This is a genomic window from Pseudomonas sp. R37(2017), from assembly GCF_002113375.1.
Taxonomy (GTDB): domain Bacteria; phylum Pseudomonadota; class Gammaproteobacteria; order Pseudomonadales; family Pseudomonadaceae; genus Aquipseudomonas.
Genome location: NZ_NEHO01000004.1, coordinates 1 through 57,671, shown reverse-complemented (window position 1 = coordinate 57,671; position 57,671 = coordinate 1). Strand labels below are relative to the sequence as shown.

53 protein-coding genes and 1 tRNA gene are annotated in these 57,671 nt (G+C 60.8%); 15 read left to right on the top strand and 39 right to left on the bottom strand.

Annotated features, from left to right (window positions below; all coding sequences use genetic code 11):
• Positions 1-273 precede the first annotated feature (273 nt).
• From CAG47_RS08230 to nagE, 5 genes are all read left to right on the top strand, one after another.
• Positions 274-1,005, top strand: a complete 732-nt coding sequence (locus tag CAG47_RS08230; protein WP_085724394.1) for a GntR family transcriptional regulator — start codon at positions 274-276, stop codon at positions 1,003-1,005.
• 39 nt (positions 1,006-1,044) lie between these two features.
• A complete protein-coding gene (nagA, locus tag CAG47_RS08225; protein WP_085724393.1) occupies positions 1,045-2,151 on the top strand; it encodes an N-acetylglucosamine-6-phosphate deacetylase in 1,107 nt (368 codons plus the stop codon).
• Positions 2,144-3,154 (top strand): SIS domain-containing protein, encoded by a 1,011-nt coding sequence (locus CAG47_RS08220; RefSeq protein ID WP_085724392.1) that lies wholly within the window; start codon positions 2,144-2,146, stop codon positions 3,152-3,154. The genes nagA and CAG47_RS08220 overlap by 8 nt, the downstream gene beginning before the upstream one ends.
• Before the next feature lie 399 nt (positions 3,155-3,553).
• Entirely contained in the window at positions 3,554-6,070 is a 2,517-nt protein-coding gene (gene ptsP / locus CAG47_RS08215) for a phosphoenolpyruvate--protein phosphotransferase (protein WP_085724391.1), read from the top strand.
• Positions 6,071-6,099: 29 nt separating this feature from the next.
• Positions 6,100-7,815 (top strand): N-acetylglucosamine-specific PTS transporter subunit IIBC, encoded by a 1,716-nt coding sequence (gene nagE / locus CAG47_RS08210; protein WP_085724390.1) that lies wholly within the window; start codon positions 6,100-6,102, stop codon positions 7,813-7,815.
• 185 nt (positions 7,816-8,000) lie between these two features.
• Here the strand turns inward: nagE and CAG47_RS08205 are convergent, their stop codons facing one another.
• Both CAG47_RS08205 and purL read right to left on the bottom strand, forming a co-directional pair.
• A complete protein-coding gene (locus CAG47_RS08205; RefSeq protein WP_085724389.1) occupies positions 8,001-8,312 on the bottom strand; it encodes a YqfO family protein in 312 nt (103 codons plus the stop codon).
• A 5-nt stretch (positions 8,313-8,317) separates the two neighbouring features.
• Entirely contained in the window at positions 8,318-12,214 is a 3,897-nt protein-coding gene (purL, locus tag CAG47_RS08200; RefSeq protein WP_085724388.1) for a phosphoribosylformylglycinamidine synthase, read from the bottom strand.
• Positions 12,215-12,499: 285 nt separating this feature from the next.
• On the opposite strand from purL, the gene mltF reads away from it, so the two are divergent.
• On the top strand, positions 12,500-13,960 hold the full coding sequence (mltF, locus tag CAG47_RS08195) for a membrane-bound lytic murein transglycosylase MltF (RefSeq protein ID WP_085724387.1): 1,461 nt from the start codon (positions 12,500-12,502) through the stop codon (positions 13,958-13,960).
• Positions 13,961-14,086: 126 nt separating this feature from the next.
• Here mltF and pdxJ read toward each other — a convergent pair whose 3' ends face one another.
• The 8 genes from pdxJ to lptF form a co-directional block, all read right to left on the bottom strand.
• The gene (gene pdxJ, locus CAG47_RS08190) at positions 14,087-14,830 is read right to left on the bottom strand and encodes a pyridoxine 5'-phosphate synthase (protein WP_085724386.1); all 744 of its coding nucleotides are present in this window, start codon (positions 14,828-14,830) and stop codon (positions 14,087-14,089) included.
• Between the two features lie 52 nt (positions 14,831-14,882).
• Entirely contained in the window at positions 14,883-15,566 is a 684-nt protein-coding gene (recO, locus tag CAG47_RS08185; RefSeq protein WP_085724385.1) for a DNA repair protein RecO, read from the bottom strand.
• A 130-nt stretch (positions 15,567-15,696) separates the two neighbouring features.
• Positions 15,697-16,599, bottom strand: a complete 903-nt coding sequence (gene era, locus CAG47_RS08180) for a GTPase Era (protein ID WP_085724384.1) — start codon at positions 16,597-16,599, stop codon at positions 15,697-15,699.
• The gene (rnc, locus tag CAG47_RS08175) at positions 16,592-17,281 is read right to left on the bottom strand and encodes a ribonuclease III (protein ID WP_085724383.1); all 690 of its coding nucleotides are present in this window, start codon (positions 17,279-17,281) and stop codon (positions 16,592-16,594) included. Before rnc ends, era begins: the two co-directional genes overlap by 8 nt.
• Before the next feature lie 184 nt (positions 17,282-17,465).
• The gene (lepB, locus tag CAG47_RS08170; RefSeq protein WP_008053222.1) at positions 17,466-18,320 is read right to left on the bottom strand and encodes a signal peptidase I; all 855 of its coding nucleotides are present in this window, start codon (positions 18,318-18,320) and stop codon (positions 17,466-17,468) included.
• 5 nt (positions 18,321-18,325) lie between these two features.
• A complete protein-coding gene (gene lepA / locus CAG47_RS08165; RefSeq protein ID WP_085724382.1) occupies positions 18,326-20,125 on the bottom strand; it encodes a translation elongation factor 4 in 1,800 nt (599 codons plus the stop codon).
• Positions 20,126-20,296: 171 nt separating this feature from the next.
• Entirely contained in the window at positions 20,297-21,358 is a 1,062-nt protein-coding gene (gene lptG / locus CAG47_RS08160; protein ID WP_085724381.1) for an LPS export ABC transporter permease LptG, read from the bottom strand.
• The gene (gene lptF, locus CAG47_RS08155) at positions 21,351-22,469 is read right to left on the bottom strand and encodes an LPS export ABC transporter permease LptF (protein WP_085724380.1); all 1,119 of its coding nucleotides are present in this window, start codon (positions 22,467-22,469) and stop codon (positions 21,351-21,353) included. The genes lptG and lptF overlap by 8 nt, the downstream gene beginning before the upstream one ends.
• Before the next feature lie 425 nt (positions 22,470-22,894).
• On the opposite strand from lptF, the gene CAG47_RS08150 reads away from it, so the two are divergent.
• The 3 genes from CAG47_RS08150 to CAG47_RS08140 are packed head-to-tail and all read left to right on the top strand — an operon-like array spanning position 22,895 to position 25,290.
• Positions 22,895-24,385: a leucyl aminopeptidase gene (locus tag CAG47_RS08150; protein ID WP_085724731.1), complete on the top strand. Its 1,491-nt coding sequence runs from the start codon at positions 22,895-22,897 to the stop codon at positions 24,383-24,385.
• Positions 24,386-24,445: 60 nt separating this feature from the next.
• Positions 24,446-24,874 (top strand): DNA polymerase III subunit chi, encoded by a 429-nt coding sequence (locus CAG47_RS08145; RefSeq protein WP_085724379.1) that lies wholly within the window; start codon positions 24,446-24,448, stop codon positions 24,872-24,874.
• An 8-nt stretch (positions 24,875-24,882) separates the two neighbouring features.
• Complete coding sequence (locus tag CAG47_RS08140) at positions 24,883-25,290, top strand: DNA polymerase III subunit chi (protein WP_085724378.1); 408 nt, start codon at positions 24,883-24,885, stop codon at positions 25,288-25,290.
• Between the two features lie 124 nt (positions 25,291-25,414).
• On the opposite strand, the gene CAG47_RS08135 is transcribed toward CAG47_RS08140, so the two are convergent.
• Positions 25,415-26,182 carry a sulfite exporter TauE/SafE family protein gene (locus tag CAG47_RS08135; RefSeq protein WP_085724377.1) on the bottom strand — a complete coding sequence of 256 codons (768 nt, stop codon included), beginning with the start codon at positions 26,180-26,182 and terminating at the stop codon, positions 25,415-25,417.
• A 198-nt stretch (positions 26,183-26,380) separates the two neighbouring features.
• Here CAG47_RS08135 and xseA point away from each other — a divergent pair, with 198 nt between their 5' ends.
• Complete coding sequence (gene xseA, locus CAG47_RS08130) at positions 26,381-27,760, top strand: exodeoxyribonuclease VII large subunit (RefSeq protein ID WP_085724376.1); 1,380 nt, start codon at positions 26,381-26,383, stop codon at positions 27,758-27,760.
• Between the two features lie 3 nt (positions 27,761-27,763).
• Positions 27,764-28,585: a M23 family metallopeptidase gene (locus CAG47_RS08125; RefSeq protein ID WP_085724375.1), complete on the top strand. Its 822-nt coding sequence runs from the start codon at positions 27,764-27,766 to the stop codon at positions 28,583-28,585.
• A 51-nt stretch (positions 28,586-28,636) separates the two neighbouring features.
• Here the strand turns inward: CAG47_RS08125 and CAG47_RS28925 are convergent, their stop codons facing one another.
• Positions 28,637-28,759 carry a hypothetical protein gene (locus CAG47_RS28925; protein WP_256577385.1) on the bottom strand — a complete coding sequence of 41 codons (123 nt, stop codon included), beginning with the start codon at positions 28,757-28,759 and terminating at the stop codon, positions 28,637-28,639.
• A 286-nt stretch (positions 28,760-29,045) separates the two neighbouring features.
• Here CAG47_RS28925 and leuA point away from each other — a divergent pair, with 286 nt between their 5' ends.
• Positions 29,046-30,725, top strand: coding sequence for a 2-isopropylmalate synthase (gene leuA / locus CAG47_RS08115; RefSeq protein ID WP_085724374.1), 1,680 nt, complete (start codon positions 29,046-29,048; stop codon positions 30,723-30,725).
• 185 nt (positions 30,726-30,910) lie between these two features.
• On the opposite strand, the gene CAG47_RS08110 is transcribed toward leuA, so the two are convergent.
• The 21 genes from CAG47_RS08110 to trmJ form a co-directional block, all read right to left on the bottom strand.
• Complete coding sequence (locus tag CAG47_RS08110; RefSeq protein ID WP_085724730.1) at positions 30,911-31,702, bottom strand: amidohydrolase; 792 nt, start codon at positions 31,700-31,702, stop codon at positions 30,911-30,913.
• The gene (locus CAG47_RS08105) at positions 31,690-32,838 is read right to left on the bottom strand and encodes a pyridoxal phosphate-dependent aminotransferase (protein ID WP_085724373.1); all 1,149 of its coding nucleotides are present in this window, start codon (positions 32,836-32,838) and stop codon (positions 31,690-31,692) included. Before CAG47_RS08105 ends, CAG47_RS08110 begins: the two co-directional genes overlap by 13 nt.
• Positions 32,839-32,983: 145 nt before the next feature.
• Positions 32,984-34,453 (bottom strand): ribosome biogenesis GTPase Der, encoded by a 1,470-nt coding sequence (gene der / locus CAG47_RS08100; protein ID WP_085724372.1) that lies wholly within the window; start codon positions 34,451-34,453, stop codon positions 32,984-32,986.
• Positions 34,454-34,647: 194 nt separating this feature from the next.
• A complete protein-coding gene (gene bamB / locus CAG47_RS08095) occupies positions 34,648-35,799 on the bottom strand; it encodes an outer membrane protein assembly factor BamB (protein WP_085724371.1) in 1,152 nt (383 codons plus the stop codon).
• The gene (locus CAG47_RS08090) at positions 35,792-36,433 is read right to left on the bottom strand and encodes a tetratricopeptide repeat protein (RefSeq protein ID WP_085724370.1); all 642 of its coding nucleotides are present in this window, start codon (positions 36,431-36,433) and stop codon (positions 35,792-35,794) included. The genes bamB and CAG47_RS08090 overlap by 8 nt, the downstream gene beginning before the upstream one ends.
• A 41-nt stretch (positions 36,434-36,474) precedes the next feature.
• Positions 36,475-37,764, bottom strand: a complete 1,290-nt coding sequence (gene hisS, locus CAG47_RS08085) for a histidine--tRNA ligase (protein ID WP_085724369.1) — start codon at positions 37,762-37,764, stop codon at positions 36,475-36,477.
• Positions 37,765-37,801: 37 nt separating this feature from the next.
• Positions 37,802-38,911 carry a flavodoxin-dependent (E)-4-hydroxy-3-methylbut-2-enyl-diphosphate synthase gene (ispG, locus tag CAG47_RS08080; protein WP_020795607.1) on the bottom strand — a complete coding sequence of 370 codons (1,110 nt, stop codon included), beginning with the start codon at positions 38,909-38,911 and terminating at the stop codon, positions 37,802-37,804.
• A gap of 3 nt (positions 38,912-38,914) precedes the next feature.
• Positions 38,915-39,928, bottom strand: a complete 1,014-nt coding sequence (locus tag CAG47_RS08075) for a RodZ family helix-turn-helix domain-containing protein (RefSeq protein WP_085724368.1) — start codon at positions 39,926-39,928, stop codon at positions 38,915-38,917.
• The gene (gene pilW / locus CAG47_RS08070) at positions 39,928-40,686 is read right to left on the bottom strand and encodes a type IV pilus biogenesis/stability protein PilW (RefSeq protein WP_085724367.1); all 759 of its coding nucleotides are present in this window, start codon (positions 40,684-40,686) and stop codon (positions 39,928-39,930) included. The genes CAG47_RS08075 and pilW overlap by 1 nt, the downstream gene beginning before the upstream one ends.
• A 16-nt stretch (positions 40,687-40,702) precedes the next feature.
• Positions 40,703-41,848 carry a 23S rRNA (adenine(2503)-C(2))-methyltransferase RlmN gene (rlmN, locus tag CAG47_RS08065; protein ID WP_085724366.1) on the bottom strand — a complete coding sequence of 382 codons (1,146 nt, stop codon included), beginning with the start codon at positions 41,846-41,848 and terminating at the stop codon, positions 40,703-40,705.
• Positions 41,849-41,876: 28 nt separating this feature from the next.
• Positions 41,877-42,302: a nucleoside-diphosphate kinase gene (gene ndk / locus CAG47_RS08060; protein ID WP_085724365.1), complete on the bottom strand. Its 426-nt coding sequence runs from the start codon at positions 42,300-42,302 to the stop codon at positions 41,877-41,879.
• A gap of 88 nt (positions 42,303-42,390) precedes the next feature.
• A complete protein-coding gene (iscX, locus tag CAG47_RS08055; RefSeq protein WP_085724364.1) occupies positions 42,391-42,591 on the bottom strand; it encodes a Fe-S cluster assembly protein IscX in 201 nt (66 codons plus the stop codon).
• 14 nt (positions 42,592-42,605) lie between these two features.
• The gene (gene fdx / locus CAG47_RS08050; protein WP_015093626.1) at positions 42,606-42,947 is read right to left on the bottom strand and encodes an ISC system 2Fe-2S type ferredoxin; all 342 of its coding nucleotides are present in this window, start codon (positions 42,945-42,947) and stop codon (positions 42,606-42,608) included.
• 2 nt (positions 42,948-42,949) lie between these two features.
• Positions 42,950-44,812, bottom strand: a complete 1,863-nt coding sequence (hscA, locus tag CAG47_RS08045; RefSeq protein ID WP_085724363.1) for a Fe-S protein assembly chaperone HscA — start codon at positions 44,810-44,812, stop codon at positions 42,950-42,952.
• 51 nt (positions 44,813-44,863) lie between these two features.
• The gene (gene hscB / locus CAG47_RS08040) at positions 44,864-45,385 is read right to left on the bottom strand and encodes a co-chaperone HscB (protein ID WP_085724362.1); all 522 of its coding nucleotides are present in this window, start codon (positions 45,383-45,385) and stop codon (positions 44,864-44,866) included.
• A gap of 8 nt (positions 45,386-45,393) precedes the next feature.
• A complete protein-coding gene (gene iscA, locus CAG47_RS08035) occupies positions 45,394-45,717 on the bottom strand; it encodes an iron-sulfur cluster assembly protein IscA (RefSeq protein WP_003227904.1) in 324 nt (107 codons plus the stop codon).
• 34 nt (positions 45,718-45,751) lie between these two features.
• Positions 45,752-46,138 carry a Fe-S cluster assembly scaffold IscU gene (gene iscU / locus CAG47_RS08030; RefSeq protein WP_007974006.1) on the bottom strand — a complete coding sequence of 129 codons (387 nt, stop codon included), beginning with the start codon at positions 46,136-46,138 and terminating at the stop codon, positions 45,752-45,754.
• 101 nt (positions 46,139-46,239) lie between these two features.
• Positions 46,240-47,454: an IscS subfamily cysteine desulfurase gene (locus CAG47_RS08025; protein ID WP_085724361.1), complete on the bottom strand. Its 1,215-nt coding sequence runs from the start codon at positions 47,452-47,454 to the stop codon at positions 46,240-46,242.
• Positions 47,455-47,504: 50 nt separating this feature from the next.
• Positions 47,505-47,996 carry a Fe-S cluster assembly transcriptional regulator IscR gene (iscR, locus tag CAG47_RS08020; protein ID WP_007982741.1) on the bottom strand — a complete coding sequence of 164 codons (492 nt, stop codon included), beginning with the start codon at positions 47,994-47,996 and terminating at the stop codon, positions 47,505-47,507.
• A 255-nt stretch (positions 47,997-48,251) separates the two neighbouring features.
• Positions 48,252-49,028: a serine O-acetyltransferase gene (gene cysE, locus CAG47_RS08010; RefSeq protein WP_085724360.1), complete on the bottom strand. Its 777-nt coding sequence runs from the start codon at positions 49,026-49,028 to the stop codon at positions 48,252-48,254.
• A gap of 2 nt (positions 49,029-49,030) precedes the next feature.
• Complete coding sequence (trmJ, locus tag CAG47_RS08005; protein WP_085724359.1) at positions 49,031-49,801, bottom strand: tRNA (cytosine(32)/uridine(32)-2'-O)-methyltransferase TrmJ; 771 nt, start codon at positions 49,799-49,801, stop codon at positions 49,031-49,033.
• 146 nt (positions 49,802-49,947) lie between these two features.
• On the opposite strand from trmJ, the gene suhB reads away from it, so the two are divergent.
• On the top strand, positions 49,948-50,766 hold the full coding sequence (gene suhB, locus CAG47_RS08000) for an inositol-phosphate phosphatase (protein ID WP_085724358.1): 819 nt from the start codon (positions 49,948-49,950) through the stop codon (positions 50,764-50,766).
• Between the two features lie 237 nt (positions 50,767-51,003).
• On the opposite strand, the gene CAG47_RS07995 is transcribed toward suhB, so the two are convergent.
• The 6 genes from CAG47_RS07995 to queA form a co-directional block, all read right to left on the bottom strand.
• On the bottom strand, positions 51,004-51,552 hold the full coding sequence (locus tag CAG47_RS07995) for a glycine zipper 2TM domain-containing protein (protein ID WP_085724357.1): 549 nt from the start codon (positions 51,550-51,552) through the stop codon (positions 51,004-51,006).
• A 121-nt stretch (positions 51,553-51,673) separates the two neighbouring features.
• Entirely contained in the window at positions 51,674-52,588 is a 915-nt protein-coding gene (gene secF, locus CAG47_RS07990; RefSeq protein ID WP_085724356.1) for a protein translocase subunit SecF, read from the bottom strand.
• A gap of 9 nt (positions 52,589-52,597) precedes the next feature.
• Positions 52,598-54,466 (bottom strand): protein translocase subunit SecD, encoded by a 1,869-nt coding sequence (gene secD, locus CAG47_RS07985; RefSeq protein WP_085724355.1) that lies wholly within the window; start codon positions 54,464-54,466, stop codon positions 52,598-52,600.
• Between the two features lie 64 nt (positions 54,467-54,530).
• The gene (gene yajC / locus CAG47_RS07980; RefSeq protein ID WP_007956696.1) at positions 54,531-54,866 is read right to left on the bottom strand and encodes a preprotein translocase subunit YajC; all 336 of its coding nucleotides are present in this window, start codon (positions 54,864-54,866) and stop codon (positions 54,531-54,533) included.
• 43 nt (positions 54,867-54,909) lie between these two features.
• Positions 54,910-56,025: a tRNA guanosine(34) transglycosylase Tgt gene (gene tgt / locus CAG47_RS07975; RefSeq protein ID WP_177408949.1), complete on the bottom strand. Its 1,116-nt coding sequence runs from the start codon at positions 56,023-56,025 to the stop codon at positions 54,910-54,912.
• 14 nt (positions 56,026-56,039) lie between these two features.
• Positions 56,040-57,104, bottom strand: a complete 1,065-nt coding sequence (queA, locus tag CAG47_RS07970) for a tRNA preQ1(34) S-adenosylmethionine ribosyltransferase-isomerase QueA (protein WP_085724353.1) — start codon at positions 57,102-57,104, stop codon at positions 56,040-56,042.
• A gap of 106 nt (positions 57,105-57,210) precedes the next feature.
• Here queA and CAG47_RS07965 point away from each other — a divergent pair.
• Both CAG47_RS07965 and CAG47_RS07960 read left to right on the top strand, forming a co-directional pair.
• Positions 57,211-57,295, top strand: a tRNA-Leu gene (locus CAG47_RS07965).
• A gap of 140 nt (positions 57,296-57,435) precedes the next feature.
• Positions 57,436-57,671: hypothetical protein (locus CAG47_RS07960; protein ID WP_085724352.1), on the top strand; the 236-nt coding region annotated here is incomplete at its 3' end.

Below are 57,671 nucleotides of genomic sequence, written 5' to 3'. Positions count from 1 at the left end.
CAAAAAATAAATTCAAAAGATCGCAGCCTGCGACGGCGCCTGCAGAGGTGATACCAATGCCTCCCGCAGATGCCGTCACAGGCTGCGTTCGTTGCACCCGCATCCCCCTCCATTAATACCACTTAAACCCCACCTGCCTTCTGATCACTCAGGCGGACCGTTCGCGCTGCATCTTAAGCCCGGTACTGGCGTTGACATGGTATTCAAGTGGTATTAGGTTTCGCCCAACTGCCGGGCGACAACAATCCCATACCCGCATCGGACAATGCCTAGATGAACGACCTACAGGCCCTGCGCCCCGACGACACCCAACCCACGCCGTTGTACCTGCAACTGGCGCGCAATCTGGAAGCGGCGATCCATGCCGGCCAGTGGAAAGCCGAACAGGCCATGCCCTCGGAGCGCAATCTGAGCGAAACCCTGGGCATCTCCCGCGTCACCGCCCGCAAGGCCCTGGAAGTGTTGTTCGAACAAGGCCTGATCCGTCGTAACCAGGGCTCCGGCACCTTCATCACACCGCGCCTTGAACAACCGTTGTCGCGCCTTTCCGGCTTCAGTGAAATGCTTCGTCTCAAGGGTTTCGTGCCCAGCTCACAATGGCTGGAGCGGGAAATCACCCTGCCGACCCACGAAGAACTGATCCGCCTGGGCCTGTCGCCCAATGACAAAGTCGCGCGCCTCAAACGCCTGCGCAAGGCTGACGAAACGGTCATGGCCATCGAAATGAGCACCCTGCCCGCCACGATCATTGCCAAGCCGCAAATGGTCGGCGACTCCCTCTACGCCTACCTCGACGGCATCGGCAAACCGGTTGTCCGCGCCCTGCAGCACATCCAGGCGATCAACGCCTCGGACGAATTCGCCGCGCTGGTCGGCATCGCCCCCGGCACCGCGATGCTGCTGATGACCCGGGTCGGCTACCTGGAAGACAACACGCCGATCGAAGTCACCGACACCTATTGCCGCAACGACTACTACGACTTTGTGGCAGAGCTTCGCCGCTAGAACGCTGCACCGCGAAACCGCCAAACCAGAGAATCGATCATGTCCGAAGACAACATCCTCACCGCGCAAGGCTGGGTTCGCGGCCGACTGCTCCACGCACACGGCAAAGTCGTGTCGATCGAAGGCGTGCCTTGCGATCCGGCGGACAACGATCTGCCGTACCTGCTGCCGGGCTTCATCGACCTGCACGTTCACGGTGGCGGCGGCAAGGACATCATGGAAGGCACGCCGGCTTTCGAAACCATCACCAAAACCCATGTGCGCTTCGGCACCACCTCGCTGCTGGCCACCACCATGACCGCACCGAGCGACGAAATCCTGCGCGTACTCAAAGCCGTCGGCGAATTCAGTGAGCAGCGCCCCAACGGCTGCGCCCGGGTGCTCGGTGTGCACCTCGAAGGCCCCTACATCAACCCAGGCAAGCTCGGCGCACAACCGAACTTCGCCCACACGGCGCTGATGACCGAAGTCGAAGCGTACCTGGCGCTCGCGCCGATCCGGGTGATCACCATTGCTCCGGAAATCGCCGGTCACGATGCCTTGATCCGCGACCTCAGCAGCCGCGGCATCCGCATGCAGATCGGCCACACCCTCGGCAGTTACGAGGAAGGCGTCGCTGCGCTGGAGGCCGGCGCGAGCAGCTTCACCCACCTCTACAACGCCATGAGCCCGCTGCATCACCGTGAGCCGGGAATCGTCGGCGCCGCACTGGCCCACGCCAAATACGCGGAACTGATCCCGGACCTGCTGCACGTGCACCCCGGTGCCATCCGCGTGGCCCTGCGCGCGATCCCGTGCCTGTACTGCGTCACCGACTCGACCGCCGCCGCCGGCATGCCCGACGGCGAATACAAACTCGGCAGCCACACCGTGACCAAGTGCCTGGGCGGCGTGCGCTTGCCCGACGGCACCCTGGCCGGCAGCACCCTGACCATGGATCAGGCCCTGCGTAACCTGGTGAAGATCGGCCTGCCCATCGCCGAAGCCTCCCAGCGCCTGTCGCAATTCCCCGCCGACTACCTCGGCATCACCGATCGCGGGCGCCTGCAACCCGGGGCCTGGGCCGACTGCGTGCGGCTGGATCGCTCACTGAAACTGACCGCCGTCATGGTCGAAGGAGAAGACATTGACTTCAAAAATGCTTGAAGAGGCGCTGTCCTCGTTCGAGGCCGTGCAAGCCCAATTGCGCCAACTCGACCCGCAGATGATCGAGATCGCCGGACGCCTGCGCCGTCAGCCGCCGCAAGTGGTCATGACCGTGGCACGCGGCAGCTCCGACCACGCCGCCAGTTACTTCGCCTACCTGACCATGCAACTGCTGGGCATCCCGGTGGCGTCATTGCCGATGTCGGTAGTGACCATGCAACAGGCGCCATTGAAGGTCAGCGGCCAGGTGGCGTTCGCCTTCTCGCAATCGGGGCAAAGCCCTGACCTGGTCAACAGCCTGCGTCTGTTGCGCAAGCGCGGTGCCTTGAGCATTTCGCTGGTCAATGCCGAAGACTCACCGCTGGAGGCGGCCTGTGAATTCAGCCTGCCATTGTGTGCCGGCACCGAAAGCAGCGTTGCCGCGACCAAGAGCTTCATCGCCACCCTCAGCGCCAGCGCCCGATTGATTGCCCACTGGAAAGAAGACGCCGAACTGCTCGAGGCCGGCTCTGCCTTGCCTGATGGCCTGCGCGACGCCGCGCAACAGGACTGGAGCCCGGCCATCGATGCCTTGCGCGATTGCCAGCGGCTAATGGTGATCGGTCGTGGCGCCGGATTCGCCATCGCCCAGGAAGCGGCGCTCAAGTTCAAGGAGACCTCGGCGATCCAGGCCGAAGCCTTCAGCAGCGCCGAAGTCCGCCACGGCCCGATGGCCTTGATCGGCGACAACTACCCGCTGCTGGTGTTTGCTCCACGGGGCGCCGAACAGGCCGGTTTGCTGAGCCTGGCCGCCGACATGCGCCAGCGCGGTGCCCGGGTCCTGCTGGCCGCACCGGATGACGTACTCGAGCGCGACCTGACCCTGACCCGCGCCGAACACCCGGCCCTCGACCCGATTCTGGCGATCCAGAGTTTCTACGTGATGGCCGCCGGCCTGGCCGTCGCCCGCGGCATGGACCCGGACCAGCCACGGCACTTGAGCAAAGTAACGCGCACACACTGAACGCAACACCCCCTGTAGGAGCGAGCATGCTCGCGATGGTGGACCAGACACCTCGGGGCATCAGGCAGCCAGCGTCATCGTTGACGAGCATCGCGAGCATGCTCGCTCCTACACGGGATCTTCGTTGTTCTGTAGGAGCGAGCACGCTCGCGATGGTGGACCAGACACCTCGGGGCATCAGGCAGCCAGCGTCATCGTTGACGACCATCGCGAGCATGCTCGCTCCTACACGGGATCTTCGTTGTTCTGTAGGAGCGAGCACGCTCGCGATGGTGGACCAGACACCTCGGGGCACCAGGCAGCCAGCGTCATCGTTGACGACCATCGTCGGAACGCCGCCCGGAGCTTGCTCGCTCCTACAGGGGGCGAACCGATCTGTACTTTTTATGAGACCGAGCCATGCATAACAACAATAAAGAGCTGACTTTAAGCGCCCCGCTCAGCGGCCCGGTGCTCACGCTCGCCAAAGTCCCGGACCCGGTGTTCGCCAGCGGCGCCATGGGCGACGGCATCGCCATCGATCCACTCAACGACACGCTCCACGCCCCCTGCGCGGGCGTGGTGGTGCATGTCGCCCGCACCGGTCACGCGGTGACCCTGCGTGCCGACAACGGCGCGGAATTGCTCCTGCACCTGGGCCTCGATACCGTCGAATTGCAGGGCCAGGGATTCTCGATGCTGGTCAAGGAAGGTACGCGCGTCAGCAACGGCCAGCCGCTGTTGCGCTATGACCTGGACAAGGTCGCGCAACAGTGCAAGAGCCTCGTCAGCCTGCTGATCCTCACCAACAGCCAGGACTTCCAGGCACGGCCCATTACCTTGAAATCGGTGAAAGTCGGCGAGCCGCTGCTGCACATCATCCGTCGCCAGACTTCGAGCGCGCCGGCCGATGCCGAGTTTGTCGGCGTCGAGTGTGTCGGCCATGTGCGCATTGCTCACCGTGGCGGTCTGCATGCGCGACCGGCGGCGTTGATCCGTCAGACCGCACAGGGTTTCAAAAGCAAATCGCAACTGCATTTCGCCGGCAAGTCGGCCACCTGCGACAGCTTGATCGGCCTGATGGGGTTGGCCATCGGTGAGCAGGCGGAAGTCCGGGTCAGTTGCCAGGGTCCGGATGCCGAAGCCGCGCTACAAGCCTTGCTGACCGCGTTATCCACAGCCCTGGCCGAAGACCGCCACGCCGCCGCGCCAGTCACGATTGCCCAACGCAATCGCCCCATCGAAGCCGGTGTATTGCAGGGCGTCTGCGCTGCGCCCGGCCTGGTCGGCGGGCCGCTGTTTCGCCTGAATGCGATCAACCTGCCAGTGGATGCGGGCCATCATGATCCGCAGCAACAACAGCAAGTGCTGGACGTGGCACGGAGCCAGGTGCGCAGCGAAATCGAGCACACGCTGACCCTGGCGAAAAAACACAGGGACACTGCGCAAGAGGCGATTTTCGCTGCGCACCTCGCACTGCTCGAAGATCCCGCCTTGCTGGACGCTGCCAGTCAATCCGTCGTTCAGGGCATGGCCGCGACTCACGCCTGGAGCCAGGCCATCGACGCGCAATGCGAGATCCTCCAGCAAACCGGCAGCACCTTGCTGGCCGAACGCGCCAACGACCTGCGCGACCTCAAGCAACGGGTGCTGCGCGCATTGCTCGGCGATACCTGGCATTACGATGTGCCGGCCGGCGCCATCGTCGCCGCCCATGAACTGACACCCTCCGATTTGCTGCAACTGAGCCAGCAGGGTGTCGCCGGGCTGTGCATGGCCGAAGGCGGCGCGACCTCCCACGTGGCGATTCTGGCCCGGGGCAAAGGCCTGCCGTGCATGGTCGCACTGGGCTCGACCCTGCTTGATCAGCAACCGGGGCAAGCGGTCGTGCTGGACGCCGACGGCGGCCGTCTCGAACTGACACCCAGTGCCGAGCGCCTGGCCGATGTGCACCAGTTGCAACAACGACAGCAGCAACGCCGGGCCGAACAACAGGCCCTGGCGTACACGCCTGCGCTGACCAGCGACGGCGTGCGCATCGAAGTTGCCGCCAATGTGGCGTCCAGCACGGAGGCGGCAGACGCCTTGGCCAATGGCGCCGACGGCGTGGGCTTGCTGCGTACCGAATTTCTCTTCGTCGACCGCCACACCGCCCCGGATGAACAGGAACAACACCACGCCTGTCAGGCCGTGCTCGATGCCATGGGCGACAAGTCGGTGATCATCCGCACCATCGACGTCGGCGGCGACAAGCAACTCGACTACCTGCCACTGCCCGCAGAAGCCAACCCGGTGCTCGGCCTGCGTGGCATTCGCCTGGCCCAGGTTCGTCCTGAACTGCTGGACCAGCAACTGCGCGCGCTACTGCACCTCAAGCCGTTGTCACGCTGCCGGATCCTGCTGCCGATGATCACCGAAGTCGATGAGCTGCTGCACATCCGCCAGCGCCTCGACGCCTTGTGCGGTGAGCTCGGCCTGGCGCAACGCCCGGAGCTGGGGGTGATGATCGAGGTTCCGGCCGCCGCGCTGCTGGCCGAGCAACTGGCCGAACACGCGGACTTCCTGTCGATCGGCACCAACGACCTGTCGCAATACACCCTGGCCATGGACCGCGACCATGCCGGGCTCGCCGCGCGCGTCGATGCACTGCACCCGGCCCTGTTGCGGTTGATCGCCCAGACCTGCGCCGGTGCGGCGCAGCACAACCGTTGGGTGGGCGTGTGCGGCGCCCTGGCGTCCGATCCGTTGGCCACGCCGGTGTTGATCGGCCTGGGGGTCACTGAGCTGTCGGTAAGCCCGGTACAGATCGGTGAGATCAAGGACCGCGTGCGTCATCTCGACGCCAGCGAGTGCCGTCGCGTCAGCCTGGGCCTGCTCAAGCTGAGCAGCGCCAGCGCGGTGCGTCATGCCTGTCATCAGCATTGGCCTCTGAGCTAAAGAACAACAAGAATCCATGGAGAAGCGCCATGTACCAACTTTTCATTGAAGGATTGCAGCGCCTTGGCCGCGCGCTGATGCTGCCGATCGCGATCCTGCCGATTGCCGGTCTGTTGCTGCGCCTGGGCGATACCGACCTGCTGGACATCGCGATCATCCACGATGCCGGCCAGGTGATCTTTGCCAACCTGGCGATGATCTTCGCCATCGGCATCGCCGTCGGTTTCGCCAGGGACAACAACGGTACGGCAGGTCTCGCCGGGGTGATCGGTTACCTGGTGTTGATCGCCACGCTCAAGGTGCTCGACCCGAGCATCAACATGGGCATGCTGGCCGGGATCGTCAGCGGCCTGATGGCCGGCGCGCTGTACAACCGCTTCAAGGACATCAAGCTGCCGGAATACCTCGCCTTCTTCGGTGGACGGCGCTTCGTGCCGATTGTTACCGGGTTCGCCGCCGTCGGTCTGGGTGTCGTCTTCGGCTACATCTGGCCGCCGATCCAGCACGGCATCAACAGCTTCGGTACGTTGATGATGGAAAGCGGCAGCTTCGGCGCGTTCATCTTCGGCGTGTTCAACCGCCTGCTGATCGTCACCGGCCTGCACCATATCCTCAACAACATGGCGTGGTTCGTGTTCGGCAATTTCACCGATCCCACCACCGGCGCACTGGTGACCGGCGACCTGTCGCGCTACTTCGCCGGCGATCCGAAGGGTGGCCAGTTCATGACCGGCATGTTCCCGATGATGATCTTCGGCCTGCCCGCCGCTTGCTTGGCGATGTACCGCAACGCCCTGCCGGAACGCCGCAAGGTGATGGGCGGGATTTTCCTGTCGATGGCGCTGACCGCATTCCTGACCGGTGTGACCGAGCCGATCGAGTTCGCCTTCATGTTCCTCGCGCCGCTGCTGTTCCTGCTGCATGCCTTGCTGACCGGCCTGTCGATGGCCATCACCAATGCACTGAACATCCATCTGGGCTTCACCTTTTCCGGTGGCTTGATCGACATGATCCTTGGCTGGGGCAAGTCCACCAACGGCTGGCTGGTGTTCCCGGTAGGCCTGGCGTACGCCGTGATCTATTACGTGGTGTTCGATTTCTGCATCCGCCGTTTCGACCTGAAGACACCGGGCCGCGAAACCAGCGCTGCCGCCCCGCCGGTTGCGGTGGCCGACAATGAACGCGCCGGGGCTTACATCAGGGCCCTGGGCGGTGCCGAGAACCTGATCACCGTCGGTGCCTGCACCACACGCTTGCGCCTGGACATGGTGGATCGCAACAAAGCTTCGGATGCCGATCTGAAAGCACTCGGTGCCATGGCCGTGGTGCGTCCGGGCAAGGGCGGAAGTTTGCAGGTGGTGGTCGGGCCGATGGCCGATGCCATTGCCGACGAGATTCGCCTGGCGATGCCGGCGCTGGGTCGCGCCATCGTGTCGTCGCCAGCAGCGGAAATCGACGCGCCTCCACCTGCTGCCGTGACGGCACCCGAGGCGCAGCAATGGCTCGATGCGCTGGGTGGTGGCGACAATGTGCTGCAACTCGATTGCATCGCCATGACCCGCATCCGCCTGCAACTGGCCGATGGCAAAGCCTTGTCGGAATGCGAGTTGAAGGCATTGGGTTGTCAGGGGGTGAGCCAGTTGGAGGGTGGTATCTGGCATCTGCTGATTGGCGAGAAGGCGCCGAACTTGAGTGATGCGCTGGAGGCGTTGGCCAATCGTAGTGAGGTGAGCGCCAAGGTTTAAAACTTCAGTGCCCGACAATCAGTCTTCGCGAGCAGGCTCGCTCCCACAAGGTCCGGTTTACATCGATCCACTGTGGGAGCGAGCCTGCTCGCGAAGAGGCCAGCATTTACAGCACAAATCTGAAGGCTATAAAAAACCCGCTGAAATCTCTCTCAGCGGGTTTCTCGTTTCAGCAGCCTGGAAGATCAGAAATCCTCCAACCGCCACACCTCATAAGCCGGCGTTTCGTAGGGGTGGCTCTGTTTCAGAGCCGCCACCACGGAGCGAATCAACTCATCGGCCACCACCAGCTCGACTTTCCACTCCTCGACCTGCTCGACCTGCCCCGCCTCGCCAATGAACGGCTGACTGCCGTCCAACGGGCGAAACTGGCCAGTGCCAAGCACCTGCCACGCACAGTGGTCATAGTCACCGATTCGCCCGCCACCGGCGGCGAATACGGAGCTTTTGACCACTTCGACATGACTGTCGGGAACGAAGAAGCTGAGCTTGTACACGGCGCTTAGTTCACCCACACGCGAGCATTACGGAACATGCGCATCAGCGGTGCATCTTCGTTCCAGTCATCCGAACGCCACGAGTTCTGCACGGCGCGGAACACACGCTCCGGGTGCGGCATCATGATGGTCACGCGACCGTCGCGGCTGGTCAAACCGGTGATCCCGCGCGGCGAACCGTTCGGGTTGGCCGGGTAGCTTTCGGTGACCTTGCCGTGGTTGTCGACGAAACGCATCGCCACGCAACCCGACAGATCGGCTTGCAGCAATGCTTCTTCGCTGGCGAACTCGGCATGACCCTCGCCGTGGGCGATGGCGATCGGCATGCGCGAACCGGCCATGCCCTGCAGGAAGATCGAGTTCGACTCCTGGATCTGCACCATCGCGACACGGGCTTCGAACTGCTCGGAACGGTTACGCACGAAGTGCGGCCAGAACTCGCTGCCCGGGATCAGCTCGTGCAGGTTGGACATCATCTGGCAACCGTTGCACACGCCGAGGGTGAAGCTGTCGTTGCGTTCGAAGAAGCCCTGGAACGCATCGCGGGCACGGCTGTTGAACAGCGCCGACTTGGCCCAGCCTTCACCGGCACCCAGCACGTCGCCGTAGGAGAAGCCGCCGCAAGCGACCATGCCCTTGAACTCGTTCAGGTCGACACGGCCGGCCAGAATGTCGCTCATGTGCACGTCGATCGCGTTGAAACCGGCGCGGTCGAACGCGGCGGCCATTTCCACCTGGCCATTGACGCCCTGCTCTCGCAGTACGGCGACCTGTGGGCGGATGCCTTTCTTGATGTAAGGCGCGGCGACGTCCTGGTTGATGTCGTAGCTCAGCTTGACGCTCAGGCCCGGGTTGTCTTCTTCCAGCAGCACGTCGAACTCTTGCTCGGCGCAGTCGGCGTTGTCGCGCAGACGCTGGATCTGGTAGCTGGTCTCGGCCCACTGACGCTGCAGCAGACGACGCTGGCCTTCGAATACGGTATCACCGTTGAAGGTGATGCTGATCTCGCCGTTGTTGATTGGCTGACCGATCACCGACACACAATCACCCAGACCGGCCGCGCTGAACTGCGCGAGGACGCCCGCAGTGGCGTCCTGGCGAACCTGGATCACCGCACCCAGCTCTTCGTTGAACAGGATCGCGGCGATGTCGGCGGAAGAATCCGCCAGGCTGTCGAGGTTCAGGCTCAGGCCGCAGTGACCGGCGAACGCCATCTCGACAACGCTGGTCAGCAGACCACCGTCGGAACGGTCGTGGTAGGCCAGCAGGTGACCGTCGGCGTTGAGGCCCTGGATCACGGCAAAGAAGGCCTTCAGGTCTTCGGCGTCATCGACGTCCGGCGCCTGCTTGCCGAGCTTGCCGTGAACCTGCGCGAGGATCGAGGCGCCCATGCGGTTCTGGCCACGGCCGAGGTCGATCAGGATCAGGTCGGTGGTGCCCTTGTCCATGCGCAGTTGCGGGGTCAGGGTCCGACGGATGTCAGTCACTGGCGCGAAACCGGTCACGATCAGGGACATTGGCGAAGTAACGGATTTGTCTTCGCCGTTGTCGTTCCAGCGGGTGGCCATGGACATCGAGTCCTTGCCCACCGGAATGGTGATACCCAGCTCAGGGCACAGTTCCATGCCAACCGCTTTCACGGTGTCGTACAGGCGAGCATCTTCACCCGGGTGACCGGCAGCGGACATCCAGTTCGCCGACAGCTTGATGTCGGAGATCTTGCCGATGCGCGAGGCGGCGATGTTGGTCAGGGTTTCGCCGATGGCCATGCGGCCCGACGCCGGGGCGTCCAGCAGTGCCAGCGGAGTACGCTCGCCCATGGCCATGGCTTCACCGGTGTAGACGTCGAAGCTGGTGGCGGTGACGGCAACGTCGGCCACCGGAACCTGCCACGGGCCGACCATCTGGTCACGGGCCACGAGGCCGGTGATGGTGCGGTCGCCGATGGTGATCAGGAAGCTCTTGCTGGCCACGGCCGGGTGATGCAGGACGCGCTCGATGCTGTCGGCGATGTCCAGGGTCGACGGATCGAAGTCGTCGCCCAGCTCGGCTTCGCGCTTGACCGAACGGTGCATGCGCGGCGGCTTGCCCAGCAGCACTTCCAGCGGCATGTCCACCGGGCTGTTGCCGAAGTGGCTGTCGGTAACGGTCAATTGCGGTTCGGCAGTGGCTTCGCCGACCACGGCGAACGGGCAGCGCTCGCGTTCGCAGATCGCCTTGAAGCGCTCGAAGTCCGCAGGACCTACGGCCAGAACGTAGCGTTCCTGGGATTCGTTGGACCAGATTTCGTGCGGGGCCATGCCCGGCTCGTCGTTTGGAATGTTGCGCAGTTCGAAACGGCCACCGCGGTCGCCATCGTTGACCAGTTCCGGGAAGGCGTTGGACAGACCGCCAGCACCCACGTCATGGATGAAGCTGATCGGGTTCTTGTCGCCCAGTTGCCAGCAACGGTCGATGACTTCCTGGCAGCGACGTTCCATTTCCGGGTTTTCGCGCTGTACCGAAGCGAAGTCCAGGTCCGCCGAGCTGGTGCCGGTGGCCATGGAGGAAGCGGCGCCGCCGCCCAGGCCGATCAGCATCGCCGGGCCGCCGAGTACGATCAGCTTGGAGCCGACGACGATCTCGCCTTTCTTGACGTGCTCTTCACGGATGTTGCCCATGCCACCGGCCAGCATGATCGGCTTGTGGTAGCCACGGACTTCATCGCCGTGCGGGGTGCTGATCGACTGTTCGAAGGTACGGAAGTAGCCGGTCAGGGCCGGACGACCGAATTCGTTGTTGAACGCAGCGCCGCCCAGCGGGCCTTCGATCATGATGTCCAGCGCGTTGACGATGCGCTCCGGCTTGCCGTACGGCACTTCCCACGGCTGTTCGAAGCCAGGGATCTGCAGGTTGGATACGGTGAAACCGGTCAGGCCGGCCTTTGGCTTGGCGCCACGACCGGTTGCGCCTTCGTCGCGGATCTCGCCACCGGAACCGGTGGACGCGCCCGGGAACGGCGCAATCGCGGTCGGGTGGTTGTGGGTCTCGACCTTCATCAGGATGTGTACCGGCTCCTGCACCGCGCCGTACTGACGGGTCTCAGGGTCCGGGAAGAAGCGACCGGCCACGGAACCGACGATCACCGAAGCGTTGTCCTTGTAAGCGGACAGCACGCCTTCGTTGTGCATCTGGTAGGTGTTCTTGATCATGCCGAACAGGCTTTTATCCTGGCTCTGGCCGTCGATGTCCCAACTGGCGTTGAAGATCTTGTGGCGGCAGTGCTCGGAGTTCGCCTGGGCGAACATCATCAGTTCGATGTCATGCGGGTTGCGCTTGAGGCCGACGAAAGCATTGAGCAGATAGTCGATCTCGTCTTCGGCCAGGGCCAGGCCCAGCTCGGTGTTGGCTTTTTCCAGGGCGGCACGGCCGCCGCCCAACACGTCGATCGCCGTCAAGGGTTTCGGTTCGGCGTGGCTGAACAGGCCGGCAGCCTGCTCGAGGTTGCCCAGCACAATCTGGGTCATGCGGTCGTGCAGACCGTCGGCAATCAACCGGGCTTCAGCGTCGCTGAACTGGCCGGCGACGTAGAACGCGATGCCGCGCTCCAGGCGCTGGATTTTCGCCAGGCCACAGTTGCGGGCGATGTCGCTGGCCTTGCTCGACCACGGCGAGATGGTGCCGAAACGCGGCAGCACCAGAAACAGACGACCGGTCGGTTCCTGTACCGGAACGCTTGGACCGTACTTCAGAAGGCGCGCAAGCACCTGCTGTTCGTCGTCGGTCAGGACGCCGGTAACTTCGGCGAAGTGAGCGAATTCAGCATACAGGCCACTGACAGCCGGGACCTTCTGGCTCAGTTGCTCAAGGAGCTTGCTGTGGCGAAAGGCAGAAAGGGCAGGAGCGCCGCGCAGGATCAACATCTTCGGGACAGCCTCGGGAAGGGGTGTGCTTTGAGGCCGTGCATTCTAGCCTAAACAGGCCGCGACATCACCCGAAACGCTACACACGGTTGCACCCGGACGTCGATCTGTGTTTCTGCCTCGAAAGTCAGGTTAACCAGGGGTTTGATGACAGCTTATTTTTACTGTAACAAAATGCAGACAAGGCCCATTCCTGCGGGGTTTCGGTCGGTTTTGTGATCTCTAGCAGACAACCCCTTCGCTGTCGAGATATGGCGCCCGTGGTCCTTTGCGTATACTGCGCAGATGTTTTCCCCAACGGCTTTACGTCCGCGGTACGCCAAATGGCTGATCGCAACCGGACTCTTCCTGATGCTCGGTGGCTGTGTTGATAAACCCAACACGCTTGAGCGCGTAAAGGAGGATGGTGTGCTGCGGGTGGTTACCCGAAACAGCCCCGCCACCTACTTTCAGGATCGCAACGGCGAAACCGGCTTCGAATACGAGCTGGTGAAGCGCTTCGCCGACGATCTGGGGGTCGACCTCAAGATCGAGACCGCCGACAACCTCGACGACCTGTTCAACCAGGTCGGCAAGCCCAACGGCCCGGTGCTGGCGGCTGCCGGCCTGGTCAGCAGCGAAGAACGCAAGAAGCAGGTGCGCTTCTCGCACTCCTATCTGGAAGTCACCCCGCAGGTCATCTACCGCAATGGCCAGTCACGGCCCACCGATGCCAAGGATCTGGTGGGCAAGAAGATCATGGTGCTCAAGGGCAGTACCCACGCCGAACAACTGGCGCAGCTGAAACAGAAATTTCCCGGCATCGAATACGAAGAATCCGACGCAGTCGAGGTCGTCGATCTCCTGCGCATGGTGGATGAAGGCCAGATCGACCTGACCCTTGTCGACTCCAACGAAGTCGCGATGAATCAGGTGTACTTCTCCAACATCCGGGTCGCTTTCGACCTCGGTGACGCCAGCAACCAGAGCTGGGCCGTTGCGCCGGGCGACGACAACAGCCTGCTCAACGAAATCAACGAATACCTGGACAAGGTCAAGAAAAACGGCACCCTGCAACGCCTCAAGGACCGCTACTACGGGCATGTCGACGTCCTCGGCTACATGGGCGCCACCACGTTTGCTCAGCACTTGCAGCAGCGCCTGCCCAAATACGAACAGCACTTCAAGTCGTACGCCAAGAAAGAGAAAGTCGACTGGCGCCTGCTGGCGGCCATCGGGTACCAGGAGTCGCTGTGGCAGCCGGCCGTTACGTCCAAGACCGGCGTGCGCGGCCTGATGATGCTGACCCAGAACACCGCGCAGGCCATGGGCGTGTCCAACCGCCTGGACCCCAAACAGAGCATCATGGGCGGCGCCAAGTACCTGGCCTACATGAAAGACCAGCTCGACGATTCGATTCAGGAACCGGACCGTACCTGGTTTGCCCTGGCCGCCTACAACATTGGCAGCGGTCACCTGGATGACGCACGCAAACTGGCGGCCAAGGAAGGGTTGAACCCGGACAAATGGCTGGACGTGAAGAAGATCCTGCCGCGCCTGTCGGAAAAGAAGTGGTACAGCAAGACCCGCTACGGCTACGCCCGTGGTGGCGAACCGGTGCACTTCGTGGCGAACATCCGTCGCTACTACGACATCCTGACCTGGGTCACGCAGCCGCAGCTCGAAGGCGATCAGGTCGCCGAAGGCAAACTGCTTGTGCCGGGGATCGACAAGACCAAGCCGGCGCAGGAGCCTGCACCGCTCTAATCCAGACAATAAAAGTCAATGTGGGAGCGAGCCTGCTCGCGAAGGCGGTGTGTCAGTCAACAAAGATGTTGAAGGATAAACCGCTTTCGCGAGCAGGCTCGCTCCCACAGGGTTTTGTGTCTGCCTTCAGGCCTTGGCAGCCGCCAAAATCAGTGCCTTCATCTCCGCAACAGCCGACTTGAAGCCAACGAACAGCGCATGAGCCACCAGCGCATGGCCGATGTTCAGCTCGTTGATGCCCTTGATCGCCGCCACGGCTTCGACATTGTGATAATGCAGGCCATGGCCGGCATTGACGATCAGCCCCTGGGCCAGGCCGAAGGCTACGCCATCGGCCACGCGCTTGAGTTCTTCAGCGACTTCGGTCGGCGTCTCGGCATCGGCGTAACGACCGGTGTGCAGCTCGATGGCCGGCGCACCCACGCGACGGGAAGCTTCGATCTGGCGCTCATCGGCGTCAATGAACAGCGACACTTCAGAGCCGATTTTCGCCAGGCGCTCAACCGCCGCCTTGATCCGCGCTTCCTGCCCCGCTACGTCCAGGCCACCTTCGGTGGTCAGTTCCTGACGGGTTTCCGGCACCAGGCAAATGTGCGCAGGACGGATGCGTTCGGCGAACTGCATCATTTCTTCGGTGACGCCCATTTCGAAGTTCATGCGGGTTTGCAACACGTCCTTGAGCAACAGCACGTCGCGCTCCTGAATGTGCCGACGGTCTTCGCGCAGGTGCACGGTGATGCCGTCGGCGCCCGCCTCTTCCGCGTCCAGTGCTGCCTTGACCGGGTCCGGGTAACGGGTGCCCCGGGCCTGACGCAGGGTGGCAACGTGGTCGATGTTCACGCCAAGAAGAATACGGGTGCTGGTGGTCACGGAAAACGCTCCAGAAGAAGAGAAAGTTCGGTGCACAGCATACATGGGGAATTTACGGTTTTCGAAACAACTCGCGGGAAACCAGCGGCCGGCCCCCGAGATGCACTGCCAGCGCCTGGCGCATCAAGCGCTTGGCAGCTGATAGCGCGCCGGGTGCGGACCAGTCGGCATCGGCCATGGCCGCCAGTTCAACGCCATTGAACAGTCCCGGTTGCAGCAGGTAGACACGTTCAAGCCCCGCATCCACTTGCAACCGGTAGAGGCCGTCCGGTGCAATCGGCTCATCATGGATATCGACGCTCAGGGAAAAGCCGTACCCCAGGTCATCCAGCAAGCGCCATTCGAAGGAGCGCAGCAAGGGCTCCAGCGGGCGACCTTCGGCCAGGGCGAGCAACGTGGCGGCATAGTGATCGAACACAGCGGGGTGCGGATCTTCGGCGGGCAACAGGCGTATCAGCAACTCATTGAGGTAAAGGCCGCTGAACAGCGCCTCGCCATTGAGCCAGGTGGAGACACCGGCACTTTCCATGCGCCCGACATTCTTCAACTCGCCCTTGCCCCGAAACTCCACTTCCAGCGGCAAGAACGGCCGCGCCAGCGTCCCGGCCTTGCCCCGCGCACTGCGCAACACTGCCCGCAACCGCCCTTGCGGCGTCAGGAAATCCACCAGCGCACTGTTCTCGCGGTAGGCGCGGGAGTGCAGGACGTAGGCGGGTTGGGCGATGGGTTGGGACATGGAAGTCTCATTGGACTGTAGGAGCGAGCAGGCTCGCGATGGAGGGTAACGATTACGCGGGCTTTCTGAATGAACGCGGCGCTCTCGGGTCCATCGCGAGCATGCTCGCTCCTACAGGAGGGCTTGCGTGTTACAGGTCGCCATAACCCAGCGAACGCAACGCACGCTCGTCATCGGACCAGCCACCCTTAACCTTGACCCACAGGTTGAGCATGATCTTGGAGTCGAACAGCAGCTCCATGTCCTTGCGCGCTTCGGTGCCGATGCGCTTGATGCGCTCGCCCTTGTCGCCAATGATGATTTTCTTCTGACCGTCACGCTCGACGAGGATCAAGGCATGGATGTGCAGGGTTTTGCCCTGCTGCTTGAACTCTTCGATTTCAACGGTGATCTGGTACGGTAGCTCGGCGCCCATCTGGCGCATGATTTTCTCGCGCACCAGCTCGGCGGCGAGGAAGCGGCTGCTGCGGTCGGTGATCTGGTCTTCCGGGAAGAAGTGATCGTTTTCCGGCAGATGCTCGGCAATCACGCGCTCCAGCGCATCGAGGTTGTGCCCGTGCTGCGCGGAAATCGGAATGATCTGCGCATTCGGCAGTTGCTCCTGCAACCAGCTCAGGTGCGGCATCAGCTCGGCTTTGTCTTCGATGCGATCGGTCTTGTTCAGCGCCACGATCAGCGGGCCGGTCACGTACTGGATGCGCTCGAGAACCATCTGGTCCTCTTCGGTCCACTTGGTGCGGTCGACCACGAAGATCACCACGTCGACGTCTTTCAACGCCGCCGAAGCAGTCTTGTTCATGTAGCGGTTCAGGGCCTTCTCGCCCCCCTTGTGCATACCTGGGGTGTCGACATAGATCGCCTGCACATCACCCTCGGTCTTGATACCGAGCATGTTGTGACGGGTGGTTTGCGGTTTGCGCGAGGTGATCGCCAGCTTCTGGCCCAGGATGTGGTTCAGCAGCGTGGACTTGCCCACGTTCGGACGGCCGACGATGGCAACATAGCCACAGCGAGTTGCGTTTGTATCAGTCATTGCCATTCTCCACACCCAGGGCAATCAGTGCTGCGGCGGCCGCCACCTGTTCGGCGATACGACGACTCACACCCTGACCTCGGCTTTTTTCATTCAGTAAGATGATTTCACATTCGACGAAGAACGTCCGGCAATGCGGCTCACCCTGGATATCCACCACTTCGTAACGTGGCAGCTCGCAACCACGGGACTGCAGGAACTCTTGCAGGCGGGTCTTTGGATCCTTGTTGGTGTCGACCAGCGTCAGGCCTTCGAACTCTCCGGCCAGCCAGGCGAGCACGCGTTCGCGGGCCACTTCCATGCCGGCATCGAGGTAGATCGCACCGATCAGCGCTTCGAGGGCATCGGCCAGGATCGACTCACGACGGAAACCGCCACTTTTCAGCTCGCCCGAACCCAGGCGCAGGTGTTCGCCAAGATCGAAACCACGAGCCAGGACGGCCAGGGTCTCCCCCTTGACCAGGCGCGCGCGCAAACGCGACAACTGGCCTTCGCGAGCCAGCGGGAAACGCTCGAACAACGCCTCGCCAGCGACGAAGTTGAGGATGGCGTCACCGAGAAACTCCAGGCGTTCGTTGTTACGCCCGGCAAAACTGCGGTGAGTCAGGGCCAGGACCATCAGTTCCTGATCCTTGAAGGTGTAGCCGAGCTGACGCTCTAGACGGCTTAAGGAGACGCTCACGGTTTACCCACGCTGAGTTCGTGGATGGATTGCACTGCCATCGCCGTGAGGCGGCGCAGGCCTGGGACAATTAACGCTGTGTTCAAAAATAACGTCCTGAATATCATTGGCTTCATGCATTCAGCCCCGAATGTGCCGGTTCCAGAAATGCATTCGGCGCTGTGTTCAACAGCGCCGTGTTTGATTACTTGATCAGCCCGACCCGCGAGAAATTCGGCAGGTGGCTGAGTTTCGGTTCCGGCCAGCTCATCCAGACCGCAAAGGCCTTGCCGACGATATTCTTGTCGGGAACCATGCCCAGCAGATCCTTGGGAATGTTCGGATCATCCCAATAGCGACTGTCGTTCGAATTGTCGCGGTTGTCGCCCATCATGAAGTAGTGCCCGGCCGGCACGGTCCACGAATGGTCCGGCATTGCACGATAGCGGCTCATTTCCTTGCGGATCATGTGCTCGGCCGCACCGAGCTTTTCCTTGTAGAGCTCAGCACTGCCCAGCGTACCCGGCTCGGAGCCGACCAATTGCTCGGCAATCGATTGGCCATTGACGAACAGACGCTTGTCGGCGGTGTAACGAACCGTGTCGCCCGGCAGACCCACTACACGCTTGATGTAGTTGACGTTCGGATCGCTCGGGTAGCGGAACACCATGACATCACCGCGTTGCGGATCACCGACTTCGATGACTTTCTTGTCGATCACCGGCAAGCGGATCCCGTAGGAAAACTTGCTCACCAGGATGAAGTCGCCGACATCCAGGGTTGGCTTCATCGAACCGGAAGGAATCTGGAACGGTTCCACCAGGAACGAACGCAGCACCAGCACGATGAACAACACCGGGAAGAAGGACTTGCCGTATTCAACCAGCAGCGGCTCTTTGTTCAGCTTCTCGACCACGACCATGTCAGGCTGGCTGACGCTGCCCTGATAGGAAGCGATGGCGGCACGCCGACGCGGGGCCAGGATCAACAGATCGAGCAACGCCAACAGGCCGCAGACAAACACGGCAATGACCAGCAACAGCGGGAAATTTAGTGACATAGGACCTAACTATCCAACCTGAGCACTGCAAGGAAGGCTTCCTGTGGGATTTCCACGTTGCCGACCTGCTTCATGCGTTTCTTACCGGCCTTTTGCTTTTCCAGCAGCTTTTTCTTACGGCTGACGTCACCACCGTAGCATTTGGCCAATACGTTCTTTCTGAGCGCCTTGACGGTTGTCCGCGCCACAATCTGCCCGCCAATGGCGGCCTGGATTGCCACGTCGAACATCTGCCGCGGAATCAGATCCTTCATTTTCTCGGTCAACTGGCGACCTTTGTAGTGCGAGTTGTCACGGTGCACGATCAGGGCCAGCGCATCGACCTTGTCGCCGTTGATCAGCACATCCAGTTTCACCAGGCTGGCCGATTGGTAACGATCGAAATGGTAGTCCAGAGAAGCATAGCCGCGACTGGTGGATTTCAGACGATCGAAGAAGTCCAGCACCACTTCGTTCATCGGCAAATCGTAGGTCACTTGTACCTGGGAGCCGAGGAACAGCATGTCGACCTGCACACCGCGCTTTTCGATGCACAGGGTAATGACGTTGCCCAGGTGCTCCTGCGGCACAAGAATATTGGCGCGCACGATCGGCTCGCGCATGTCTTCGATGGCAGACAGGTCCGGCAGCTTCGACGGGTTATCGACATAGATCGTCTCGCCGGTCTTGAGCAGCAGCTCGAAGATTACCGTCGGCGCCGTGGTGATCAGGTCCAGGTCGTACTCGCGCTCCAGGCGCTCCTGGATGATTTCCATGTGCAGCATGCCGAGGAAGCCGCAACGGAAGCCGAAGCCCAGTGCGTCGGAGCTTTCCGGCGTGTACTGCAGCGACGAGTCATTGAGGGTGAGCTTTTGCAGCGCCTCGCGGAAGTCTTCGAAGTCGTCGGAGCTGACCGGGAACAGGCCGGCATACACCTGCGGCTGAATGCGTTTGAACCCCGGCAGCACGTCGACGTCCGGCGTCGAACTCAAGGTCAGGGTATCGCCCACCGGCGCACCGTGAATGTCCTTGATGCTGGCAATGATAAAGCCCACTTCACCGGCCTTCAGGTCAGCGGTCGGGGTGTGTTTCGGGGTGAATACACCGACGCTGTCCACCAGGTGGACCTTGCCGGTGGACTTGACCAGGATCTTGTCGCCCTTCTTCACGCGGCCGTGGCGTACGCGAACCAGGGAGACAACGCCCAGGTAGTTGTCGAACCAGGAGTCGATGATCAACGCTTGCAGCGGATCTTCGATGCTGCCGGTCGGCGCTGGGATAGTGGTTACCAGGCGCTCGAGCACTTCATCGACGCCCAGGCCGGTCTTGGCAGAGCAAGTGACCGCGTCAGTGGCATCGATGCCGATGACTTTTTCGATTTCTTCCTTGACGCGGTCCGGTTCGGCCTGTGGCAGGTCGATCTTGTTCAGCACCGGCATGACTTCCAGGCCCTGCTCGATCGCCGTATAGCAGTTGGCAACCGACTGCGCTTCAACGCCTTGACCTGCGTCGACCACCAGCAGCGCGCCTTCACAGGCCGCCAGCGAGCGGCTCACCTCATAGGTGAAGTCAACGTGGCCGGGGGTGTCAATGAAGTTCAGTTGGTAGTTGATACCGTCTTTGGCTTTGTAATACAGAGTAACGCTGTGCGCCTTGATGGTGATCCCGCGCTCGCGTTCGAGCTCCATGGAGTCCAGGACCTGGGCTTCCATTTCGCGCTCGGCCAGGCCACCACACATCTGGATGAAGCGATCGGCCAGCGTCGACTTGCCATGGTCAATGTGGGCGATGATGGAGAAATTGCGGATATGACTCAAATCACTCACGGATCAACACTCAAAAAGGCTGCAGGCATAGCCCGCCGAAAAATAGCCGGGAATTGTACCTGATCCACGGCACAAGCGTCACGTTCGCAGGTCAGACGGCACCTACAAAAACGCCCCGGTCTTGCGACAAGGGCGTTTTCTATCGTCAAAACGGTCGGGAAATGACCGCCGTCAGCCGGCTCGACGCAGCAACCAGAGCCCCGCCACGGCACAAATACCCGCCGGTACCAGCACCGAAAGCAACGGCGGGAAGCCGAACACCTGGCTCGAAGGCCCCAGCAAATCCTGAACGATGCGGAAAGTGAAGCCCACCAGCACGCCGGTGAACACCCGTTGACCCAGGGTCACCGAACGCAGCGGGCCAAAGATGAAGGAAATCGCCATCAACACCAGGGCGGCGGTCACCAGCGGCTGCAACACCTTGACCCAAAATGCCAGCCAGTAGCGGCTGCTGTTCAATCCCTGATCCTCCAGGTAGTGGATATAACTCCACAGACCGCTGATCGACAGCGATTCCGGCACCATGACCACGGTGCTCAGCAATTGCGGGCTCAAAGCGACGTTCCAGGGTTCGGACGGATGCGACACCACTTCCGTGCTGCGCTCCTGGAACACCGTGGTCGTCACGTCCGTCAACTGCCAGTGATCCGTGTCGAACTCGGCACGCTTGGCGAAGCTCGCCGACAGCATGTGCCGCTCGCTGTCGATCCGATAGCGGGTCACGCCGTACAGGATGCCGTTGGGTTGCACCGAGTTTATATGGATGTATTCATCGCCCTGGCGGTGCCACATACCATGCCTGGCGCTTTGTGCATCGCCGCTGCCCTGGGCCAGCGAGCGATTGGCCTGCGCGGTGGTTTCAGCGGGTGGAGCGATGTACTCGCCGACCAGCAAACCGGCCAGCATCAGTACCAGCATCGGCTTCATGACCGCCCAGACGATCCGCCCGATCGACACGCCGGCGGCGCGCATGATCGTCAACTCACTGTTGCTGGCCAGGCTGCCCAGACCGATCAGGCAACCGATCAGCGCAGCCATCGGCAGCATTTCGTACATGCGGCGCGGAGCTGTCAACAAGACATAACTCAGCGCGTCGACCAGGGTGTAGGTTTCGCTGACTTCACTCATCTCGTCGATGAAGGCAAACAGTGTCGCCAGACCGAGAATGATCCCGAGCACCGCCAGAATCGCCATGAACACGCTGCTACCAATGTAGCGATCCAGCTTAACCACGGGCCACCTCCAGCGCGCTGCGGCGACTCGCCCTCTTCAAGCGCAAGGGTTCCCAATAGAGCAAGCCCAGGCCAATGGCCAGGAAAATCCCGTGCACCCACCACAAGCCCACCACTGCGGGGATCTTGCCCTTGTCGAGGGCACCGCGGGCGGCAATCAGGATGGTCAGGTACGCCATATAGAGAAGAATTGCCGGCAGCAGCTTGAGGAATCGGCCCTGACGCGGGTTGACCCGCGACAGCGGCACCGCCATCAAGGTCACGATGAACACCAGCAAAGGCAGCGACATGCGCCATTGCAACTCGGCACGCTCGCGAATGTCTTCACTGCCGATCAACTTACTGGTCGGCATCGCGTCACGGTCGGTGACTTCGTCGCTGACCTCCGGCTTTGGCAGCAACACACCGTACTCGTCGTACTTGATCGCCCGGTAGTCAGCCTGCCCCGGACTACCGTCATAGCGATAGCCGTTATCCAGGATCAGGTAACGGTTGCCGTCCGGACGAATTTCCTGACGCCCCTTTTCCGCCACCAGGACAGAAATCCCGCGATCCTTGTTGTTGGAGCTGATGTTTTTTTGCGAGATGAACACGCCACCCAGATTGATGCGGTCATCCGACATGCGCTCGGTGTAGGTAACCCGCGTGCCGTCACGCAGGGCCTGGAAGCGCCCAGGCTCCAGGGTATCGAACTCGGTCAGGGCATCCTGCTTGTTCAGCAGCAGCTGAAACTGGTTGGCCCCCTGTGGCGCCAGGCTCAGGCTCAACCACGCCACCACGAGTGCGACCAGGGTGGCTGGAAACATGGTCATCCACACCAGCCGCTGCTGGCTCATGCCGGTGGCCGAGAGCACGGTCATTTCGCTTTCGAGGTAAAGGCGCCCGTAGGACAACAGGATCCCGAGAAACAACCCCAGCGGCAGGATCAGCTGGAGGAATCCCGGCAAGCGAAAGCCCATGATCAGGAACAGCGAACCCGGATCCAGCAGGCCCGAGGCCGCCTGGGCGAGGTATTTGATGAAGCGACCGCTCATGATGATGACCAGCAGCACGGCGCTGACGGCGCTCAAGGTCAACAGGACTTCGCGGGATAGATAACGGAAGACGATCAAACCAGACACTCCAGGGTTGTCAGGCTAAGGCGGCCAAACAAGCAAACATATCGGACAGCCCGCAAGACAGGGCCGCCGAAAAAGATGGCGCATTATCCTGTGATTGGGTGCGCCTGTCACTGCGCAATGCATGGACACAGAGCGTGTACTGTAGGAGCGAGCATGCTCCGGGCGGCGTTCCGACGATGGTCGTGAACGATAACGCGGGTAGTCTGAATCCCCGCAGTGGTCTCTGGTTCTTCGCGAGCATGCTCGCTCCTACAGGATTGAATCCAATCTCGTACCGGAGGGTTGTCAGCCGCTGGTAGCGAGGTTCAAACTGCGGCCTTTGTCGCCGGTCGATCCTGGCGCCTTCATTTATAAGCAATCGACGCACATAAGGTGTCGGGGGCATGCGTGATAACCATCAATTCAGGGACCCGGACATGGAACTGGTTGTAAAAAGCGTCAACCCGGAAACGTTGAAGACCGCCACTCTTGTGGTCTCCGTCGGCGAAGGCCGCAAGCTCGGCGCCGTCGCCAAACAACTCGATGAAATGAGCGGCGGCGCCATCAGCGCTGTGCTCAAGCGCGGCGATCTGGCCGGCAAGGTTGGCCAGAGCCTGCTGCTGCACAGCCTGCCGAACCTCAAGGCCGAGCGCGTGCTGCTGGTGGGCGTGGGCAAGGACGACGAACTGGGTGACCGCCCCTTCCGCAAAATCATCGCCGGCATCCTTAATACCCTCAAGGGCCTTGGCGGCAACGATGCCGTGCTGGCGCTGGATGAAATGGTCGTCAAAGGCCGCGACAGCTATGGCAAGACCCGCCTGCTGGCCGAAACCCTGGTGGACGGCGAGTACACCTTCGACCAGTTCAAGAGCCAGAAAGCCGAACCCCGCGCCCTGAAGAAAATCACCCTGCTGACCATCAAGGCCGCCCAGGCTGAAGTGCAGCGTGCCGTGACCCATGCCACCGCCATCGCCAACGGCATGGCCTTCACCCGTAACCTGGGCAACCTGCCGCCAAACATCTGCCACCCGACCTTTCTCGGTGAACAGGCCAAAGACCTGGGCAAAGAGTTCAAGGACCTGAAAGTCGAAGTCCTCGACGAGAAGAAGATCAAGGCACTGGGCATGGGCTCGTTCTACGCCGTAGGCCAGGGCAGCGCCCAGCCTCCGCGCCTGATCGTTATGCAATACAACGGCGGCAAGAAATCCGAGAAGCCTTACGCGCTGGTCGGCAAAGGCATCACCTTCGACACCGGCGGCATCAGCCTCAAGCCGGGCGCCGGCATGGATGAAATGAAGTACGACATGGGCGGCGCCGCCAGCGTGTTCGGCACCCTTCGCGCCGTGCTCGAACTGAAGCTGCCGATCAACCTGGTGTGCATCCTGGCCTGCGCCGAAAACATGCCGAGCGGCACCGCTTCGCGCCCTGGCGACATCGTCACCACCATGAGCGGCCAGACCGTGGAAATCCTCAACACCGACGCCGAAGGCCGTCTGGTGCTGTGCGACGCACTGACCTACTCCGAGCGTTTCAAGCCGCAAGCCGTCATCGACATCGCGACCCTGACCGGTGCCTGCGTGGTCGCCCTGGGCTCCCACACCTCGGGACTGCTGGGCAACAACGACGAACTGATCGGCCAACTGCTGAGCGCCGGCAAGGCTGCCGACGACCGCGCCTGGCAACTGCCGCTGTTCGATGAGTATCAGGAGCAACTGGACAGCCCGTTCGCCGACATCGCCAACATTGGTGGCCCGAAAGCCGGCACCATCACCGCGGCCTGCTTCCTGTCGCGTTTCACCAAGAACCTGAACTGGGCGCACCTGGACATCGCCGGCACCGCCTGGACCAGCGGCGGCAAGGACAAGGGCGCCACTGGCCGTCCGGTTCCATTGCTGACCCAATACCTGCTGGACCGCGCCAAAGCCTGAAACCAATGACCCTTGGCAGCGTTGCTTTCGGGCCGCGCCGCCAAGGGCTCAGGAACTGCAATGACCAAAGTCGACTTCTATATCCTGCCCAGCGCCGATCCTTCGGCGCGGCTGGATTTCGCCTGCAAGCTCACCGAAAAAGCCTGGCGCATGGGTCACCGTGTCTACCTGCATTGCAGCGACGCCGCCCAGCGCAGCGATCTCGACGCACGCCTCTGGACATTCAAAGGTGAAAGCTTCGTGCCCCACGGCCCCGCCGAAAGCGAGCCGGATGGCTTGATTGTCCTGGGCCTGGGAGATGATTGCGGTCAACATCAGGACCTGCTGGTCAATCTCGACCTGAAAGTCCCGGCCTTCGCCCAGCGTTTCGCCCGCGTGGCGGAAGTGGTGGTGGAAGACCCGACGATTCGCCAGGCCGCGCGGGAGAGTTTCCGTTTCTACCGCGAACAGGGCTATCCTCTGCAAGATCACCGTTTACAGCGACTCTGAGCCTTCCAATGGACACTTCAAAACCGCTGCAACAGTCCGCGCACCTGCTGGACGACCTTGAGTCGATCCGCCAATTGCTCGGCGACGACAACCTGCAACCGCCCCTGCTGACCGACACGGTCGAGGACGGCGACCAGGAACAGATTCCCATGTTGTTCGACGCCGTGAGCGAGCCTTTGCCTCCCGTCGAACCAACAGCCTCCCCCCCTATCGTTGAACCGGTCATCGCTGCCGCAGCGACGCCCGCCGCCAGCAAAGGCCCGGATGACCTGTTGCACCTGGACAACGAACTTCGCGCCGCCGCGCAGTTGATCATGCAAGACGTGATCGACGACTTCGCACCGCACATCGAGACCGAAATCAAACGCCGCCTCAATGCACGGCTGGAACGGCTGCTGAGCCAGTACAACGATTGAAGCTTTTCTGTAGGAGCGAGCAAGCTCGCGATGAACCTGAGGGCGACGCGTTTTATCAGGAAACACGCGTTATCGTTAAAGTCCATCGCGAGCATGCTCGCTCCTACAGAGAACAAGATGCAGTTCAAGTGCTCAAGTAACGCCCGATCAACGCAATCCCGCTCGCCAGCACCAGCCAGGTCACCAGGCGCACGAACGCCTCGCGGGACAGCCGCATGGTCAGCCGTCGACCCAACCACAGCCCCAGCACCATCGCCGGCAACAGACACAGCGCCAGCACCAGCAACGGCAAATCGGCATACACCCCGGCGATTGCAAACAGGCTCAAACGCACCACGGTGCTGCAACTGATCAACGCACTTTGGGTCGCGCGGGCCGCCTCCTTGGGCAATCGGCTGCTCAGATAGATCGCATAGAGAAAGCCGCCGCTGCCAAACAACGCGCCGAACATTCCACCCACCGTCCCCATGGGCAGCGCCCACAGGGCGGACAGTTGCGCTGGCCGGGCTTTGATCCACAGGCTGTAAATCCCATAGGCGCTGATAAAAAGCCCCATCAACAGCAGCAACAGATCGGACTTGAGGTTCAGCAGGAAAATCACGCCCAGCGTGCACCCCACCGCCATGCAGGGCAGTAACCGCAACAGCTCCGGCCTGGCCACATCGCGCCGCGAAGGCATCAGATTGCCGAACGCCGCGACAAAATCGAGCAGTACCAGCAACGGCACGATCTTCGACAGTGGCATGAACAGAATCAGAATCGGCCCGGCCACCAGCGCAGTGCCGAAACCGGCGATGCCAAACACGATGTAGGCCAGGGCGATGCCCACGCCGATAACCAGCCAGTCCAGCGGGCCGAAGGGCCATTGGTTCAATAACTCAATCACATCCATATCCCTTTCTTCCGTGAACTTGCGCCACGACTTTACCTCTGTGGGAGCGAGCCTGCTCGCGAAAGCGGTGTGTCAGTTAAATTGATGTGTCCTGACACTCCCTCTTCGCGAGCAGGCTCGCTCCCACAATAGTCATTGCACAGGGGAATTGTGCTGACACATGGAGATTGATCACCGAATGCCTTTAAACTGCGCCCCATGATTAAAGATCCCTTTGCAAGACTCGGCCTGGACCGCGAAGTCCTGACCGTCAGCCAGCTCAACGGCCGCGCGCGGGTGTTGCTCGAAGACGTGTTCAGCAACATCTGGGTCGAAGGCGAAATCTCCAACCTCGCCCGCCCGGCGTCCGGCCATGTGTATTTCACCCTCAAGGACAGCGGCGCCCAGGTGCGTTGCGCGCTGTTCCGGCAGAACGCGGCAAGGGTTCGCCAGGCACTGAAGGATGGGCTCGCGGTCAAGGTACGCGGCAAAGTCTCGCTGTTCGAAGGGCGGGGTGATTATCAACTGATCCTCGACACCGTGGAGCCGGCCGGCGATGGCGCCTTGCGCCTGGCCTTCGATGCACTCAAGGAAAAACTCAGCGCCGAAGGCCTGTTCAGTGCCGAACGCAAAGTGCCGCTGCCGGCGCACCCGCAACGCATCGGCATCATCAGCTCGCCCACCGGGGCGGTGATCCGCGACATCATCAGCGTGTTCCGCCGTCGCGCACCGCAAGTGCAATTGACGCTGATCCCCACCGCCGTACAGGGCCGCGAAGCCACCGCGCAGATTGTCCGCGCCCTGAAGCTGGCGGACGCCCGTGGTTTCGACGCACTGATCCTGGCCCGGGGCGGCGGCTCGCTGGAAGATCTCTGGTGCTTCAACGAAGAAGCCGTGGCCCGCGCCGTAGATGCTTGCATGACGCCGATTGTCAGCGCGGTCGGCCATGAGACCGACGTGTCGATCAGCGACTTCGTGGCCGACGTTCGCGCGCCCACCCCTTCCGCTGCCGCCGAATTGCTGGCGCCGGACTCCAGCGACCTGGTGCGTCGAGTCGAAAGCCTGCACCGACGCCTGGTGATGCGCATGCGTGACCGCTTGATGCGCGATCGACTGCGCCTGGAAGGCATTTCCCGACGCCTGCGTCATCCCGGCGAGCGCCTGCGCCAGCAGGCACAGCGCCTGGATGACCTGGACATGCGCATGCGTCGCGCCTTCGAGCGCAGCCTCAACACCCGTCGCGAACGCTTGATCCGCCTGGAAACCCGTCTGGCCGCGCAACATCCGGGCCGGCAACTGGCAATGCTGCGCCAGCGCCTCGACAGCCTGGCCGAACGCCTGCCACGCGCCATCCGCGAAGGGCTGAAGAACCGTCGCATGCTATTGCACAGTCAGATGCAGACACTGCATGTGGTCAGCCCGCTGGCGACCCTCGGCCGCGGCTACAGCATTTTGCTGGACGAACGCGGCAACGCGATCCGCAACGCCGCGCAAACCCATACCGGCCAGCGCCTGAAGGCAAAACTGGGCGAAGGCGAACTGCAAGTGCGGGTCGAAGACAATCACCTGACGCCTGTCACCCTTTCTCTACTGGATTGATCCATGCCGCGTTTCCTCGCTCCACTGCTGTTGCTGTGCCTGACCTTCAATGCCCACGCCGACAGCTACATCACCCGCCTTTTGAACAAACCGGTGCCGGGCGGTGTTGCCGTACTGGACCTGGGCACATCGGCCCAGGCGCCAAAAGCCACTTACCAGGGCAAACCCGTGCTGGTGGTCAAGGAGCAGAGCAACTGGCTGGCCATCGTCGGCATACCGTTGACGGTCAAGCCGGGAGCTCAATCGCTCAGCAGCGGCGGCCGTAACCTGAGTTTTACGGTTGGCAACAAGAAATATCCGGAACAGCGCATCACCCTGAAGAACACCCAACAGGTCAATCCGGACCCGGAGAACCTCAAGCGCATCGAGCGTGAGCTGGCCGAACAGATTGCCGCTTACCGCACATTCAGCCCCAATACCCCGAGTAACCTGTTGCTGGACAAGCCGGTGAACGGGCCGCTGTCGAGCAAGTTCGGTGTGCGTCGCTTTTTCAATGGTGAGGAGCGCAACCCTCACGCAGGCCTGGACTTCGCCGTACCGGCCGGCACCCCGATCAAGACCCCGGCTGCCGGCAAGGTGATCCTGATCGGCAACTACTTCTTCAACGGCAACACGGTGTTCGTCGACCACGGCCAGGGCTTTATCAGCATGTTTTGCCATATGTCGAAAATCGACGTGACGGTGGGCCAACAACTGGCGCGCGGCGGCGTGGTCGGCAAAGTCGGCGCGACGGGCCGCGCGACCGGGCCCCATATGCACTGGAATGTCAGCCTGAACGATGCGCGGGTGGATCCGGCGATTTTCATTGGGGCTTTCCAACCCTGATTTTGCGGTGAAGCTGAGGCCTGTTCGCGAGCAAGCCCGCTCCCACAGTGATCAGTGGTGTAAACCGATTTTGCATACACCAAAGCCCCCTGTGGGAGCGGGCTTGCCCGCGAACAGGCCAGCAGCTGCACCGCCGATTTTCAATTGCGGACGCTTGATCATCAGCGCAATCATTCACGCCTCACACCATTTTTTTCGCGATCAGATCGCGACAAACACATAAAAAGCAGAACTTCTCCCAATTTTTTTCGACTGCTTGCCATCCTCCCCCCTCAAGGTTAGGGTTGAAGGCATGAAAACCTCTCACACCCTCATTCAGCTCCGCCAGCACCGCAGCCTGTGCCTCGTCAGTGCACGACTGCCGGGCTGAATCGTGGTGCGTCGTCCCAAGCGTCGATCCAAGAACTTTTGATCCACCGGCAGGCCGCCTTTTTTCGGCCCACACAATAAGGATTTCCCGATGAGCATGCTCAAAGACCCGTCTTCGAAATACCGTGCGTTCCCGACCATCGACATTCCGGACCGCACCTGGCCATCGAAAACCATCACCTCCGCACCGATCTGGTGCAGCTCCGACCTGCGCGACGGCAACCAGTCGCTGATCGAACCAATGGACTCCGTCAAGAAGCTGCGCTTCTGGAAAACCCTGGTGCAGGTCGGCGTGAAGGAAATCGAAGCATCGTTCCCGGCCGCCTCGCAAACCGACTTCGACTTCGTCCGCACTTTGATCGAAGGCAACCACATCCCGGACGACACCACCATCCAGGTGCTGACCCAGGGCCGTGAAGACCTGATCGAGCGCACCTTCGAATCCCTGCGCGGCGCGAAAAAAGCCATCGTTCACCTGTACAACGCCACCTCTCCTTCTTTCCGCCGCATTGTCTTCAACCAGGACAAGGACGGGATCAAGGAAATCGCCGTCAGCGCGGCCAAGCTGTTCGTCAAATACGCCGCCCAGCAGCCGGAAACCGAGTGGACCTTCCAGTACTCGCCAGAAACCTTCAGCGCCACTGAGCTGGAGTTCGCCAAGGAAGTCTGCGATGCGGTGATCGAAGTCTGGAACCCGACGCCCGAGCACAAGATGATCCTCAATCTGCCGGCCACCGTCGAATGCGCGACCCCGAACATCTATGCCGACCAGATCGAATGGTTCGGCCGTCACATCAACCGTCGTGACAGCGTGATCATCAGCCTGCACACCCACAATGACCGTGGGACGGGTGTTGCGGCCACCGAACTGGGCCTGATGGCCGGCGCCGACCGTGTCGAAGGCTGCCTGTTCGGCAATGGCGAGCGTACCGGTAACGTCGACCTGGTGACTGTGGCCCTGAACATGTACACCCAGGGTCTCGACCCTCAACTGGACTTCTCCGACATCGACGGCGTGCGCAAAGTCGTCGAAGAGTGCAACCAGATCCAGGTCCACCCGCGTCACCCGTACGTCGGCGACCTGGTGCACACCGCGTTCTCCGGCTCGCACCAGGACGCGATCCGCAAAGGCTTTGCCCAGCAGAAATCCGACGCATTGTGGGAAGTCCCGTACCTGCCGATCGACCCGGCCGACATCGGCCGCAGCTACGAGGCAGTCATCCGCGTCAACAGCCAGTCGGGCAAGGGCGGTATCGCCTACCTCCTGGAACAGGAATACGGCATCAGCCTGCCGCGCCGCATGCAGATCGAGTTCAGCCAGGTCGTGCAGCGTGAAACCGACCGCCTGGGCCTGGAAATGACCGCCCAGCAAATCCACGCGCTGCTGCACAGCGAGTACTTGCAGGCCAACACCCCGTACGCACTGGTCAGCCATCGCCTGCAGGAAGAAAACGGTCACAGCGCCGTCGAAGTGGAAGTGGCCAGCAAAGGCCAGGGCGAAACCAACCTGCACTGGCGCGGCAAGGGCAACGGCGCCCTCGAAGCGCTGGTCGCCGGCCTGCCGGTACCGGTGGAAATCATGGACTACAACGAGCACGCCATCGGCGCGGGCACCAATGCCAGGGCAGCGGCCTACATTGAACTGCGCGTGAACGGTGAGCGTGCGGTGCATGGCGTCGGCATCGACGAAAACATCACCACCGCCAGCTTCAAGGCCCTGTTCAGCGCACTGAACCGCTCGCTGAGCCAGCCGGAAGCGAAAGCGGCGTAACCATCGCTGAAATGCAAAAGGCCCCGGGGTGAGAACCTCGGGGCCTTTTTGTTTGTCAGCAGGTTTTTGAGTTGCCCGTTATGACCCCTTCGCGAGCAGGCTCGCTCCCACCGTGACCGCGCTCACACCGATCCAATGTGGGAGCGAGCCTGCTCGCGAACGGGTCCTTTCGGGCAGAGAAAATATCAGGTGAACTCAAATGTATCGGCATCCAGGTTCGCCGGAAACCGCTCGCGATATGCCGCCAGCTCCGCCGCATCCAGCACAGCCTTGAACACGCCATCAGCCTCCCCCGCACCGAGCAATGTTTCACCCTGGAAATCCAGCACCTGACTGTCACCGGTATAGGCAAAGCCTTTGCCATCAGTGCCAATGCGATTCACCGCCGCCACATAGCACAGATTCTCGATCGCCCGTGCCGGCAACAGACGATTCCAGTGCTGGCGCCGCGCGCCCGGCCAGTTCGCGGTGTACAGCAGCAGGTCGGTGTCCTGGGCATCGCGACTCCACACCGGGAAACGCAGGTCGTAGCAAATCAGCGGCCTTACGCGCCAGCCTTTTAGCTCGAACTGCACCTGGCGCTCGCCGGGGGTGTAGTGGTTGTGCTCGCCCGCCATGCGGAACAGGTGGCGCTTGTCGTAGTGCAGCACCTCACCGTCCGGGCGCGCCCACAACAGACGATTGCGATGGCTGCCGTCGGCGGCCTGAACGATCACGCTGCCGGTAATGACCGCATCAAGCTTCGCGGCCTGAACCCGCAGCCATTTGCTGGTCGGGCCGTTTTCCGCTTCCGCGAGGCTCTCGGACTCCATGGAAAAACCGGTGGTGAACATCTCCGGAAGGATGATCAGGTCGGCGCCGCGAGCCTGTTCCAGCAAGGGCTCGAAATGCTCGAGGTTGGCCTCACGATCGTGCCAGGCCAGTGAAGTCTGAATCAACGCAACGGTCAGGTTAGGCAGCGCACTCAGATCACGCATAGTTTTTCCGCTGCTTCACGCAGGGTCTCCTCACGCTTGGCAAAGCACAGCCGCACCAGGCGCTGGCCTTCCGGCGGCGTCTGGTAGAACACGGAAATCGGGATACTGGCCACTCCATGCTCGCGCGTCATCCACAGGGCCATCTCGACGTCATTGAGGTCCGGACGGATCTGTGAGTAATCGACCAGTTGGAAATAGGTGCCGGTCACCCGGGTAAAACTGAAACGCGAGGGCGCCAGCAGATCGCAGAACAGATCGCGCTTGGCTTGATAGAAACCCGGCAACTCTTCAACGTGTTCCGGATGCTCGGCCATGAAATCGGCCAAGGCATATTGAAGCGGCGTCACGCCACAAAAATTCACGTACTGGTGCACCTTGCGCAATTCCGCCGTCAGGGCCGGTGGAGCGACCACATAGCCGGTTTTCCAGCCGGTGACGTGGTAGGTCTTGCCGAACGAGCTGACCACGAATGCACGCTGATACAGCTCTTCATGGGCCAGCACGCTGACGTGGGGCACGCCGTCATACACCAGGTGCTCGTAGACTTCGTCGCTGATCACATAGATATCGCGATCACGGATCAACGCTGCCAACTGGTCGAGTTCCGCACGGCTGATCAGTGCACCACTGGGGTTGTGCGGGCTGTTGAGAATGATCATCCGCGTGCGCGGGCTCAGTGCCTGGGCAAGCTTTTCGAAGTCGATACTGAAATCGTTCAGGCCCAATTGCACATGCACGCAACGACCGCCGGCCAGCTCTACCGAGGGCTCGTAGCTGTCGTATGCCGGGTCAAACACAATGACTTCGTCACCGCTGTGGATAACCGCCTGAATGGCACAGAAAATCGCCTCGGTCGCGCCGGGGGTAACCGTCACTTCAGTATCCACATCCACCTGCACGCCATAACTGCGGGCGATCTTCGCTGCGACCTGCTGACGCAACACCGGCAGCCCGGTCATTGGCGAGTACTGGTTATGGCCGCTGGCGATATGCCGGCCGACCGCATCGCACAGGGCCTGCGGGGCCGCGAAATCGGGAAAGCCCTGGGACAGATTGAGCGCGCCGGTCTGTGCCGCGAGCTGAGACATCTGAGTGAAGATAGTGATGCCGACATTCGGCAGCTTACTGGTGATCATCGGTGGGCCCCTACAGGTGAGCTGCAAGTTTCAAGCGACAAGCCGCAAGCGGTCAAGCATCAAACCGCCAGACATAAAAAAGGGTCCTTGGCAGGACCCTTTTTGCTTTTACTTGCAGCTTGTCGCTTGTGGCTTGAAGCTGTGTCTATCGCTTGTCGCGACGCTTCTTTTCAGCCTTCTTGTGGTGCGACATCAAGCGACGCTTCTTGTTGACCTGGCGGTCGGTAAGCGTGTTCTTGTTGCCTTCGTACGGGTTCTCGCCACCCTTGAACTCGATGCGGATCGGCGTACCGACCAGCTTCAGAACACGGCGGTAAGTGTTTTCCAGATAGCGCACGTAAGACTTCGGCACCTTCTCGATCTGGTTGCCGTGGATCACGATGATCGGCGGGTTCGCGCCACCCAGGTGGGCATAACGCAACTTGATCCGGCGACCGTTGACCATCGGCGGCTGGTGCTCGCTGACGGCGTCTTCGAGGATCTGGGTCAGGCGGCTGGTCGGCCAGCGGGTAACCGCCGACTTGAACGAGTTCTGCACCGAACCGTAGAGGTTGCCCACGCCCGTGCCGTGCAACGCCGAAATGAAGTGAATGTCGGCGAAGTCAACGAAGAACAGCCGGCGCTCCAACTCGGTTTTCACATAGTCGCGCTCGCCCGGTGTCATGCCATCCCACTTGTTGAGTGCGATGACCATTGCACGACCGGCTTCCAGGGCGAAGCCCAGCAGATTGAGGTCGTGGTCCACCACGCCTTCGCGGGCGTCCATCACGAAGATCACCACGTTGGCGTCTTTGATCGCCTGCAGGGTCTTGACCACGGAGAATTTTTCGACTTCTTCGTGGATCTTGCCGCGCTTGCGTACACCGGCGGTGTCGATCAGCGTGTACTTCTCGTCGTTACGCTCGAACGGGATATAGATACTGTCGCGAGTGGTGCCGGGCTGGTCATAAACGATGACCCGCTCTTCACCGAGCATACGGTTGACCAGGGTCGACTTGCCGACGTTCGGACGGCCGATGATGGCGATCTTGATCCCGTCTTTTTCGCTCGGACCAGGAATGCGCTTGGCTTCTTCGCCTTCGGCAACTTCCTCTTCCTCGCCTTCTTCCGGCTCGTCTTCGTCTTTCGGGAATTCGCTCAGCGCTGTTTCCAGCAAATGGGTGATACCGCGACCGTGGGCACCGGCGATCGGGATCGCATGGCCCATGCCCAGCGGGGCGAATTCGGCACGCGCCATTTCAGGGTCGATGTTATCGACCTTGTTCGCGACTACGTGGGAACGCTTGTTACGCTTGCGCAAATGCTCGGCGATCATCTGGTCGGCGGCGGTGAAGCCAGCCTTGGCATCTACCAGGAACAGAACGACATCCGCTTCCTCGATGGCCAGCAGCGACTGCTCGGCCATCTTTTCGTCCATACCGTGCTCGTCACCGGAGATACCGCCGGTGTCGATCAGAATGTAGGAACGCCCTTGCCACTTGGCCTCACCGTACTGGCGATCACGGGTCAGACCGGACAAGTCGCCGACGATCGCGTCGCGAGTCCTGGTCAGGCGGTTGAACAAGGTGGACTTGCCGACGTTTGGTCGGCCCACCAGGGCGATTACGGGAACCATGCGGCTCTCCACTTCGTTTTTCAGAAAATACAAAAGCCGCTGCGAGGCAGCGGCTGGTGCTCGAGGGCTTTCCCGGGCACATCCCCGATCCCTGTAGGAGCGAGCATGCTCGCGATCGCGAGCGTGCTCGCTCCTACGGTTTGAGACATACCAACAGGTGTAGCCGCCTGGGGTATCAACCCCAAGCATAGTTGTTACTTGATGGTCAGGGCTTCCAGTTTGCCGCTGTTGCCATACACATAAATCGTGTCACCCACCACCAGCGGACGGGCACGCAGGCCGTCGCTGTCGATGCGCTCGCGGCCGACGAAACGACCGTCCACCTGACTCAGCAGGTGCAGGTAACCTTCCAGGTCACCGACTGCAACGTAGCTGGAGAACACTTCCGGGGCCGACAGTTGACGACGGGCCAACGAATCGTTGCTCCACAAGGCTGTGGTGGAACGCTCGTCGACGCCTTCAACGGTGCCCGAAGACAGGCTCACATAAACGGTGCCAAAACCCTGGGCGACACCGGCGTAGCTGGAAGCATCACGCTGCCAGAGCTGACGGCCGCTTTGCAGGTCCAGAGCGGCAACGCGCCCCTGATAGCTGGCGACATACAGCGTCTCTCCCGACAGCAGCAGGCCACCGTCGATATCGACCACACGCTCCAGCTCCGAACGACCTTGCGGGATCGCTACGCGCTGTTCCCACACCGGTACGCCATTGGAGATATTCAGGGCAACCACTTTACCGGTCGACAGGCCAGCCACCGCGAGGCGGTTGGTCACGATCGGCGCACTGGTGCCACGCAGGGTCAGTACCGCAGGCGTGCTGTCATAGATCCAGCGACGGTTACCGGTGGAGGCATCCAGGCCGATCAGGCGATCGTCCTGGGTCTGAACCACCACAACGTCTCCGTTGTTGGCTGGCGGTGCCAGCACTTCGCTGGACACGCGAGCGCGCCACTTCTCTTCACCGTTGATGGCGTCCAGGGCAACGATTTCACCCTTGAGCGTACCGATGGTGACCAGACCGTAGGCTACGCCAACGGCGCCGGAGACAGGCAGTTCGAGGTCTTTCTTCCATTTGACGTCGCCCGTGTTGCGGTCCATCGCCATCAACACGCCAGTGACGTCGGCGGCATAGATGGTATCGCCATCGATGGCCGGAACCAGCATGTTGTAGGTTTCGCCCTGACCGTCACCGATCGAACGACTCCACTGCTTGTGCAGAACCACTTCTTCCTTGAAGTCGACCAGTTCGGCCGGAGGCAATTCTTTTTTACTGTTGCTGCTGCAACCCGCGGCCAACAAGGCCAGAGCCAGCAATGCTGCATGTTTCCAACGAATCACGTCACGCATCCCCTTTGGCCAGGTCGTCCAGCTTGATTTGCAGGCCACCGACCGCTGCTTCATCCGACAGCGCCGCCTTGGCTTTCTGATACGCCGCGCTCGCCTCATCGGTACGACCCAGCTGCACCAGCAGGTCGCCCTTGAGCTCTTCGCGAGTGGCCAGGAATGCCTTGTCGGCATCGCCTTCAAGCAGTTTCAGCGCTTCGTCGGCCTTGTTCTGCGCGCCCAGCACCTGAGCCAGACGCTGACGGGCGATTTCGCCCAGCGCCGGATTGGCCGGCTTGTCAACAATGGCTTTGAGCTCGCTGGCCGCGTCGTCCAGCTTGCCGCTGTCGACCGCTACTTTAGCCACGAACAGGCTGCCGTACTGCGCATAGGCGCTGCCGCCGAACTCGCTGTTGAGCTTGCCGGCCAGGTCCGAAACACGGGCCGCATCAGGCTTGCCATCAGGCGTCAGCGTGGTTTCGAGCAATTGCTGATAGAGAATCGAGGCGCCTTGCGACTGATTGCTCTGATACTTGTGGAACGCCTGCCAGCCGAACACGATGACCAGCGCCAACAGGCCGCCAGTAACCAGGGGCTTGCCGTTGCGTGACCACCACTCCTTCAAATCCGCCAGCTGTTCCTCTTCGGTACTCGACACCCCAATACTCCTTAATCGCTAATTCGGCTGTTTAGACAGCTTCAACCCTGCACGACGCAGGTGGCCAGGTGTGCAGCAAGCGCATCCCAGGCAATGCTTTGTTGTTCGCCCTGGCCACGCAGGGGTTTGAAACCTACCACTTGCTGGGCCATTTCGTCGTCACCGAGGATCAGCGCATACAGCGCACCGCTCTTGTCGGCCTTCTTGAACTGGCTTTTGAAGCTGCCGGCGCCGGCATTCACTTGCAGGCGCAGGTTGGGCAACTGGTCACGAACGCGCTCCGCCAGGCTCAAGCCGGCGAGTTCGGCGGCTTCACCGAAGGCGCAGAGGTAGACATCGACCTGGCGGGAGATTTCTTCCGGGATCTGCTCCAGGGTTTCCAGCAGCAGGACTAGGCGCTCGATGCCCATGGCGAAACCAACGCCAGCAGTCGGCTTGCCGCCCATCTGCTCCACCAGGCCGTCGTAACGACCACCGGCGCACACGGTGCCCTGGGCGCCGAGTTTGTCGGTGACCCATTCGAAAACGGTCTTGCTGTAGTAATCCAGCCCGCGAACCAGCTTCGGGTTGATCACGTAGGGAATGCCGGCGGCGTCGAGGCGAGCCTTGAGGCCCTCGAAATGCACGCGGGATTCTTCGTCGAGGTAGTCGGCCATTTTCGGCGCATCGACCAGAATCGCCTGTGTCTCGGCGTTCTTGGTGTCCAGGACGCGCAGCGGGTTGGTCTTCAGGCGGCGCTGGCTGTCTTCGTCCAGCTTGTCCATGTGCTGCGACAGGAACGCGACCAACGCTTCACGGTAACGACCACGGGATTCGCTGGTGCCCAGGCTGTTGAGCTCGAGCTTTACCGCATCACGGATGCCCAACTCGCCCCACAGGCGCCAGGTCAGCACGATCAGCTCGGCGTCGATGTCCGGACCGTCGAGGTTGAACACTTCGACACCGATCTGGTGGAACTGGCGATAACGGCCTTTCTGCGGACGCTCGTGACGGAACATCGGGCCGATGTACCAGAGTTTCTGAACCTGGCCACCACCAGTGATGCCGTGCTCCAGCACTGCGCGCACACAAGCCGCCGTGCCTTCAGGGCGCAGGGTCAGGGAGTCGCCGTTGCGGTCGTCGAAGGTGTACATCTCTTTTTCGACGATGTCGGTCACTTCACCGATGGAGCGCTTGAACAGCTCGGTGAACTCGACGATCGGCATGCGGATCTGCTTGTAACCGTAGTTATCCAGCAGGCGCGAAACGGTGCCTTCGAAATGACGCCACAGGGGAGTCTGTTCGGGCAGGATGTCGTTCATGCCACGAATGGCTTGCAATGACTTGCTCACTTTAAATCCTTAAATTCGTTCGGCTCTTCAGTCAGGTTCAGCCGCGCGCAATAACGGCAGCGTCAGCTTCGACCTTTTCGGCCGCTTTCTCGCGGATCAAGCGTTCCAGCTCATCCACCAGATTGTCATTCGTCAGCTTCTGCGATGGCTTGCCATCGATGTAAATCAGGTTCGGCGTGCCGCCGGTCAAGCCGATGTGGGCTTCCTTGGCTTCGCCCGGACCGTTGACCACGCAACCGATAACCGCGACATCCAGCGGCACCAGCAGATCTTCGAGGCGCCCTTCCAGCTCGTTCATGGTCTTGACCACATCGAAGTTCTGCCGCGAGCAGCTCGGGCAGGCGATGAAGTTGATGCCACGGGAGCGCAGGTGCAGGGACTTGAGAATGTCGTAGCCGACTTTCACTTCCTCGACCGGGTCGGCCGCCAACGAGATGCGGATAGTATCGCCAATCCCTTCGGCGAGCAGCATACCGAGGCCAACGGCGGATTTCACCGTGCCTGAACGCAAACCACCGGCTTCGGTGATGCCCAGGTGCAGCGGCTGGACAATTTCCTTGGCCAGCAGGCGGTACGCTTCGACGGCCATGAACACATCGGAGGCTTTCACGCTGACCTTGAAATCCTGGAAATTCAGGCGTTCAAGGTGCTCGACATGACGCAAGGCAGATTCGACCAGCGCTGCCGGAGTCGGCTCGCCGTATTTCTTTTGCAGGTCTTTTTCCAGGGAACCGGCGTTCACGCCGATACGAATCGGAATCCCGCGGTCACGGGCGGCATCGACCACCGCACGCACGCGGTCTTCGCGACCGATGTTGCCCGGGTTGATCCGCAGGCAATCGACACCCAGTTCGGCTACGCGCAATGCGATCCTGTAGTCGAAGTGAATGTCGGCAACCAACGGCACCTTGACCAGTTGCTTGATCTTGCCGAAGGCCTCCGCGGCGTCCATGTCCGGTACGGAGACCCGCACGATATCGACGCCGGCGGCTTCCAGGCGATTGATTTGCGCGACGGTGGCCGCGACATCGTTGGTGTCGCTGTTGGTCATGCTCTGCACAGCGATAGGCGCATCGCCGCCGACAGGCACGTTACCGACCCAGATCTTGCGGGATTCGCGACGTTTGATTGGAGATTCGCCGTGCATGACTTATTGACCCAACTTCAGGCGAGCAGTCTCGCCACTGGTGAACGGAGCGACATCAACCGACTGGCCGTTGTAGCTGACCTGGGCACCGCGGGCAAAGCCCAGGCGCACGGCGAACGGTGGTTTGCCATTGACTGCCAGGCTGTCGCCTTTGCGTTTGAGACCGCTGAACAACACCTTGCCGCTACCGTCGGTCACTTGTGTCCAGCAATCAGCGGTGAACTGCACCTGAACCTGGCCCTGACCAGCCACTGGCGCGGCTGCCGCAGGAGCAGGAGCGCTCGGGGCTACTGGCGCAGTCACCACTGGGGCCGGGACGGCAGGTGTCGGCGTTGCTGGAACGACCGGTGCTGCGACAACAGGTGCGGTAGCGGCTGGAGTGGCCGGTGCTGCGGGGGCGGCTGGCGCAGTCGCCTGAGCGTCCACCGGTGCTTCGGCCGGAGCGTCGGCCTGTGGCAGCGCGAGGGCGGTTGCGCCTTCGGCCTGGCCTTCCACGACGGCCTGGTCTTCCGGCTCGTCCAGCGGGTGAATCTGTGTCGTACCGTCGGCGCCCTCGACTTCGACATGCTCTGGTGCCAGACCGATCAGGTCCTTGGTGCGCAACGAAGTCTGGTCCTGCCACCAGACAAAACCGCCGCCAATCACCGCCACCAGCAACAGCAAGCTGACGATACGCAAAATGGTGTGGGAAACCCGGACCGGTTCTTCGATACGCCCAAGGCTGTGAACGCTGCTGCCCTGGGAATCGGTACCGGTGGATTGATCGAATTGCTGGACCAGTACGGCCTGATCCATGCCGAGCAATTTGGCATAGGCGCGAATATAACCACGGGCAAAAGTATGCCCGGGCAGCTTGTCGAAAGCGCCGGCTTCCAGGTTGCTCAGGGAAGTGGTGGTGAGGTTGAGCTTGAGGGCCACTTCGGCCAGCGACCAGCCATTGCTTTCGCGGGCCTGGCGCAAGGTCTCACCGGGGTTAACGCGATTCGCTGCTACAACTTCGGGATGCGCCGCTTTCATCATTGCTCCGACAGGTATTGCTGATATTCCGGCGTACCGGGATAGAGTCTTTTTAGTTGCAGGCCTTTGCTTGCGGCCTTGTCGCGATCATCAAACACTTTTGCCAGCCGAACGCCGAGCAATAGACTACGTGCATTTTGCTCGGCAAGCAGGCTAAAACGATCGTAGTAGTCACGCGAGGGCACATAATGCCTGTCTTCGTAAGACAACTCAGCCATTTCCAGCAATGCACGAGGTTGTTGGCGATTCAGGCGCAGGGCTTTTTCCAGTTGTTGCCGGGCCAGCTCGCGCTCCCCCAGCATCGAGGCGGTCATGCCGAGGTTTTCGAATACCCGTGAACGCTCGGGATACAGGGTATCGGCGGCGGCCTGCTCAAAGCGCTCGTAGGCTTCCTTGTAACGCTGCTGCTCAAACAGAAAACTGCCGTAGTTGTTCAGGATTCGCGCATCGGCAGGACGGGAAGACAGTGCCTTGTGGAAATGCTCATCGGCCAGTTCCGGCTCCATTTCGGCCTGGAACACCAATCCCAGCGCCGCGTTGGCATCCGCATCCGAGCCATCCAGTTCCAGCGCCTTCCTCAACGGCACCTTTGCCCGCTCGGTCATGCCCTGCTGCAAATAACCGATGCCCAACTGCACATAGGCTTCCCGCGCTTCATCACGGCCCTTGCTGGTCTTCATCGGGTTGTAGTCGCCCGAAAGCACGCAGCCGGCACACAGGCTGGCCAACAGCAAAAGCAGCGCAAAGCGCAGGGACATAGAGATCCTCTCTTGTTTACTTGTTCGCGGCGTTCACGGCCATATCGTTGTCGGCGCTCAACTCGCGCACGGCGATATAACGTTCGCTGCGACGGGTGCGATCCAGCACCTGCCCTACCAATTGACCACAGGCCGCGTCGATGTCTTCACCACGAGTGGTGCGGACGGTGACGTTGAAACCGGCATGATGAAGCTGATCCTGGAAACGCCGAATGGCGTTGTTGCTCGGACGCTCGTACCCGGAATGCGGGAACGGGTTGAACGGGATCAGGTTGATCTTGCACGGGATGTTCTTGAGCAGCTCGATCATTTCCACGGCGTGCTCGACCTTGTCATTGACGTCTTTAAGCAAGGTGTATTCGATGGTCAGCACGCGCTTTTCGCCGAGATTCGACATGTAGCGCTGGCACGACTCGAGCAGCATCTTAAGCGGATATTTTTTATTGATCGGCACCAATTGGTTACGCAATGCGTCATTCGGTGCGTGCAGGGACAACGCCAGCGAGACGTCGATGTGCTTGTGCAGCTCATCGATCATCGGCACCACGCCGGAGGTCGACAGGGTCACGCGGCGCTTGGAAATGCCGTAGCCCAGGTCGTCCATCATCAGGTGCATGGCGGCGATGACGTTGTCGAAGTTCAGCAGCGGCTCACCCATGCCCATCATCACCACGTTGGTGATGGCACGGTCGACGGTGGCCGGGACGCTGCCAAAGGATTTGTTGGCAATCCACACCTGGCCAATGACTTCGGCGGCGGTGAGGTTGCTGTTGAAGCCTTGCTTGCCGGTGGAGCAGAAACTGCAATCCAGGGCACAGCCTGCCTGGGACGAAACGCACAAGGTGCCGCGTTTGCCCTGGGGAATGTACACGGTCTCGACGCAGCTGCCGGACGCCACGCGCACCACCCACTTGCGGGTACCGTCGCTGGAGATGTCCTCGCTGACCACTTCGGGGCCGCGAATTTCAGCAACAGCCTTGAGCTTTTCGCGCAAGGCCTTGCTGACGTTCGTCATGGCGTCGAAATCATCGACGCCAAAGTGGTGAATCCATTTCATTACCTGACCGGCACGGAAACGCTTCTCCCCGATTGAGTCGAAGAATTTTTCCATTTCCTGTTGAGTCAGACCCAGCAGGTTGGTTTTTACAGTCGATGTAGTCATGGATTCACCTTCACTCTTAAGCCAATGCTTAGCGAGTGGTTACTTCAGTAGCTGCGAAGAAGTATGCGATTTCGCGAGCGGCAGCGGCTTCGGAGTCCGAACCGTGAACAGCGTTGGCGTCGATCGATTCAGCGAAGTCAGCACGGATGGTGCCGGCAGCAGCTTCTTTAGGGTTGGTAGCGCCCATCAGCTCACGGTTGCGAGCGATAGCGTTTTCGCCTTCCAGAACCTGAACGACAACAGGACCGGAAGTCATGAAGGCAACCAGGTCAGCGAAGAAACCGCGCTCTTTGTGCTCAGCGTAGAAACCTTCGGCTTCGGCTTTGGACAGTTGCTTGATTTTCGAAGCGACGATGCGCAGGCCAGCGTCTTCGAAACGAGTGGTGATCTTGCCGATCACGTTTTTGGCAACGGCGTCAGGCTTGATGATGGAGAAAGTACGTTGAACAGCCATGGTGTAACTCCAGAAACGGTAATTTACGAAAAATTAAACCCGCGAATTATACGCGGGTTCTCGGGTATTGCCTAACCTGCGGCGTGGCTCAGTCGCGTTCTTCGATCCAGTGGGCCTGAATGGCCTCCAGGATCTTTTCGCCACAATGCTCAGGCATGTCGTCGAAATCGGGCAATTCCATTACCCATTTACGCAGATCGACGAAGTTGACCGACAGTGGATCCACGTCGGGCTTGCTTTCGGCCAGCTGGATCGCGATCTCCAGCACATCAGTCCACTTGAGTTTCATGACAATTCCTTGAATCAGTGCGGTGCTTCGGCTGCGTGATTGAGCGAGTACTTCGGAATTTCGACCGTCAGGTCTTCGGTACCGACCTTGGCCTGGCACCCCAGGCGAGACTCGCGCTCAAGACCCCAAGCCTTATCAAGGTAGTCTTCCTCCAGCTCGTCGGCCTCTTCCAGCGAGTCGAAACCCTCGCGAATGATGCAGTGGCAGGTGGTGCAGGCGCAGACGCCGCCGCAGGCACTTTCCATCTCGATATGGTGCTCATGGGCCAGCTCGAGGATGGAAACACCCGTCTCAGCCTCCACGACCATGCCTTCGGGGCAAAACTTTTCGTGTGGCAGAAAAATGACCTGCGGCATCGTTATTCCTCAATCTCATTCAGGTTGCGCCCCGCCAGCGCGGCTTTCACCGTCGAATCCAGGCGGCGGGCAGCAAAGGCATCGGTCACTTGCGACAGACGCTTGGTCTGCTGCTCGATGGCGTAACCATCGGTACCTTTCATCAGTTCGGTCAGTTCCTGCACCTGCAGTTCGATGACCATGCGCTCGTCGGCGTCGAGCAAGCGTTCGCCATCGGCCTCCAGAGCGGCCTGCACCGCTTCGATCAGGCGTTGGGCGTCGACCTGCTGCTCGCGCAATACGCGCGCAACCTTGTCGTCATTGGCGTGCTGGAACGAGTCCTTGAGCATCCTGGCGATTTCGCCGTCGGTCAGACCGTAGGACGGCTTGACCTGAATGCTGGCTTCAACGCCCGAACCCAGCTCACGTGCGGAGACGTTGAGCAGACCGTCGGCATCGACCTGAAAGGTCACGCGAATCTTCGCCGCGCCAGCCACCATCGACGGAATACCGCGCAATTCGAAGCGCGCCAGGGAGCGGCAGTCGCTGATCAGCTCGCGCTCGCCCTGCAATACGTGGATGGCCATGGCCGACTGGCCGTCTTTGTACGTGGTGAAGTCCTGGGCGCGAGCGACGGGGATGGTGGTGTTGCGCGGAATCACCTTCTCCATCAGGCCGCCCATGGTTTCCAACCCCAGGGACAGCGGGATAACGTCCAGCAGCAGCAATTCGTCGCCATCACGCTTGTTGCCGGCCAGGGTATCGGCCTGGATCGCAGCACCAATAGCCACCACTTGGTCCGGATCGATTTCAGTCAGCGGTTGGCGACCGAAGGCTTCTGCAACGGCTTCGCGAACGCGAGGTACGCGGGTCGAACCACCAACCATGACCACCGCATGCACGTCTTCCAGCTCGATAGCGGAATCGCGAACGGCGCGGCGGCAGGCTTTCAGGCTGCGAGCGACCATCGGCTCGATCAATGCATTGAAAGCTTCGCGGGTCAGTTCGGCTTTCCAGTCGCCATAGGCCACATCAACGGCCGCAGCGTTAGTCAGGAACTCTTTCGCCGCACAGGCGGTTTGCAGCAAGTTGCGTTGCGCACCCGGATCGAGATCGGCCGACAGGCCAGCGCTCTCGATGATCCAGCCAGCGATCGCGTGATCGAAGTCGTCACCGCCCAGGGCGCTGTCGCCGCCAGTAGCCAGGACTTCGAAGACACCACCGGTCAGGCGCAGAATCGAAATATCGAAGGTACCGCCCCCCAGGTCGTAGATCGCGACCAGGCCTTCGGCATGCTGATCCAGACCATAAGCCACAGCGGCCGCAGTCGGTTCGTTGAGCAAGCGCAGCACGTTCAGGCCGGCCAGCTTGGCCGCATCCTTGGTGGCTTGACGTTGAGCGTCGTCGAAGTAGGCCGGAACGGTGATCACCGCCCCCACCAACTCGCCACCCAGGGTCGCTTCGGCACGCTGACGCAGGACCTTGAGGATATCGGCAGAGACCTCCACCGGGCTTTTCGGCCCCTGGATCGTCTCGATGAACGGCATGTGCGACTCGCCACCGACAAAGCGGTACGGCAACTGATCCCCCAGTTGCTTGACGTCGGACAGACCACGACCCATCAAGCGCTTGACCGACAGCACGGTGTTCAAGGGATCGGTAGCGGCAGCCAGCTTGGCGGACTCGCCGACCTCGACGCGATCGGCGTGATAGCGCACGGCAGACGGCAGGATGACCCGCCCTTCTGCGTCGGCAAGCGGCTCGGAAAGACCACTGCGCAATGCAGCGACCAGCGAATTGGTAGTACCCAAGTCGATCCCCACAGCCAGGCGGCGCTGGTGCGGTTGAGGACTTTGGCCGGGTTCGGCGATCTGCAGTAGGGCCATCGTTATCGGGACTTATCTGTATATCAGGCGTGCGACCGAGGCGGCACTGGGTTAATCGTCGAGGCGCTCTTCTAACTGGCGCACTTCGTAGGTGAGCTTGTCAAGGAACTGCATGCGCCGCATCAGGCGTTCGGCCTGCTCGCGTTGCGCTGCATCGTTCCAGCAAGCTGCGAAGCTTTGGTTCAGTTCATCCTGGGCAGCCTTCAGGCGACGCTTGAAGACGGCAACGCCATTGAGGTCGGCGCTGTCCTGCAGGTCTTCGAGCTCTTCGCGCAATTCCATCTGTTGCAGCAGGAACCCCGGATCATGCACCGTGACTTCCAGCGGCAATTCGCCACCATTCAGGGCAAGCAGATAGCGCGCACGCTTGGGCGGACTCTTGAGCGTCTGGTAGGCCTCGTTGAGACTCGCCGACCGCTCAAGGGCCAGCCGCTGCTCGCGCTCGGAAGCGTCGGCGAAGCGGTCCGGATGAACGCCGCGCGCCAACTCACGGTAGCGCGTAGCCAGCTGGTCGAGATCCAGATTGAAACTCGGTTGCAGCTCGAATAAAGCGAAATGACAAGGAGTACCCACGACAAGCCTCAGATGTTGAAGCTTTCGCCGCAGCCACACTCACCGCGCACGTTGGGGTTGTTGAACTTGAAGCCTTCGTTCAACCCTTCCTTGACGAAATCGAGCTCGGTGCCGTCCAGGTAAGCCAGGCTTTTCGGGTCGATAATCACTTTTTCGCCGTGACTTTCGAACACCTGATCCTCTGCAACCACCTCGTCGACAAACTCCAGCACGTAGGCAAGACCGGAACAGCCTGTGGTGCGAACACCCAGACGAATCCCTTCACCTTTGCCGCGCCCGTCGAGGGAGCGCCGCACGTGTCGAGCAGCCGCTTCTGTCATGCTGATAGCCATCGGTGACTCCTTACTCGTCGCCAAAACTCGAAAATCAGATCAAGCCTTTCTTCTGCTTGTAGTCGCGAACGGCAGCCTTGATGGCGTCTTCAGCGAGTACCGAGCAGTGGATTTTCACTGGCGGCAGCGCCAGTTCTTCAGCCAGCTGGGTGTTCTTGATGGTTTCCGCTTCGTCCAGGGTCTTGCCCTTCATCCACTCGGTGGCGAGGGAGCTGGAAGCGATGGCCGAACCGCAGCCGTAGGTCTTGAACTTGGCATCTTCGATGATGCCGGCGTCGTTGACCTTGATCTGCAGGCGCATCACGTCGCCGCACGCCGGAGCGCCGACCATGCCGGTGCCGACATCAGGATCTTCCGCGTCCATCTTGCCGACGTTGCGCGGGTTTTCGTAGTGGTCGATGACCTTTTCGCTGTAAGCCATGATTCTCAATCCTCACTCATCAGGGCCGCTCTCGAGACCCTGCAGTTTCGCTGCGTGTACCGCCGCGCTGCTACAGGACCTGTATCCGGCGGCTACTATCGTTAGTGTGCCGCCCACTCGATCTTCGAGATATCGACGCCGTCTTTGTACATGTCCCACAGCGGCGACAGTGCGCGCAGCTTGGTGACGGCCTCGCAGACTTTCTGCGCGGCATAATCGATTTCTTCTTCGGTGGTGAAGCGGCCGAAGGTGAAGCGGATCGAGCTGTGTGCCAGTTCGTCGTTGCGACCCAGGGCGCGCAGTACGTACGAAGGCTCAAGCGATGCCGAGGTGCAGGCCGAACCGGACGAAACCGCCAGATCCTTGAGCGCCATGATCAGCGACTCGCCTTCGACGTAGTTGAAGCTCAGGTTCAGGTTGTGCGGAACGCGGGCGGTCAGGCTGCCGTTGACGTACAGCTCTTCCAGATGCTCGACCTGCTTGTAGAAACGGTCGCTCAAGGCCTTGATGCGCGCGTTCTCGGCAGCCATGTCTTCCTTGGCTACACGGAAAGCCTCACCCATGCCGACGATCTGGTGGGTCGCCAGGGTACCGGAACGCATGCCGCGCTCGTGGCCGCCACCGTGCATGGTCGCTTCGATGCGGACACGCGGCTTGCGGCCGACGTACAGGGCGCCGATGCCTTTGGGACCGTAGGTCTTGTGGGCGGAAAAGGACATCATGTCGACTTTCAGTTTCTGCAGGTCGATCTCGACCTTGCCGGTGGACTGAGCGGCGTCCACGTGGAACAGGATGCCCTTGGAACGGAGCAGTTCGCCGATCGCCGCGATGTCGTTGATGGTGCCGATTTCGTTGTTCACGTGCATGACCGAAACCAGGATGGTGTCGTCACGCAATTCGGCTTCGATCATCTCCGGGGTCACCAGGCCGTCGGTGCGCGGCTCGATGTAGGTCACTTCGAAACCTTCACGCTCCAGTTGGCGCATGGTGTCCAGGACAGCCTTGTGCTCGATCTTGGTGGTGATCAGGTGCTTGCCCTTGGTGGCATAGAAATGCGCCGCACCCTTGATTGCCAGGTTGTCGGATTCGGTGGCACCGGAGGTCCAGACGATTTCACGCGGGTCGGCGTTGACCAGGTCGGCCACCTGACGACGGGCGTTTTCGACGGACTCTTCGGCTTTCCAGCCGAACACATGGGAACGGGACGCCGGGTTACCGAAGTTTCCGTCGACCAGCAGGCATTCACTCATTTTTTGCGCAACACGCGGATCAACCGGGGTGGTCGCAGAGTAATCAAGGTAAATCGGCAATTTCATGGACTATCTCCTAAATCAGGCTGGCTGGCGTGCCGCTAGCTCTTCGGCTGTCATTCGACGGCGGACGCTTCAATCTTGTCCAGGCGTGGCACCTTGCTGTTGCAACGGCGCTGGTCCTGACGCTGGGCTACTTCTTGCACCTCACGGCGAGTCACAAGGTCGGCCAAGCTGATACCGCTCAGAAATTCGTGAATCTGCAGGCTCAGATCGCACCACAGGTGGTGAGTCAGGCAAGTGTCGCCGGAATGGCAATCGCCCTGCCCCTGGCATTTGGTGGCATCGACCGATTCGTTCACCGCATCGATCACCTGGGCGACCTGGATGCCCTGCATGTCGCGGGACAACTGGTAACCACCGCCTGGACCACGCACGCTGGACACCAGGTTGCTGCGGCGCAATTTGGCGAAAAGCTGCTCGAGGTAGGACAGGGAGATGCCTTGGCGCTCGGAGATATCGGCCAGGGACACGGGCCCGTGCTGCGCGTGCAACGCCAGGTCAAGCATGGCGGTCACGGCGTATCGGCCTTTTGTAGTCAGTCGCATGGACAATTACCACGGAGTTCGGAATAGGGCGAGTATGCAATTCCCGAGTATTTAAGTCAACTATAAGACCAAGTACTTTAGTCGGGTTTACCCGCAAAAGAGCGGCCGCATCATAGCAAAGGCTGGCCGTGAACAGCCAGCAATACCGAGTCATCGTTCTTCGCGAGCAGGCTCGCTCCCACACTGGACCGCGTCCGCCTGGACAATTCGATCTCCTGTGGGAGCGAGCCTGCTCGCGAAGGAAGCGCCGCAGTTTTAGCCTGCCTGGCTCTGATCCTTATCCTTCACACAGGCAAAGTCTTCTTCACGCAGCTCCGGCAGATCTTTTGCACAGTAATTGCTGCCCAGATCCTTCAATGCCCCGCACATCCCCTCCAGACGCCCATCGACCGCCTGCAGATGATCGAGCAACTGGTTGATGGCGCGAGCCACCGGGTCAGGCATGTCTTCAGTCACACCGTAGGCATCGAAGCCGATCTTCTCGGCCATGGCCTTGCGCTTGGCGTCCTGCTCTTCATCGGGCTTGACGATGATGCGCCCCGGAATACCCACCACCGTGGCACCCGGCGGCACTTCCTTGGTCACAACGGCATTGGAGCCGACCTTGGCCCCGGCACCCACCGTGAACGGGCCGAGCACCTTCGCGCCCGCCCCTACCACAACGCCATCACCCAGCGTCGGGTGGCGCTTGCCCTTGTTCCAACTGGTACCACCCAGGGTCACGCCCTGATAAATGGTCACGTCATCGCCGATCTCGGCGGTTTCACCGATAACGATGCCCATGCCATGGTCAATGAAGAAGCGACGGCCCACCCGGGCCCCCGGATGAATCTCGATCCCGGTCAACCAGCGACCGAAATTCGACACCAGCCGCGCCAGCCATTTCAGGTCCGCTCGCCACAGCATTGCCGACAAACGGTGTATCCAGATGGCATGCATGCCGGGGTAGCACGTCAGGACTTCAAAAGCGTTACGCGCCGCCGGGTCTCGATGGAATACGCTCTGGATATCTTCACGCAAACGCTCGAACATCATTAATCCTTCCGCTTAAGAAGCTCGCCACGGGCCGCTTTCTGGGTTTCCGTGAGGATGCCACGCAATATATTCATTTCCGCCCGGCTGACCGAGCTGCGTCCGTACAACCGGCGCAGGCGCGCCATCAAGTGCCGTGGTTTTTCCGGATCGAGGAATTCGATGGCCACCAGGGTCTGCTCCAGGTGCTCATAGAATCGCTCCAGCTCGTCCATGGTCGCCAGCTCCATGCTTTTGACCGATGCCACCTCTTCCTTCTCGACCTTGCTCGGCTGGCCTTGGGCCGCGAGCCAGGACATGCGCACCTCATAACTCAACACCTGCACCGCCGCCCCAAGGTTCAGCGAGCTGAACTCAGGGTCTGATGGGATGTGCACGTGATAATGACATCGTTGCAGCTCTTCGTTGGTCAGGCCGGAATCTTCGCGACCGAACACCAGGGCGATTTCCGCGCCCTGCCCGGCCTCCTCGACCACTTTCACCCCACATTCGCGGGGGTCGAGCAGCGGCCAGGGAATCCGCCGGTCGCGGGCGCTGGTGCCAAGCACCAGATTGCAGCCGACCAACGCATCTTCCAAGGTGGCGACGACTTGCGCGTTTTCAAGGATGTCACCGGCACCGGAAGCACGGGCATCGGCTTCGTGATGCGGGAACACGCGAGGATCAACCAGCACCAGCCGCGACAGCCCCATGTTCTTCATGGCGCGCGCAGTCCCGCCGATATTGCCCGGATGACTGGTATTGACCAGCACGACACGAATGTTTTGCAGCAAGGGAGGCGCTCTCGAACACGATAATCGGGAGCGGAATCTTACAACTCATCCTACCGTTAAGCCATGAAAGCGAACGTCGTCCTTCTCCTGTAGAAACTTTCTGATAGAATGCTCGGCTTTCTTTAACAACCTTAGGTGACACATCCATGCAGCCAATGCTGAATATCGCGCTGCGCGCCGCCCGCGCCGCCAGTGAATTGATCTTCCGCTCCATCGAGCGCCTGGACACCATCAAGGTTGACGAAAAAGACGCCAAGGATTATGTATCCGAGGTGGATCGCGCCGCCGAACAGAAAATCATCGACGCCCTGCGCAAGGCTTACCCGAATCACTCGATCATGGGTGAAGAGACCGGCCTGCACGCCGGCACCGGCATCGAAGGCGAAGAGTACCTGTGGATCATCGACCCACTGGACGGCACCACCAACTTCCTGCGTGGCATTCCTCATTTCGCTGTCAGCATCGCCTGCAAATACCGCGGTCGTCTTGAGCACGCCGTTGTTCTGGACCCGGTTCGCCAGGAAGAATTCACCGCCAGCCGTGGTCGCGGCGCCCAACTGAACGGTCGTCGCCTGCGCGTCAGCGGCCGCACCAGCCTGGACGGCGCCCTGCTGGGTACCGGCTTCCCGTTCCGCGACGACCAGATGGACAACCTCGACAACTACCTGGGCATGTTCCGCGCCCTGGTTGGCCAGACCGCCGGCATCCGCCGCGCAGGCTCCGCGAGCCTGGACCTGGCCTACGTGGCAGCCGGCCGTTTCGACGCCTTCTGGGAGTCGGGCCTGTCCGAGTGGGACATGGCTGCAGGCGCCCTGCTGATCCAGGAAGCAGGCGGTCTGGTGAGCGACTTCACCGGCGGCCACGACTTCCTTGAAAAAGGCCACGTCGTTGCCGGCAACACCAAATGCTTCAAGGCAGTCCTGACGGCGATCCAGCCGCACCTGCCAGCCTCGCTGAAGCGCTAAGCGTTCGGCGACAGAAAAAGCACCCTTCGGGGTGCTTTTTTTATGCCTGCCGAAAACACCCCTCTCCCCCTGTAGGAGCGAGCATGCTCGCGAAAAACCCGAGGACACCGCAGGCATTCAGGCAGCCAGCGTTATCGTTGACGACCATCGCGAGCATGCTCGCTCCTACAGAGGGTTGGCGTCGCACATAAAAAAAGCACCCCGCAGGGTGCTTCTTTTTTATCCAGCATCAGCAGATCACTGAGCCGCCTGATTCTCCGACAAGATCAACTTGCCTTCCTTATCCACAGGAATCTGGTTCCCCGGATCGCGATCCATACGCACCTTGCCTTCCTTGCCATCCAGCGAATACCGCACGTCGTAACCTACGACCTTGTCACTGATGTCATTGACCGTATTGCAGCGGGTCTGGGTCGTGGTGTAGGTATCACGCTCCTGCATGCCTTCCTGCACCTTGTTGCCGGCATAGCCACCACCGACAGCACCCGCGACCGTGGCGATCTTCTTGCCGGTGCCACCACCGATCTGGTTACCCAGCAAACCACCTGCCAATGCACCGACCACCGTACCGGCGATCTGATGTTGATCTTTCACCGGCGCCTGCCGGGTGACCGTTACATCCTTGCACACTTCACGTGGAGTCTTGATTTGTGTCTTGACCGGCTCAACGGCGAGCACTTGTGCGAACTCAGGGCCGCTTTTAACCAGGCTGTAGGTGGCCACAGCACCCCCGGCAGTCACACCGACAGCACCCAGTACAGCACCAACCAACATCGACTTGTTCACATGAACCTCCTGGACCTTCACATGCGGAACATGTCCGCGCTTCTCCCAGCCTTGGAGCACAAAAAAAGGCGCGAGTTCAACTCGCGCCTTTTTCGGACTACATCACTGAAGGAAGCTTCCTTCAAGGACGATCGTCGACTTCCTTCTCGGTATTGACCGGAGGAATCAGGTCTTCAGTGCTCAGGTTCAGCCAGATCAGCACCACGTTCGCGATGTAGATCGACGAGTAAGTACCCGCCATGACACCGACGAACAGGGCAATCGAGAAACCGAACAGGTTGTCGCCACCAAAGAACAGCAGTGCCGCGATCGCCAGCAAGGTGGAGATCGAGGTCGCCATGGTCCGCAGCAGGGTTTGCGTGGTCGAGATGTTGATGTTCTCGATCAGGCTGGCCTTGCGCAGCACACGGAAGTTCTCGCGAACCCGGTCGAATACCACGATGGTGTCGTTGAGCGAGTAGCCGATGATCGCCAGTACCGCCGCCAGCACCGTCAGGTCGAAGGTGATCTGGAAGAACGACAGGATACCGATGGTCACGATCACGTCGTGGACCAGGGACACGATCGCACCGACCGCAAACTTCCACTGAAAGCGGAAAGCCAGGTAGATCAGGATGCCACCCAGCGCCATCAGCATGCCGAGGCCGCCCTGGTCGCGCAGCTCTTCACCCACCTGCGGGCCGACGAACTCGACGCGCTTGACCGTCGCCGGGTTCTCGCCGCCGACCTTCTGCAAGGCTTCGGCCACCTGGTGACCCAGTTGCGGGTCTTCGCCAGGCATGCGCACCAGCAGATCAGTGGTCGCGCCGAAGTTCTGCACGATGGCTTCGTGATAACCAGCAGTAACCAGTTGCTCACGCACCTTGGTGACATCGGCCGGACGCTCGTAGGTCAGCTCGATGAGCGTACCGCCGGTGAAGTCCAGGCCCCAGTTCATGCCCTTGTGGAAGACACTGAATATTGCCAGTGCGGTAAGGAACAATGTGACGCCGAACGCAAAGTTGCGGACGCCCATGAAGTTGATTGTACGTAACATGGCAGCCCCTTAAATCCACAACTTCTTGAAGTCACGACCGCCGAAGATCAGGTTGACCATCGCGCGGGTCACCATGATGGCCGTGAACATCGAGGTAAAGATCCCGAGGGACATGGTCACTGCGAAGCCCTTGACCGGGCCGGTGCCCATGGCAAAGAGAATGCCGCCGACCAGCAAGGTGGTCAGGTTGGCGTCGAGAATCGCGGTGAATGCCCGGCCGAAGCCTTCGTTGATTGCGCGCTGCACGGTCATGCCGGCGGCGATCTCTTCACGGATCCGCGAGAAGATCAGCACGTTGGCGTCGACCGCCATGCCCATGGTCAACACGATACCGGCGATACCCGGCAGGGTCAGCGTTGCACCCAGCAGCGACATCAGGGCCAGCAGCATCACCATGTTCACTGCCAGCGCGACGGTGGCGATGAGGCCGAAGAAGCGGTAGATGGCGATGATGAACAGCGAGACGAACAACATGCCCCACAGCGAAGCATCGATACCCTTGGTGATGTTGTCCGCACCCAGGCTCGGACCAATGGTGCGCTCTTCAGCGAAGTACATCGGTGCCGCCAGACCACCGGCACGCAGCAACAGCGCCAGCTCGGACGATTCGCCCTGGCCGTTCAGGCCGGTGATACGGAACTGAGCACCCAGCGGCGACTGGATGGTCGCCAGGCTGATGATCTTCTTCTCTTCCTTGAAGCTCTGGACCGGCACGTCTTTTTCGACGCCGTCGACCACTTGCTTGGTGTAAGTGGTGACCGGACGCTGTTCGATGAAGATCACCGCCATGCTGCGACCAACGTTCGAACGGGTCGCACGGTTCATCAGCTCGCCGCCGTGACCGTCCAGACGAATGTTCACTTCCGGGGTGCCGTGCTCGCCGAAGCCAGCCTTGGCGTCGGTCACCTGGTCACCGGTGATGATCAGGCCACGCTCGATCAGCGCAGGAGGACGCTTGCCCTCACGGAACTCGAAGGATTCGGAAGTGGCTTTCGAAGCACCCGGCTCAGCGGCCAGACGGAACTCCAGGTTGGCCGTCTTGCCGAGGATACGCTTGGCTTCGGCGGTGTCCTGCACGCCCGGCAGCTCAACCACGATGCGGTTGGCGCCCTGGCGCTGAACGATCGGTTCGGCAACACCCAGCTCGTTGACGCGGTTACGTACCGTGGTCAAGTTCTGCTTGATGGAGTATTCGCGGATTTCCGCCAGCTTGGCCGGGGTCATCGCCAGACGCAGCACCGGCTGGCCATTGAGGTCGGCCGGAACAATGTCGAAATCGTTGAAGTTCTTGCGAATCAGCACACGGGCCTGTTCGCGGCTGTCTTCATCAGCGAAGCCCAGCTGGATTGCACCACCCAGTTGCGGCAGGCTGCGATAGCGCAGTTTTTCTTTACGCAGCAGGCTCTTTACATCGCCTTCGTAGACCTTCAGGCGCGCGTCGAGGGCTTTGTCCATGTCCACTTCCAGCAGGAAGTGCACACCACCGGACAAGTCCAGACCCAGCTTCATCGGGTGCGCCGCGAGGTTGCGCAGCCATTGCGGGGTGGTTTGCGCCAGGTTCAGCGCAACGACGTAGTCATCACCCAATGCCTTGCGCACGACGTCCTTGGCTGGCAGCTGGTCTTCAGCCTTGGTCAGGCGAATCAGCCCACCCTTGCCGCCGGCAGCCAACGAGGCAGCCTTGACGTTGATCCCGGATTCCTTGAGCGCAGCGCTCACACGATCCAGATCAGCCTGATTGACTTGCAGCGCAGTGCTTGCACCGCTGACCTGAATGGCCGGGTCGTCAGGATAAAGATTGGGAGCGGAATAAATCAGACCGATCGCCAGCACCGCCAGGATCAGAATGTATTTCCACAGAGGATATTTGTTCAGCATCACGCCGCCCGTTTATGACGCGGGGCGCCTTGCGCGCCCCGTCGATTGAAGATGAAGTTGAAACTTAGATCGCTTTGAGCGTGCCTTTTGGCAGCGTGGCGGCGATGGCGCCTTTCTGGAACTTCATTTCCACGGTGTCGGAAACTTCCAGAACGACGAAATCGTCGGCAACCTTGGTGATCTTGCCGGCGATGCCGCCGGTGGTCACAACTTCGTCGCCCTTCTGCAGGCTGCTCAGCAGGTTTTTCTGCTCTTTGGCGCGCTTGGCCTGTGGACGCCAGATCATCAGGTAGAAGATGACCAGGAAGCCGACCAGGAAAATCCACTCGAAGCCGCCGCCCATAGGGGCTGCCGCAGGTGCTGCAGCGTCTGCCATGGCATTAGAGATAAAAAAGCTCATTTAGCACTCCAGTTGCAAATGTTGAATCTTGGGGTCAGAAAACTCAGTCCAAAGGCGGAACAGGTAACCCGCGCTTGGCGTAGAAGGCATCGACAAAGGCGGCCAATGTACCCTGTTGAATAGCCTCGCGCAAACCAGCCATAAGCACTTGATAATGACGCAAGTTATGGATGGTATTGAGCATGCTTCCCAGCATTTCGCCGCACTTGTCCAGGTGATGCAGATAAGCGCGGGAGAAGTTCTGGCAGGTATAGCAATCGCAGGTCGGATCGAGCGGCGAATCATCATGGCGATGGAACGCGTTTCGGATCTTCAGCACGCCGGTATCGATGAACAGATGCCCATTGCGGGCATTGCGGGTTGGCATCACGCAATCGAACATGTCCACACCGCGGCGCACACCCTCAACCAAGTCTTCCGGTTTGCCAACGCCCATAAGGTAACGAGGTTTGTCAGCCGGCATCATGCCCGGCAGGTAATCCAGCACCTTGATCATCTCGTGCTTGGGCTCGCCCACCGACAGACCGCCAATGGCCAGGCCATCGAAGCCGATCTTGTCGAGGCCTTCCAGGGAGCGCATGCGCAGGTCCTGGTGCATGCCGCCCTGAACGATACCGAACAGCGCCGCCGTGTTGTCGCCATGGGCGTTTTTCGAGCGCTGAGCCCAACGCAGGGACAACTCCATGGACACGCGGGCGACGTCTTCGTCGGCCGGGTACGGGGTGCATTCGTCGAAAATCATCACGATGTCGGAGCCCAGGTCACGCTGGACCTGCATCGACTCTTCCGGGCCCATGAACACTTTTGCGCCATCGACCGGAGAAGCGAAGGTCACGCCCTCCTCCTTGATCTTGCGCATGGCACCCAGGCTGAACACCTGGAAACCGCCGGAGTCGGTCAGAATCGGGCCCTTCCACTGCATGAAATCGTGCAGGTCGCCGTGCTTCTTGATCACTTCCATGCCTGGGCGCAGCCACAGGTGGAAGGTGTTGCCCAGAATGATTTCAGCACCGATCGCCTCGATATCCCGCGGCAGCATGCCCTTGACCGTGCCGTAGGTGCCCACCGGCATGAAGGCCGGGGTCTCGACGGTGCCACGGGGGAAGGTCAGGCGACCACGACGAGCCTTGCCATCGGTGGCAAGCAGCTCAAACGACATGCGACATTCGCGACTCATACGGTTTCCTCTGGGCCTGGCTCTTTAGGACCGGCAGGCGCGGGGTTACGGGTGATGAACATCGCATCACCGTAGCTGAAAAAGCGGTATCCGTTTTCGACCGCCGCTTTATAGGCGGCCATGGTCTCCGGATAACCGGCGAACGCCGAAACCAGCATCAACAGCGTGGATTCGGGCAAATGGAAGTTGGTGACCAGGGCATCGACCACATGAAACGGCCGGCCCGGGTAGATGAAAATGTCTGTATCGCCGCTGAACGGCTTGAGCACGCCATCGCGGGCGGCGCTTTCCAGGGAACGCACGCTGGTGGTCCCCACCGCCACCACGCGACCACCGCGGGCGCGACAGGCGGCAACGGCATCGACCACGTCCTGGCCGACTTCCAGCCATTCACTGTGCATGTGGTGGTCTTCGATCTTCTCCACGCGCACCGGCTGGAAGGTGCCAGCGCCGACGTGCAGGGTCACGAACGCAGTCTCGACACCCTTGGCGGCAATCGCCTCCAGCAGCACCTGATCGAAATGCAACCCCGCCGTCGGTGCCGCCACCGCGCCCAAACGCTCGGCGTAGACGGTCTGGTAACGCTCGCGGTCGGCGCCTTCATCCGGGCGATCTATATAGGGAGGCAGCGGCATATGCCCGACGCGGTCGAGCAGCGCCAACACCTCTTCGGCAAAGCCCAGCTCGAACAACGCATCATGGCGCGCCAGCATCTCGGCCTCGCCACCGCCGTCGATCAGGATCTTCGACCCCGGCTTGGGCGACTTGCTGGAACGCACATGGGCCAGCACGCGATGACTGTCGAGCACCCGCTCCACCAGGATTTCCAGCTTGCCGCCGGAAGCCTTCTGGCCAAACAGCCGCGCCGGAATCACCCGGGTATTGTTGAACACCATCAAATCGCCAGGGCGCAAAAGCTCAAGCAAATCAGTGAATTGACGGTGTGCCAGGGCGCCGCTGACTCCATCGAGAGTCAACAGGCGACTGCCGCGCCGCTCAGCCAGAGGATGGCGAGCGATCAGCGAATCAGGGAGTTCGAAAGTAAAGTCAGCAACGCGCATGATGGGGTGTCGTCTAGCAGGGCCGGGAAGTCTAGCGGAAATATCAAAAATTCTCTATGTACCTGATTGACCGACGGTAATCTCATCTTTATACTCCGCGGCCATTGCCCTGATGGCGGAATTGGTAGACGCGGCGGATTCAAAATCCGTTTTCGAAAGGAGTGGGAGTTCGAGTCTCCCTCGGGGCACCAAAATTGAGAAAGGTCTTGCACAGCAAGGCCTTTTTTTTCGCCTACAGAAAAGCACCACACCCCCGGACCTGTAGGAGCCAGCACGCTGGCGATCTTTTGTCTTTTGCTCTACACCCGCCCCTTTCAAAAGGATTCCCCCCATGGAATTACACTTGGAAACCGTCGCCCTCTACTCCCTCAAACTGGCCTACGAAACCGAAGACCAAAGCCCGATCCTGCGTGATGACCTGGTGATGGGTGATTACCAGCGGGATGTGTTTGAGCTGCTGGTGCGGCGTGGGGATGTTGAGGGGATTCAGGTGAAGGTAGGTGAGTGTGTGGGGTTGGCGTTGGAGGCGGTTGGGGGTGTGGATAAGCCGTTGGGGCGGGAGTTGGG

Excerpts from the sequence above, each read along its gene's own strand:
- nagA (WP_085724393.1), top strand. The coding sequence starts at position 1,045 with ATGTCCGAAGACAACATCCTCACCGCGCAAGGCTGGGTTCGCGGCCGA.
- era (WP_085724384.1), bottom strand. The coding sequence starts at position 16,599 with ATGACTGATACAAACGCAACTCGCTGTGGCTATGTTGCCATCGTCGGC.
- nagE (WP_085724390.1), top strand. The coding sequence starts at position 6,100 with ATGTACCAACTTTTCATTGAAGGATTGCAGCGCCTTGGCCGCGCGCTG.
- iscX (WP_085724364.1), bottom strand. The coding sequence starts at position 42,591 with ATGAAACTCAAGTGGACTGATGTGCTGGAGATCGCGATCCAGCTGGCC.
- CAG47_RS08025 (WP_085724361.1), bottom strand. The coding sequence starts at position 47,454 with ATGAAATTGCCGATTTACCTTGATTACTCTGCGACCACCCCGGTTGAT.
- secD (WP_085724355.1), bottom strand. The coding sequence starts at position 54,466 with ATGCTGAACAAATATCCTCTGTGGAAATACATTCTGATCCTGGCGGTG.
- xseA (WP_085724376.1), top strand. The coding sequence starts at position 26,381 with ATGATTAAAGATCCCTTTGCAAGACTCGGCCTGGACCGCGAAGTCCTG.
- leuA (WP_085724374.1), top strand. The coding sequence starts at position 29,046 with ATGAGCATGCTCAAAGACCCGTCTTCGAAATACCGTGCGTTCCCGACC.
- CAG47_RS08135 (WP_085724377.1), bottom strand. The coding sequence starts at position 26,182 with ATGGATGTGATTGAGTTATTGAACCAATGGCCCTTCGGCCCGCTGGAC.
- yajC (WP_007956696.1), bottom strand. The coding sequence starts at position 54,866 with ATGAGCTTTTTTATCTCTAATGCCATGGCAGACGCTGCAGCACCTGCG.
- mltF (WP_085724387.1), top strand. The coding sequence starts at position 12,500 with ATGTTTTCCCCAACGGCTTTACGTCCGCGGTACGCCAAATGGCTGATC.
- iscA (WP_003227904.1), bottom strand. The coding sequence starts at position 45,717 with ATGGCTATCAGCATGACAGAAGCGGCTGCTCGACACGTGCGGCGCTCC.
- queA (WP_085724353.1), bottom strand. The coding sequence starts at position 57,104 with ATGCGCGTTGCTGACTTTACTTTCGAACTCCCTGATTCGCTGATCGCT.
- hscA (WP_085724363.1), bottom strand. The coding sequence starts at position 44,812 with ATGGCCCTACTGCAGATCGCCGAACCCGGCCAAAGTCCTCAACCGCAC.
- CAG47_RS08125 (WP_085724375.1), top strand. The coding sequence starts at position 27,764 with ATGCCGCGTTTCCTCGCTCCACTGCTGTTGCTGTGCCTGACCTTCAAT.
- CAG47_RS08075 (WP_085724368.1), bottom strand. The coding sequence starts at position 39,928 with ATGAAAGCGGCGCATCCCGAAGTTGTAGCAGCGAATCGCGTTAACCCC.
- purL (WP_085724388.1), bottom strand. The coding sequence starts at position 12,214 with ATGTTGATCCTGCGCGGCGCTCCTGCCCTTTCTGCCTTTCGCCACAGC.
- recO (WP_085724385.1), bottom strand. The coding sequence starts at position 15,566 with ATGTCCCAACCCATCGCCCAACCCGCCTACGTCCTGCACTCCCGCGCC.
- cysE (WP_085724360.1), bottom strand. The coding sequence starts at position 49,028 with ATGTTCGAGCGTTTGCGTGAAGATATCCAGAGCGTATTCCATCGAGAC.
- CAG47_RS28925 (WP_256577385.1), bottom strand. The coding sequence starts at position 28,759 with ATGATTGCGCTGATGATCAAGCGTCCGCAATTGAAAATCGGCGGTGCA.
- secF (WP_085724356.1), bottom strand. The coding sequence starts at position 52,588 with ATGTTACGTACAATCAACTTCATGGGCGTCCGCAACTTTGCGTTCGGC.
- iscU (WP_007974006.1), bottom strand. The coding sequence starts at position 46,138 with ATGGCTTACAGCGAAAAGGTCATCGACCACTACGAAAACCCGCGCAAC.
- CAG47_RS08220 (WP_085724392.1), top strand. The coding sequence starts at position 2,144 with ATGCTTGAAGAGGCGCTGTCCTCGTTCGAGGCCGTGCAAGCCCAATTG.
- der (WP_085724372.1), bottom strand. The coding sequence starts at position 34,453 with ATGGTTCCCGTAATCGCCCTGGTGGGCCGACCAAACGTCGGCAAGTCC.
- ptsP (WP_085724391.1), top strand. The coding sequence starts at position 3,554 with ATGCATAACAACAATAAAGAGCTGACTTTAAGCGCCCCGCTCAGCGGC.
- CAG47_RS08110 (WP_085724730.1), bottom strand. The coding sequence starts at position 31,702 with ATGCGTGATCTGAGTGCGCTGCCTAACCTGACCGTTGCGTTGATTCAG.
- pilW (WP_085724367.1), bottom strand. The coding sequence starts at position 40,686 with ATGTCCCTGCGCTTTGCGCTGCTTTTGCTGTTGGCCAGCCTGTGTGCC.
- suhB (WP_085724358.1), top strand. The coding sequence starts at position 49,948 with ATGCAGCCAATGCTGAATATCGCGCTGCGCGCCGCCCGCGCCGCCAGT.
- CAG47_RS08230 (WP_085724394.1), top strand. The coding sequence starts at position 274 with ATGAACGACCTACAGGCCCTGCGCCCCGACGACACCCAACCCACGCCG.
- fdx (WP_015093626.1), bottom strand. The coding sequence starts at position 42,947 with ATGCCGCAGGTCATTTTTCTGCCACACGAAAAGTTTTGCCCCGAAGGC.
- rlmN (WP_085724366.1), bottom strand. The coding sequence starts at position 41,848 with ATGACTACATCGACTGTAAAAACCAACCTGCTGGGTCTGACTCAACAG.
- CAG47_RS08150 (WP_085724731.1), top strand. The coding sequence starts at position 22,895 with ATGGAACTGGTTGTAAAAAGCGTCAACCCGGAAACGTTGAAGACCGCC.
- tgt (WP_177408949.1), bottom strand. The coding sequence starts at position 56,025 with ATGTCGTTTGAGCTGCTTGCCACCGATGGCAAGGCTCGTCGTGGTCGC.
- CAG47_RS08140 (WP_085724378.1), top strand. The coding sequence starts at position 24,883 with ATGGACACTTCAAAACCGCTGCAACAGTCCGCGCACCTGCTGGACGAC.
- CAG47_RS08105 (WP_085724373.1), bottom strand. The coding sequence starts at position 32,838 with ATGATCACCAGTAAGCTGCCGAATGTCGGCATCACTATCTTCACTCAG.
- ispG (WP_020795607.1), bottom strand. The coding sequence starts at position 38,911 with ATGCACGGCGAATCTCCAATCAAACGTCGCGAATCCCGCAAGATCTGG.
- lepB (WP_008053222.1), bottom strand. The coding sequence starts at position 18,320 with ATGTCACTAAATTTCCCGCTGTTGCTGGTCATTGCCGTGTTTGTCTGC.
- ndk (WP_085724365.1), bottom strand. The coding sequence starts at position 42,302 with ATGGCTGTTCAACGTACTTTCTCCATCATCAAGCCTGACGCCGTTGCC.
- bamB (WP_085724371.1), bottom strand. The coding sequence starts at position 35,799 with ATGCGTGACGTGATTCGTTGGAAACATGCAGCATTGCTGGCTCTGGCC.
- iscR (WP_007982741.1), bottom strand. The coding sequence starts at position 47,996 with ATGCGACTGACTACAAAAGGCCGATACGCCGTGACCGCCATGCTTGAC.
- CAG47_RS08145 (WP_085724379.1), top strand. The coding sequence starts at position 24,446 with ATGACCAAAGTCGACTTCTATATCCTGCCCAGCGCCGATCCTTCGGCG.